The sequence below is a fragment of the Bacillus sp. SN32 genome (assembly GCF_002837495.1).
GTDB classification, from domain to species: domain Bacteria; phylum Bacillota; class Bacilli; order Bacillales; family Bacillaceae; genus Bacillus; species Bacillus subtilis.
Map to the genome: position 1 here is coordinate 572,518 of NZ_PJCT01000001.1, position 57,671 is coordinate 630,188.

The 57,671-nt window shown below is 42.8% G+C and carries 64 protein-coding genes (2 of these 64 only partly in view); 46 read left to right on the forward strand and 18 right to left on the reverse strand.

The window, feature by feature from the left end:
- Positions 1-498: the 5' portion of a peptide deformylase gene (gene def / locus CW370_RS03130; protein ID WP_003245474.1), read on the reverse strand. Its footprint begins 57 nt before the window's first position; the window shows 498 of its 555 coding nt (coding positions 1-498); the start codon lies at positions 496-498; its stop codon lies beyond the left edge, outside the window.
- Positions 499-607: 109 nt separating this feature from the next.
- Positions 608-766, reverse strand: coding sequence for a YjcZ family sporulation protein (locus CW370_RS03135; protein ID WP_003232317.1), 159 nt, complete (start codon positions 764-766; stop codon positions 608-610).
- A gap of 213 nt (positions 767-979) precedes the next feature.
- On the opposite strand from CW370_RS03135, the gene CW370_RS03140 reads away from it, so the two are divergent.
- From CW370_RS03140 to lpdA, 5 genes are all read left to right on the forward strand, one after another.
- Complete coding sequence (locus tag CW370_RS03140) at positions 980-1,651, forward strand: YkyA family protein (protein WP_101169479.1); 672 nt, start codon at positions 980-982, stop codon at positions 1,649-1,651.
- A 423-nt stretch (positions 1,652-2,074) separates the two neighbouring features.
- A complete protein-coding gene (gene pdhA / locus CW370_RS03145) occupies positions 2,075-3,190 on the forward strand; it encodes a pyruvate dehydrogenase (acetyl-transferring) E1 component subunit alpha (protein ID WP_003222294.1) in 1,116 nt (371 codons plus the stop codon).
- Between the two features lie 3 nt (positions 3,191-3,193).
- Positions 3,194-4,171 (forward strand): pyruvate dehydrogenase complex E1 component subunit beta, encoded by a 978-nt coding sequence (gene pdhB / locus CW370_RS03150; protein WP_014113660.1) that lies wholly within the window; start codon positions 3,194-3,196, stop codon positions 4,169-4,171.
- Between the two features lie 113 nt (positions 4,172-4,284).
- The gene (pdhC, locus tag CW370_RS03155) at positions 4,285-5,613 is read left to right on the forward strand and encodes a pyruvate dehydrogenase complex dihydrolipoyllysine-residue acetyltransferase (protein WP_003232311.1); all 1,329 of its coding nucleotides are present in this window, start codon (positions 4,285-4,287) and stop codon (positions 5,611-5,613) included.
- A 4-nt stretch (positions 5,614-5,617) separates the two neighbouring features.
- Positions 5,618-7,030, forward strand: coding sequence for a dihydrolipoyl dehydrogenase (gene lpdA, locus CW370_RS03160; protein ID WP_003232309.1), 1,413 nt, complete (start codon positions 5,618-5,620; stop codon positions 7,028-7,030).
- Between the two features lie 44 nt (positions 7,031-7,074).
- On the opposite strand, the gene slp is transcribed toward lpdA, so the two are convergent.
- On the reverse strand, positions 7,075-7,449 hold the full coding sequence (gene slp, locus CW370_RS03165) for a peptidoglycan-associated lipoprotein Slp (RefSeq protein WP_003245672.1): 375 nt from the start codon (positions 7,447-7,449) through the stop codon (positions 7,075-7,077).
- Positions 7,450-7,867: 418 nt separating this feature from the next.
- Here slp and CW370_RS03170 point away from each other — a divergent pair, with 418 nt between their 5' ends.
- On the forward strand, positions 7,868-7,987 hold the full coding sequence (locus CW370_RS03170; RefSeq protein WP_003232305.1) for a GapA-binding peptide SR1P: 120 nt from the start codon (positions 7,868-7,870) through the stop codon (positions 7,985-7,987).
- A 38-nt stretch (positions 7,988-8,025) separates the two neighbouring features.
- Here the strand turns inward: CW370_RS03170 and speA are convergent, their stop codons facing one another.
- Positions 8,026-9,498, reverse strand: coding sequence for an arginine decarboxylase (gene speA / locus CW370_RS03175; protein WP_003244780.1), 1,473 nt, complete (start codon positions 9,496-9,498; stop codon positions 8,026-8,028).
- Between the two features lie 184 nt (positions 9,499-9,682).
- On the opposite strand from speA, the gene CW370_RS03180 reads away from it, so the two are divergent.
- The gene (locus CW370_RS03180; protein WP_010334108.1) at positions 9,683-9,949 is read left to right on the forward strand and encodes a UPF0223 family protein; all 267 of its coding nucleotides are present in this window, start codon (positions 9,683-9,685) and stop codon (positions 9,947-9,949) included.
- A 31-nt stretch (positions 9,950-9,980) separates the two neighbouring features.
- On the opposite strand, the gene CW370_RS03185 is transcribed toward CW370_RS03180, so the two are convergent.
- A complete protein-coding gene (locus tag CW370_RS03185; RefSeq protein WP_101169480.1) occupies positions 9,981-10,619 on the reverse strand; it encodes a YktB family protein in 639 nt (212 codons plus the stop codon).
- Positions 10,620-10,858: 239 nt separating this feature from the next.
- On the opposite strand from CW370_RS03185, the gene CW370_RS03190 reads away from it, so the two are divergent.
- From CW370_RS03190 to CW370_RS03200, 3 genes are all read left to right on the forward strand, one after another.
- Positions 10,859-11,047 (forward strand): hypothetical protein, encoded by a 189-nt coding sequence (locus CW370_RS03190; RefSeq protein WP_009967148.1) that lies wholly within the window; start codon positions 10,859-10,861, stop codon positions 11,045-11,047.
- A gap of 139 nt (positions 11,048-11,186) precedes the next feature.
- Positions 11,187-11,984: an inositol-1-monophosphatase gene (gene suhB / locus CW370_RS03195; protein WP_086343803.1), complete on the forward strand. Its 798-nt coding sequence runs from the start codon at positions 11,187-11,189 to the stop codon at positions 11,982-11,984.
- Positions 11,985-12,009: 25 nt separating this feature from the next.
- Positions 12,010-12,438 (forward strand): GNAT family N-acetyltransferase, encoded by a 429-nt coding sequence (locus CW370_RS03200; protein WP_080031034.1) that lies wholly within the window; start codon positions 12,010-12,012, stop codon positions 12,436-12,438.
- 77 nt (positions 12,439-12,515) lie between these two features.
- Here the strand turns inward: CW370_RS03200 and CW370_RS03205 are convergent, their stop codons facing one another.
- Both CW370_RS03205 and nprE read right to left on the reverse strand, forming a co-directional pair.
- The gene (locus tag CW370_RS03205) at positions 12,516-13,430 is read right to left on the reverse strand and encodes a class I SAM-dependent methyltransferase (RefSeq protein WP_101169481.1); all 915 of its coding nucleotides are present in this window, start codon (positions 13,428-13,430) and stop codon (positions 12,516-12,518) included.
- Positions 13,431-13,782: 352 nt separating this feature from the next.
- Positions 13,783-15,348, reverse strand: a complete 1,566-nt coding sequence (gene nprE, locus CW370_RS03210; protein WP_101169482.1) for a neutral metalloprotease NprE — start codon at positions 15,346-15,348, stop codon at positions 13,783-13,785.
- Positions 15,349-15,632: 284 nt separating this feature from the next.
- On the opposite strand from nprE, the gene CW370_RS03215 reads away from it, so the two are divergent.
- Genes CW370_RS03215 through sigQ form a run of 4 tightly spaced genes read left to right on the forward strand, consistent with a single transcriptional unit; the run spans position 15,633 to position 18,643 of the window.
- Complete coding sequence (locus CW370_RS03215; RefSeq protein ID WP_101169483.1) at positions 15,633-17,573, forward strand: hypothetical protein; 1,941 nt, start codon at positions 15,633-15,635, stop codon at positions 17,571-17,573.
- A complete protein-coding gene (locus tag CW370_RS03220; protein WP_101169484.1) occupies positions 17,563-17,832 on the forward strand; it encodes a hypothetical protein in 270 nt (89 codons plus the stop codon). Before CW370_RS03215 ends, CW370_RS03220 begins: the two co-directional genes overlap by 11 nt.
- The gene (ylaC, locus tag CW370_RS03225) at positions 17,832-18,353 is read left to right on the forward strand and encodes an RNA polymerase sigma factor YlaC (RefSeq protein WP_015483186.1); all 522 of its coding nucleotides are present in this window, start codon (positions 17,832-17,834) and stop codon (positions 18,351-18,353) included. The genes CW370_RS03220 and ylaC overlap by 1 nt, the downstream gene beginning before the upstream one ends.
- Positions 18,350-18,643, forward strand: a complete 294-nt coding sequence (sigQ, locus tag CW370_RS03230; RefSeq protein ID WP_101169485.1) for an anti-SigP sigma factor SigQ — start codon at positions 18,350-18,352, stop codon at positions 18,641-18,643. The genes ylaC and sigQ overlap by 4 nt, the downstream gene beginning before the upstream one ends.
- Before the next feature lie 39 nt (positions 18,644-18,682).
- Here the strand turns inward: sigQ and CW370_RS03235 are convergent, their stop codons facing one another.
- On the reverse strand, positions 18,683-19,294 hold the full coding sequence (locus CW370_RS03235; protein ID WP_015383573.1) for a hypothetical protein: 612 nt from the start codon (positions 19,292-19,294) through the stop codon (positions 18,683-18,685).
- Between the two features lie 272 nt (positions 19,295-19,566).
- Positions 19,567-19,755 (reverse strand): YlaF family protein, encoded by a 189-nt coding sequence (locus tag CW370_RS03240; protein ID WP_003245500.1) that lies wholly within the window; start codon positions 19,753-19,755, stop codon positions 19,567-19,569.
- 112 nt (positions 19,756-19,867) lie between these two features.
- On the opposite strand from CW370_RS03240, the gene typA reads away from it, so the two are divergent.
- Positions 19,868-21,706, forward strand: coding sequence for a translational GTPase TypA (gene typA / locus CW370_RS03245; protein ID WP_003232278.1), 1,839 nt, complete (start codon positions 19,868-19,870; stop codon positions 21,704-21,706).
- Between the two features lie 56 nt (positions 21,707-21,762).
- The gene (locus CW370_RS03250; protein WP_003232274.1) at positions 21,763-22,080 is read left to right on the forward strand and encodes a YlaH-like family protein; all 318 of its coding nucleotides are present in this window, start codon (positions 21,763-21,765) and stop codon (positions 22,078-22,080) included.
- Between the two features lie 56 nt (positions 22,081-22,136).
- On the opposite strand, the gene CW370_RS03255 is transcribed toward CW370_RS03250, so the two are convergent.
- Positions 22,137-22,346, reverse strand: coding sequence for a YlaI family protein (locus CW370_RS03255; protein ID WP_003232271.1), 210 nt, complete (start codon positions 22,344-22,346; stop codon positions 22,137-22,139).
- Between the two features lie 82 nt (positions 22,347-22,428).
- A complete protein-coding gene (locus CW370_RS03260; RefSeq protein ID WP_021479356.1) occupies positions 22,429-23,058 on the reverse strand; it encodes a YhcN/YlaJ family sporulation lipoprotein in 630 nt (209 codons plus the stop codon).
- Positions 23,059-23,212: 154 nt separating this feature from the next.
- Between CW370_RS03260 and CW370_RS03265 the strand changes: the two genes are divergently transcribed.
- The gene (locus tag CW370_RS03265; RefSeq protein WP_101169486.1) at positions 23,213-24,541 is read left to right on the forward strand and encodes a PhoH family protein; all 1,329 of its coding nucleotides are present in this window, start codon (positions 23,213-23,215) and stop codon (positions 24,539-24,541) included.
- Positions 24,542-24,544: 3 nt separating this feature from the next.
- On the opposite strand, the gene CW370_RS03270 is transcribed toward CW370_RS03265, so the two are convergent.
- Positions 24,545-25,030: a hypothetical protein gene (locus CW370_RS03270; RefSeq protein ID WP_015383578.1), complete on the reverse strand. Its 486-nt coding sequence runs from the start codon at positions 25,028-25,030 to the stop codon at positions 24,545-24,547.
- Positions 25,031-25,132: 102 nt separating this feature from the next.
- Here CW370_RS03270 and glsA point away from each other — a divergent pair, with 102 nt between their 5' ends.
- The 4 genes from glsA to pyc all read left to right on the forward strand — a co-directional run bounded on the left by glsA (position 25,133) and on the right by pyc (position 31,379).
- The gene (gene glsA / locus CW370_RS03275) at positions 25,133-26,062 is read left to right on the forward strand and encodes a glutaminase A (RefSeq protein WP_003232263.1); all 930 of its coding nucleotides are present in this window, start codon (positions 25,133-25,135) and stop codon (positions 26,060-26,062) included.
- Between the two features lie 97 nt (positions 26,063-26,159).
- Entirely contained in the window at positions 26,160-26,441 is a 282-nt protein-coding gene (locus CW370_RS03280) for a YlaN family protein (RefSeq protein WP_003245286.1), read from the forward strand.
- A gap of 205 nt (positions 26,442-26,646) precedes the next feature.
- Positions 26,647-27,858, forward strand: a complete 1,212-nt coding sequence (ftsW, locus tag CW370_RS03285; protein WP_101169487.1) for a cell division protein FtsW — start codon at positions 26,647-26,649, stop codon at positions 27,856-27,858.
- A 74-nt stretch (positions 27,859-27,932) separates the two neighbouring features.
- Positions 27,933-31,379: a pyruvate carboxylase gene (gene pyc / locus CW370_RS03290; protein ID WP_077670705.1), complete on the forward strand. Its 3,447-nt coding sequence runs from the start codon at positions 27,933-27,935 to the stop codon at positions 31,377-31,379.
- 401 nt (positions 31,380-31,780) lie between these two features.
- Here the strand turns inward: pyc and ctaA are convergent, their stop codons facing one another.
- On the reverse strand, positions 31,781-32,701 hold the full coding sequence (gene ctaA, locus CW370_RS03295; RefSeq protein WP_015483190.1) for a heme A synthase CtaA: 921 nt from the start codon (positions 32,699-32,701) through the stop codon (positions 31,781-31,783).
- Between the two features lie 354 nt (positions 32,702-33,055).
- Between ctaA and cyoE the strand changes: the two genes are divergently transcribed.
- The 6 genes from cyoE (at position 33,056) to ctaG (ending at position 39,062) form a co-directional block, all read left to right on the forward strand.
- Positions 33,056-33,973 carry a heme o synthase gene (cyoE, locus tag CW370_RS03300; protein WP_003232250.1) on the forward strand — a complete coding sequence of 306 codons (918 nt, stop codon included), beginning with the start codon at positions 33,056-33,058 and terminating at the stop codon, positions 33,971-33,973.
- Between the two features lie 239 nt (positions 33,974-34,212).
- The gene (gene coxB / locus CW370_RS03305; RefSeq protein WP_014663859.1) at positions 34,213-35,283 is read left to right on the forward strand and encodes a cytochrome c oxidase subunit II; all 1,071 of its coding nucleotides are present in this window, start codon (positions 34,213-34,215) and stop codon (positions 35,281-35,283) included.
- 32 nt (positions 35,284-35,315) lie between these two features.
- Complete coding sequence (gene ctaD, locus CW370_RS03310) at positions 35,316-37,184, forward strand: cytochrome c oxidase subunit I (protein ID WP_003232245.1); 1,869 nt, start codon at positions 35,316-35,318, stop codon at positions 37,182-37,184.
- Positions 37,184-37,807, forward strand: a complete 624-nt coding sequence (gene ctaE, locus CW370_RS03315; RefSeq protein WP_003232244.1) for a cytochrome c oxidase subunit III — start codon at positions 37,184-37,186, stop codon at positions 37,805-37,807. Before ctaD ends, ctaE begins: the two co-directional genes overlap by 1 nt.
- A 2-nt stretch (positions 37,808-37,809) precedes the next feature.
- Positions 37,810-38,142 (forward strand): cytochrome c oxidase subunit IVB, encoded by a 333-nt coding sequence (gene ctaF / locus CW370_RS03320; protein WP_003232242.1) that lies wholly within the window; start codon positions 37,810-37,812, stop codon positions 38,140-38,142.
- A gap of 26 nt (positions 38,143-38,168) precedes the next feature.
- On the forward strand, positions 38,169-39,062 hold the full coding sequence (gene ctaG / locus CW370_RS03325; RefSeq protein ID WP_024573214.1) for a cytochrome c oxidase assembly factor CtaG: 894 nt from the start codon (positions 38,169-38,171) through the stop codon (positions 39,060-39,062).
- Between the two features lie 31 nt (positions 39,063-39,093).
- Here the strand turns inward: ctaG and CW370_RS03330 are convergent, their stop codons facing one another.
- Positions 39,094-39,456, reverse strand: a complete 363-nt coding sequence (locus CW370_RS03330; RefSeq protein WP_003232238.1) for a YugN family protein — start codon at positions 39,454-39,456, stop codon at positions 39,094-39,096.
- A gap of 139 nt (positions 39,457-39,595) precedes the next feature.
- Between CW370_RS03330 and CW370_RS03335 the strand changes: the two genes are divergently transcribed.
- The 8 genes from CW370_RS03335 to coaD all read left to right on the forward strand — a co-directional run bounded on the left by CW370_RS03335 (position 39,596) and on the right by coaD (position 44,310).
- Positions 39,596-40,042 (forward strand): CBS domain-containing protein, encoded by a 447-nt coding sequence (locus CW370_RS03335; RefSeq protein ID WP_003221362.1) that lies wholly within the window; start codon positions 39,596-39,598, stop codon positions 40,040-40,042.
- A gap of 83 nt (positions 40,043-40,125) precedes the next feature.
- Positions 40,126-41,166, forward strand: coding sequence for a CAP domain-containing protein (locus CW370_RS03340; RefSeq protein WP_024573213.1), 1,041 nt, complete (start codon positions 40,126-40,128; stop codon positions 41,164-41,166).
- A 231-nt stretch (positions 41,167-41,397) separates the two neighbouring features.
- Positions 41,398-41,796 (forward strand): YlbD family protein, encoded by a 399-nt coding sequence (locus CW370_RS03345; protein WP_024573212.1) that lies wholly within the window; start codon positions 41,398-41,400, stop codon positions 41,794-41,796.
- Between the two features lie 15 nt (positions 41,797-41,811).
- Positions 41,812-42,051: a YlbE-like family protein gene (locus CW370_RS03350; protein WP_003232231.1), complete on the forward strand. Its 240-nt coding sequence runs from the start codon at positions 41,812-41,814 to the stop codon at positions 42,049-42,051.
- Positions 42,052-42,166: 115 nt separating this feature from the next.
- Positions 42,167-42,616 (forward strand): regulatory iron-sulfur-containing complex subunit RicF, encoded by a 450-nt coding sequence (ricF, locus tag CW370_RS03355; protein WP_003221370.1) that lies wholly within the window; start codon positions 42,167-42,169, stop codon positions 42,614-42,616.
- Positions 42,617-42,670: 54 nt separating this feature from the next.
- Complete coding sequence (locus CW370_RS03360; protein WP_024573211.1) at positions 42,671-42,943, forward strand: YlbG family protein; 273 nt, start codon at positions 42,671-42,673, stop codon at positions 42,941-42,943.
- Between the two features lie 322 nt (positions 42,944-43,265).
- Positions 43,266-43,820: a 16S rRNA (guanine(966)-N(2))-methyltransferase RsmD gene (gene rsmD, locus CW370_RS03365; protein WP_024573210.1), complete on the forward strand. Its 555-nt coding sequence runs from the start codon at positions 43,266-43,268 to the stop codon at positions 43,818-43,820.
- A 4-nt stretch (positions 43,821-43,824) separates the two neighbouring features.
- Entirely contained in the window at positions 43,825-44,310 is a 486-nt protein-coding gene (coaD, locus tag CW370_RS03370; protein WP_003245283.1) for a pantetheine-phosphate adenylyltransferase, read from the forward strand.
- 10 nt (positions 44,311-44,320) lie between these two features.
- Here coaD and spoVV read toward each other — a convergent pair whose 3' ends face one another.
- Complete coding sequence (gene spoVV, locus CW370_RS03375) at positions 44,321-45,547, reverse strand: dipicolinic acid transporter SpoVV (protein WP_015252149.1); 1,227 nt, start codon at positions 45,545-45,547, stop codon at positions 44,321-44,323.
- 180 nt (positions 45,548-45,727) lie between these two features.
- On the opposite strand from spoVV, the gene CW370_RS03380 reads away from it, so the two are divergent.
- Positions 45,728-46,510, forward strand: coding sequence for a patatin family protein (locus tag CW370_RS03380; protein ID WP_003232221.1), 783 nt, complete (start codon positions 45,728-45,730; stop codon positions 46,508-46,510).
- Between the two features lies 1 nt (position 46,511).
- A complete protein-coding gene (gene ddcP / locus CW370_RS03385; protein ID WP_014476730.1) occupies positions 46,512-47,537 on the forward strand; it encodes a protease DdcP in 1,026 nt (341 codons plus the stop codon).
- Between the two features lie 16 nt (positions 47,538-47,553).
- Here the strand turns inward: ddcP and CW370_RS03390 are convergent, their stop codons facing one another.
- Together CW370_RS03390 and CW370_RS03395 are read right to left on the reverse strand one after the other, a co-directional pair.
- The gene (locus tag CW370_RS03390) at positions 47,554-48,801 is read right to left on the reverse strand and encodes a nucleotidyltransferase (RefSeq protein ID WP_024572257.1); all 1,248 of its coding nucleotides are present in this window, start codon (positions 48,799-48,801) and stop codon (positions 47,554-47,556) included.
- A complete protein-coding gene (locus tag CW370_RS03395; protein WP_003232215.1) occupies positions 48,798-48,983 on the reverse strand; it encodes a hypothetical protein in 186 nt (61 codons plus the stop codon). The genes CW370_RS03390 and CW370_RS03395 overlap by 4 nt, the downstream gene beginning before the upstream one ends.
- 27 nt (positions 48,984-49,010) lie before the next feature.
- Here CW370_RS03395 and CW370_RS03400 point away from each other — a divergent pair, with 27 nt between their 5' ends.
- The 3 genes from CW370_RS03400 (at position 49,011) to gerR (ending at position 50,457) form a co-directional block, all read left to right on the forward strand.
- The gene (locus CW370_RS03400) at positions 49,011-49,529 is read left to right on the forward strand and encodes a YceD family protein (RefSeq protein WP_014479718.1); all 519 of its coding nucleotides are present in this window, start codon (positions 49,011-49,013) and stop codon (positions 49,527-49,529) included.
- A 21-nt stretch (positions 49,530-49,550) separates the two neighbouring features.
- Entirely contained in the window at positions 49,551-49,730 is a 180-nt protein-coding gene (rpmF, locus tag CW370_RS03405; RefSeq protein WP_003154457.1) for a 50S ribosomal protein L32, read from the forward strand.
- A gap of 145 nt (positions 49,731-49,875) precedes the next feature.
- Positions 49,876-50,457 (forward strand): sporulation specific transcriptional regulator GerR, encoded by a 582-nt coding sequence (gene gerR / locus CW370_RS03410; protein WP_014479720.1) that lies wholly within the window; start codon positions 49,876-49,878, stop codon positions 50,455-50,457.
- A gap of 56 nt (positions 50,458-50,513) precedes the next feature.
- Here the strand turns inward: gerR and CW370_RS03415 are convergent, their stop codons facing one another.
- Entirely contained in the window at positions 50,514-50,996 is a 483-nt protein-coding gene (locus tag CW370_RS03415) for an N-acetyltransferase (protein ID WP_003244940.1), read from the reverse strand.
- Between the two features lie 159 nt (positions 50,997-51,155).
- On the opposite strand from CW370_RS03415, the gene CW370_RS03420 reads away from it, so the two are divergent.
- The 6 genes from CW370_RS03420 to pbpB all read left to right on the forward strand — a co-directional run.
- On the forward strand, positions 51,156-52,052 hold the full coding sequence (locus CW370_RS03420; RefSeq protein WP_024572256.1) for a 2-dehydropantoate 2-reductase: 897 nt from the start codon (positions 51,156-51,158) through the stop codon (positions 52,050-52,052).
- 70 nt (positions 52,053-52,122) lie between these two features.
- A complete protein-coding gene (bshC, locus tag CW370_RS03425) occupies positions 52,123-53,742 on the forward strand; it encodes a bacillithiol biosynthesis cysteine-adding enzyme BshC (protein WP_024572255.1) in 1,620 nt (539 codons plus the stop codon).
- A gap of 125 nt (positions 53,743-53,867) precedes the next feature.
- On the forward strand, positions 53,868-54,299 hold the full coding sequence (mraZ, locus tag CW370_RS03430; protein WP_003221402.1) for a division/cell wall cluster transcriptional repressor MraZ: 432 nt from the start codon (positions 53,868-53,870) through the stop codon (positions 54,297-54,299).
- A 69-nt stretch (positions 54,300-54,368) separates the two neighbouring features.
- Positions 54,369-55,304 carry a 16S rRNA (cytosine(1402)-N(4))-methyltransferase RsmH gene (gene rsmH / locus CW370_RS03435; protein WP_015715844.1) on the forward strand — a complete coding sequence of 312 codons (936 nt, stop codon included), beginning with the start codon at positions 54,369-54,371 and terminating at the stop codon, positions 55,302-55,304.
- Positions 55,305-55,343: 39 nt separating this feature from the next.
- Complete coding sequence (gene ftsL / locus CW370_RS03440) at positions 55,344-55,697, forward strand: cell division protein FtsL (protein WP_003232200.1); 354 nt, start codon at positions 55,344-55,346, stop codon at positions 55,695-55,697.
- A 5-nt stretch (positions 55,698-55,702) separates the two neighbouring features.
- On the forward strand, positions 55,703-57,671 hold the 5' portion of the coding sequence (gene pbpB / locus CW370_RS03445; protein ID WP_024572517.1) for a penicillin-binding protein 2B. It continues 176 nt past the right edge of the window; only the first 1,969 of its 2,145 coding nucleotides appear in the window; the start codon lies at positions 55,703-55,705; the stop codon falls past the right edge of the window.

Consider the following 57,671-nt stretch of genomic DNA (forward strand, 5'->3'; position numbering starts at 1 on the left):
ATGATCATAGAACATAACGCCGTTCAAATGATCGATCTCATGCTGAAACACAATAGCCGGAAATCCTTTTAAACGAATATCAATATTTTCGCCTTCTAGTGTTGTTCCTTTTACTCTGATGCGAGCATAGCGGGGAACATAACCGGGAATCGCTTCATCTACAGAGAGGCAGCCCTCGCCGCTTGTTAAGTAGCTTTTTTCAACTGAATGGCTGACGATCTTAGGATTAAACAGAGCATAGCTGTATAGTTTACCGGAAGCATCTTCCGCATGAACGGCGATCATTCGTTTTTTGATATTAATTTGAGGAGCTGCGAGTCCTACGCCAGGGCGCAGCTTGTATTTTTCGGCTAATTCCGGATTTTGGCTGTTTTTAACAAATTCGATCATGTCGGCCAGCTGCTGTTTTTCTGCATCAGTTGGAGGCAGCTCAACAGGTTCGGCAGTCTCTCTGAGGGCTGGATGGCCGTCACGTACGATGTTTTCCATAGTAATCAAGAAACTTCACTCCTAAAGCTTAATATGTAAATTATATCGGATTTCTTCACAAAGGTGCAACGAAACGAATGACCAGCCGTATATGGCTGGTCAATTTCATGCTGTGTGGTTAGCAACAGCCTCCGCCTAAATAAGCAGCTCCGACAATGATTAACAGAATGAATAAAACAACGATTAGCGCAAAGGTGCGGCCGTAGCCATATCCGCAGCCACCATATCCGTAACCACCATAACTGCAGCAGCCTCCGCCGTAACCATATCCATACATATTACATAACCTCCTCTTTTAATTACGCCAGAGCCTTTATAAGTAGGCATAGCGTCTAATATAACCTATGTAAAAACAAAAAAGTTGTATGGTCATCTGTCCTGATTTTTCACTTTTTTGATTTAATTTCAGTATTGCATTTATACAGCACGGCTATTGCCAAATGTCCCCATGGATTCTATAGTAGAAATTGTCAAGATTGGGGGATTTAACGTGAAAGACGCTATAAAACGGCGGCCTGGAATCAAGATCGGAGCTTTTTGTGCCATGGCACTGATATTAACAGGATGCATGGGACAGGACCCGGTTGATTCACTTCATCATTCATTAGAAAAAGCCGCGGAATCGGAAAAGCCGTTTCAAGAAGAACAAAACACACTCAAAGAATTAGAGGCCAAAGAAAATCAGCTTTACGATAGTGTTATGAAGCTCAATATGGATGATTATAAAAAAATTGTTGCTTTATCTAATAAGGCGCTTGAAAATGTCAGCAAGCGCGAAGAACACCTAAAGCTTGAAAATGACAGCATGAAAAAATCGGAAACAGAATTTGAGGAAGCAAAAACGTCAGCGGAACATATTAAGGAAAAAGACATAAAAGAAAAGGCCGATGCCGCAGCAAACCATATGGAGAAAAGATATACATCATATGGCAACATGTATAAAGAGTATAAAAAAGCGCTTGAGCTTAATAAAAAACTGTATATGCAGCTGAAAGACAAAGACTTGACAAGAGATGATCTGGATCAGCAGATCGATAAAGTCAATGCTTCTTATGAAAAGATCCTTAAATATAGCGGAGAATTTAATGAACAAACCGAAAAATATAATAAAGCCCGGGAAGATTTATATGATGCTGCAGGCTATCGTGTGAAAAAGAGCTGACTCGATCAGCTCTTTTTTTGAATGAAATGCGATACAGATTTCGTTCAAAATTTTCATTTCTATTGTAGTACAGTATAGTAAGGTATACTAGTACAGTTTTGGGTGCGGTTGGCATCTGTTTTTTTGCTGAAAATGTAAAGCGAATACATTTATTGAAAATCAGCGATGAAAACGATTGACGGTTCTTCTTTATTTGGTGTAAACTAATCCATGTTAAGCGGTGTTGTATTAGTTTTTTACAACTTCGAAATAATACAGTTCAAAGCAGAGTGTAACTATCCTACATAAAAGGTTTTGGCAAACTGGGGATCGGCTAAAATATAATACGACTTACTGCTGATACTTTAGGGTACCCTAAGTTTGTATGTATAAAAGGAATGCACGTCTAATGACTGTTTAAAAGAAAGGAAGAGGTGACTTAGTATGGCTGCAAAAACGAAAAAAGCTATCGTTGACAGTAAGAAGCAATTTGATGCCATTAAAAAGCAGTTCGAAACGTTCCAAATTTTAAATGAAAAGGGAGAAGTCGTGAATGAAGCGGCGATGCCTGATTTAACTGATGATCAATTAAAAGAGCTAATGCGCCGCATGGTATTTACGCGTGTGCTTGACCAACGCTCTATCTCATTAAACCGTCAAGGACGTCTCGGATTTTACGCTCCTACTGCGGGTCAAGAAGCTTCTCAGATTGCAACGCATTTCGCGCTTGAAAAAGAAGACTTTGTTCTTCCTGGATACCGTGATGTGCCTCAGTTAATTTGGCACGGCCTTCCATTATATCAAGCGTTTCTTTTCTCTCGCGGACATTTCAGAGGAAACCAAATGCCTGATGATGTGAATGCCCTTTCTCCACAAATCATTATCGGTGCTCAATACATTCAAACTGCCGGTGTTGCGCTAGGTCTTAAAAAACGCGGTAAGAAAGCTGTCGCAATCACTTACACTGGTGATGGCGGAGCTTCTCAAGGGGACTTCTACGAAGGAATTAACTTTGCTGGAGCTTATAAAGCACCTGCAATCTTCGTGGTGCAAAACAACCGTTACGCGATTTCAACTCCTGTTGAAAAACAATCTGCAGCTGAAACAATTGCACAAAAAGCTGTAGCTGCCGGTATTGTCGGCGTACAAGTAGACGGAATGGATCCGCTTGCTGTATACGCAGCAACTGCTGAAGCACGCGAGCGCGCAATCAACGGCGAAGGTCCAACACTAATTGAAACACTTACATTCCGTTATGGCCCGCACACAATGGCTGGTGACGATCCTACTAAATATCGTACAAAAGAAATCGAAAATGAGTGGGAACAAAAAGATCCGCTTGTACGTTTCCGTGCGTTCCTTGAAAACAAAGGCTTATGGTCTGAAGAAGAAGAAGCAAAAGTAATTGAGGATGCGAAAGAAGAAATTAAGCAAGCGATCAAAAAAGCTGATGCTGAACCGAAGCAAAAAGTAACTGATTTAATGAAAATCATGTACGAAAAAATGCCTCACAACCTTGAGGAGCAATTTGAAATTTATACACAGAAGGAGTCGAAGTAAGCCATGGCGCAAATGACAATGATTCAAGCAATCACGGATGCGTTACGCACAGAACTGAAAAATGACGAAAATGTCTTAGTTTTCGGAGAAGACGTTGGTGTAAACGGCGGCGTATTCCGTGCGACAGAAGGATTGCAAAAAGAATTCGGTGAAGACCGTGTGTTTGACACGCCACTTGCTGAATCTGGTATCGGCGGTCTTGCCCTTGGTTTAGGCTTAAACGGCTTCCGTCCGGTAATGGAAATCCAATTCTTCGGATTTGTTTATGAAGTAATGGATTCAGTTTCTGGCCAAATGGCTCGTATGCGCTACCGTTCTGGCGGACGCTGGACTTCACCTGTAACAATTCGTTCTCCATTCGGCGGCGGTGTTCATACTCCTGAACTTCACGCTGACAGCTTGGAAGGTCTTGTTGCACAACAGCCTGGTATCAAAGTTGTTATTCCATCAACTCCTTACGATGCCAAAGGACTTTTAATTTCTGCGATCAGAGACAATGATCCTGTTGTCTTCTTAGAGCATATGAAGCTTTACCGTTCTTTCCGTCAGGAAGTTCCTGAAGAAGAATACACAATTGAGCTTGGAAAAGCTGACGTGAAACGTGAAGGTACTGATCTTTCAATCATCACTTACGGCGCAATGGTTCATGAATCATTAAAAGCTGCTGAGGAGCTTGAAAAAGACGGCATTTCTGCTGAAGTTGTCGACCTTCGTACAGTAAGCCCACTTGATATCGATACAATTATCGCTTCTGTAGAAAAAACAGGACGCGCGATTGTCGTTCAAGAGGCACAAAAACAAGCCGGTATTGCTGCAAACGTAGTTGCAGAAATTAATGACCGTGCGATCCTGAGCTTGGAAGCACCTGTACTTCGCGTTGCAGCGCCAGATACAGTATTTCCTTTCTCTCAAGCGGAGAGCGTATGGCTTCCAAACCATAAAGACGTTCTTGAAACAGCAAGAAAAGTGCTTGAATTTTAATCAAACTGCATAATCGAGAGGGAAGATGAACTTTTCCCTCTATTATATATCTGTTTTCAATGCTTACGATGTAAACTTTAAAATTGCTTAATCAAACTAGGAGGTCGAGAACTGTGGCATTTGAATTTAAACTTCCAGATATCGGGGAAGGTATCCACGAAGGCGAAATCGTAAAATGGTTTGTCAAGCCTAACGACGAGGTAGACGAAGATGATGTACTGGCTGAAGTCCAAAATGATAAAGCAGTAGTAGAAATTCCTTCACCTGTTAAAGGAAAAGTATTAGAATTAAAAGTTGAAGAGGGAACGGTTGCAACTGTTGGACAAACGATTATTACGTTTGATGCACCTGGTTACGAAGATCTTCAATTTAAAGGCAGCGACGAGTCTGACGATGCGAAAACTGAAGCACAAGTTCAGTCAACTGCAGAAGCTGGACAAGACGTTGCGAAAGAAGAGCAAGCTCAAGAGCCTGCAAAAGCTACTGGCGCAGGACAGCAGGATCAAGCTGAAGTTGACCCGAACAAACGCGTGATCGCTATGCCTTCCGTACGTAAATATGCTCGTGAAAAAGGCGTAGACATCCGTAAGGTTACTGGTTCAGGCAACAACGGACGTGTTGTAAAAGAAGATATCGACAGCTTTGTAAACGGAGGAGCGCAAGAAGCTGCACCGCAAGAAACAGCTGCACCACAAGAAACAGCTGCTAAACCGGCTGCTGCACCAGCTCCAGAGGGCGAATTCCCAGAAACACGCGAAAAAATGAGCGGTATCCGTAAAGCAATTGCAAAAGCGATGGTTAACTCTAAACACACTGCTCCTCACGTAACGTTAATGGACGAAGTGGACGTAACAAACCTTGTTGCACATCGTAAACAGTTCAAACAGGTTGCTGCTGATCAAGGAATCAAGCTGACTTACTTGCCTTACGTTGTAAAAGCTCTTACATCTGCACTGAAAAAATTCCCTGTTTTAAACACGTCAATTGACGATAAAACAGATGAAGTCATCCAAAAACATTACTTCAACATCGGTATCGCTGCTGACACTGAAAAAGGCTTGCTTGTACCGGTTGTGAAAAATGCAGATCGTAAATCTGTCTTTGAAATTTCTGATGAAATCAATGGCCTTGCAACAAAAGCTCGTGAAGGCAAGCTTGCTCCAGCTGAAATGAAAGGCGCATCTTGCACAATTACAAACATCGGTTCTGCCGGCGGACAATGGTTCACTCCGGTTATCAACCATCCAGAAGTTGCGATTCTTGGTATCGGACGCATTGCAGAAAAAGCGATTGTTCGTGATGGCGAAATCGTAGCAGCTCCAGTCTTAGCTCTTTCTCTCAGCTTCGACCACCGTATGATCGACGGAGCAACTGCGCAAAATGCATTAAATCACATCAAGCGTTTACTGAACGATCCACAATTAATTTTAATGGAGGCGTAATGTTATGGTAGTAGGAGATTTCCCTATTGAAACAGATACTCTTGTAATTGGTGCGGGACCTGGCGGCTATGTAGCTGCCATCCGCGCTGCACAGCTTGGACAAAAAGTAACAGTCGTTGAAAAAGCAACTCTTGGAGGCGTTTGTCTGAACGTTGGATGTATCCCTTCAAAAGCGCTGATCAATGCAGGTCACCGTTATGAGAATGCAAAACATTCTGATGACATGGGAATCACTGCTGAGAATGTAACAGTTGATTTCACAAAAGTTCAAGAATGGAAAGCTTCTGTTGTCAACAAGCTTACTGGCGGTGTAGCAGGTCTTCTTAAAGGCAACAAAGTAGATGTTGTAAAAGGTGAAGCTTACTTTGTAGACAGCAATTCAGTTCGTGTTATGGATGAGAACTCTGCTCAAACATACACGTTCAAAAACGCAATCATCGCTACTGGATCTCGTCCTATCGAATTGCCAAACTTCAAATATAGTGAGCGTGTCCTGAATTCAACTGGCGCTTTGGCTCTTAAAGAAATTCCTAAAAAGCTCGTTGTTATCGGCGGCGGATACATCGGAACTGAACTTGGAACTGCGTATGCTAACTTCGGTACTGAACTTGTTATTCTTGAAGGCGGAGATGAAATTCTTCCTGGCTTCGAAAAACAAATGAGTTCTCTTGTTACACGCAGACTGAAGAAAAAAGGCAACGTTGAAATCCATACAAACGCGATGGCTAAAGGCGTTGAAGAAAGACCAGACGGCGTAACAGTTACTTTCGAAGTAAAAGGCGAAGAAAAAACTGTTGATGCTGATTACGTATTGATTACAGTAGGACGCCGTCCAAACACTGATGAGCTTGGTCTTGAGCAAGTCGGTATCGAAATGACGGACCGCGGTATCGTGAAAACTGACAAACAGTGCCGCACAAACGTACCTAACATTTATGCAATCGGTGATATCATCGAAGGACCGCCGCTTGCTCATAAAGCATCTTACGAAGGTAAAATCGCAGCAGAAGCTATCGCTGGAGAGCCTGCAGAAATCGATTACCTTGGTATTCCTGCGGTTGTTTTCTCTGAGCCTGAACTTGCATCAGTTGGTTACACTGAAGCACAGGCGAAAGAAGAAGGTCTTGACATTGTTGCTGCTAAATTCCCATTTGCAGCAAACGGCCGCGCGCTTTCTCTTAACGAAACAGACGGCTTCATGAAGCTGATCACTCGTAAAGAGGACGGTCTTGTGATCGGTGCACAAATCGCCGGAGCAAGTGCTTCTGATATGATTTCTGAATTAAGCTTAGCGATTGAAGGCGGCATGACTGCTGAAGATATCGCGATGACAATTCACGCTCACCCAACATTGGGCGAAATCACAATGGAAGCTGCTGAAGTGGCAATCGGAAGTCCGATTCACATCGTAAAATAATTTTCATATCAAAAACAGCCCTCGCTCAAAGCGGGGCTGTTTTTTTATTTTGACAGCACATGCTGTAATGGTTTAATGATGTCTTCTTTCTTTTTCACACATCCCTCGATTTTCACCACGACATGGCGTTGATCAACAACCATAAGGGTAGGGACAGTTTCAATCTCATCTTCCCAGCCTTCTTTTTTATCATAGACCTTCATTTTATCTATTTGCTCGGGATAATCTTTTTCTAAATCAAGCAGTGCATCGTAATAAGGCGCTTCCTGGTCTATTTGGTTCTCATCAGAAAAAAACAGGATTTGTGTATGATGAATGTTGTCAATCCGGCTTTTTTTCATCGGATTGATGGTGGAAAGCGTACAGCCCGATAAAGCAAATACTATTATCAGCATGGGGAATACCGCGCGATATCGCATCTATCTTCTCCTCTGTATAAACAGTAGTTAACTAGCTTTAGTTTATCACGAGAGGCGGCTTAATCTGCTTCTTGTTACCTAATTGTTATATAATTGAAACCGTTTTTAAAGTGAGATTACATATTATATCAATCGTTTAAAATAGCAACCTGGGGTATATTGAATTTTTTGCTGCATTCTTGGATGAAAGTTCAAGAAAACGTGAAATTACATTATGTGCTGTGGCATATATATCGAGTAAAGCTTCTGTATGAAGAAGATATTGTATGATGGAAAATGGAAAAACAAGGTGTATATGATGAGATAAAATCAAATGTGTTATACAGTTTGTTGTTGACATTTTAAATGTGACATATTAATATAATAACAACAAAAGAAATTAAGCGTTTTCAAATTTCAAAGAAATGGGGAATAAGAGATGGGTACGATTGTTTGCCAAGATTGCAACGAAGCCATTCATTACTTTGAAGATGAGAAAGTGACAACATTATACGGAACATGCTGCGGACAATGTCAATGTCCTGTTGATGAAGAGTAAAAAAAGCATGCGGCTTTAAGCCGCATGCTTTTTATTTTTTATTGAATTGCTTTTTGTTCTTTGATGACTCGGATCATATGTAAAGTCGAGTCCTCAGGTCCTTGAACAGGGAGGCCTGCGTCAAGGTTTTTAAAAATGTAGCTGATGTTTTCTTCTGTAATAATTTCTCCTGGAATGAAGATTGGAATACCAGGCGGATATACCATGACAAATTCAGCGATAATCCGTCCGGATGCTTCTTTTAATGGGATGACTTCCGTATTTGCATAAAAAGCATCACGCGGAGTCATTGCCAATAAAGGTATTTCTGGAAGCAGAACCTCAGTTTGCTGATGTGTTACATCTTGTTCTGACATTTGCTGTGCGATCTCAGTTAAAGCCTCTACAAGCCGGTCTGCATCATTTTGGCTGTCACCAGGAGTGAAAATACACAAAATATTGTACAGATCAGAAAGCTCAACCTCAATATTAAAGGATTCACGAAGCCATTTTTCCACGTCATGTCCTGTCAGGCCAAGACTTTTCACAGAGATAATCAATTTTGTCGGATCATAGCTGTAAGCTGCTTTCGACCCAAGAATCTCAGAACCGACACAATAAATGCCTTCAATCTGATTGAGGCGATCTCTCGTCTGATTGGCAAGCTTGAGTGTTTCCTCAGCAAGCTGGCGGCCTTCTGTTGCAAGGCGTTTTCTGGCAACATCCAAAGAAGCGAGAAGCAAGTAAGAAGTTGACGTAGTTGTCAGCATGCTCAGGATGGATTGCACTCTGTCTTTAGATACAAGGCCTTCTCTCATGTTTAAAATAGAGCTTTGTGTCAGTGATCCGCCCAGTTTGTGGACACTTGTCGCTGCTATGTCCGCTCCTGCCTGCATAGCCGATAGCGGCAATTCGTCGTGAAAATGAATGTGAACGCCGTGTGCTTCATCCACAAGCACTGGCACATCAAACGAATGAGCGAGTTCTACGATGCTTTTTAAGTCGGCTGCAACACCGAAATATGTCGGGTTGATGACGAGAAGCCCTTTTGCATCCGGATGTTCGGTAAGCGCCCGTTTAGCAGATTCAAGTGTAATGCCGTGGGAGATGCCCAACTCATTGTCAATTTCAGGATGAATAAAAATTGGAACCGCTCCGGAAAATACAATAGCTGTCATAATTGATTTATGAACATTTCTTGGAATAATAATTTTATCGCCAGGTCCGCAAACAGCCATTACCATTGTCATAATGGCGCCGCTTGTTCCTTGAACAGAAAAAAATGTGTGATCCGCGCCAAATGCTTCAGCAGCCAGATCTTGTGCTTGTTTAATAATGCCTTTTGGCGCGTGCAGATCGTCTAATGGTTCAATATTAATCAAATCTATGCTTAACGCGTTTTCACCGATAAATTGTCTGAATTCTGGGTCCATTCCTGCCCCTTTTTTATGGCCGGGAATGTGGAATTGAACAGGCTGTCTGCTTGCATGCTTTTTCAGTCCTGTGTATAAGGGTGTTTCATGTTGCGACAATTGTTTTCCCACCTTTGTAATCATACCTATGCATAATAGTGTGTATTAAAATCAGTTTCTCAACCGTTTTTTAGACGTAAAACAAATGAATTATATTATGAACTTGAAAGAATGTAAAGAACAATTTATGATCAAATGAAGATGCTTTCTCTTAAGGGAAGTAAATCTACAAGGAGTGAAGAAAATGGAGTATCAATATCCGATGAATGAAGATTGGACAACCGAAGAAGCAGTGGATGTGATTGCATTTTTCCAGCAGGTTGAGCTTGCATATGAAAAAGGGGCGGATCGTGAAGAACTGCTTAAAGCTTACCGCCGTTTCAAGGAAATTGTACCGGGGAAGGCCGAGGAAAAAAAGCTATGTGGCGAGTTTGAGGAACAAAGTACATATTCTCCTTATCGCACGGTCAAACAGGCGAAAGAATCTGATCAGGCGAAGATTAAGATGTAGGAAAAAGAGCCGGGGATGTCCCGGCTCTTTTTTATGCTTGTGATACTTTTTGGGTGAGACGGTACAGAAAAGCAAGCTGCTTAAAGGCATCGTCGATACGCTGAAGGAATTCCTGGTTATTCATATTCAGCACTTCTTCTTTTTGGAGCTGGATGCCGCATAACAGCTCGGCTTTCTTTACAGTCTGCAAACGCTCAAACAGTGTCTTCAGCTGTTCCTTGTCCATTTCAGACTGTTTATGTACTCCCGGTTTTGTGTGATCTGCAGACCAAACGAAGCTGTCAGGGATATTTTTCGTAATGGTTTCTTGGTTCACTTCAAGCAATTTGCCGTATTCTTCTTTGATAGGGGATTCATAAATAATCGCGAACCATACAAAGACGTGGCTTTCCCATAAACCAATTTGGAAATGCGGCAGTTTTTTATAGCCTCTTTTGCTGTTTGCGAACGCCACCCAGCTGTCAGCCGGGGGATTGACGGATCTTCTTGCGTGCTTCGCCACATGCGGAAACATTTCATCTCCGGTTAAAGCTGATAAAGTTGGGGCAAAATGTTCGCCTAGAGCTGTAAGCTTCGGACGGATCGTCTCTTTTAATACTTCCATGCGCGCGTCTAAGCCTTCTATTGTAAATGTGTTAAAGTCTTCTTCAGTGAAACGCATTTGTGTCATGATTTTCCTCCTTCATGCTAAGTATACATATTTTATCACAGTTCATACGAGCTTCAAAAAGATTGAGCGCGTTTGAAGTAAGGGGAAATGTGGTAATAAACGAGTAGGTAAACACACAATTTTCAGAATCATGTTGCGCGTAAATAGAACAATCATACGATATAAGAAGTAATCATTGTTGAATGGCAAAATGGGATGCTTTTTTACAAACAAATGATCTCTGGAAGGGGCGAAAGACAATGAGGCAAGTTGTAAAAGAGGGATTTAAGGAAGAGAAAAACAATCGTGTTGCTGTCTGGAGACTAGAGGTTGATTATGAATTGGCAACCCTATATGAAGCAATGCAGAAAGAAAATGAAGAGCAGATTGAACAAAGCAAAAACAAACTTGAGCGACTTAGAAAAGAATGGATTCGTCTTAACGGGTAAAAAAGCGATAGTGAAAACGAACCGCATGAATGGTTCGTTTTTACGTGAGAAGGGATATTTTTCATTTTCCTTGCTTTTTCATTGCCGTTATCAGTATCCTATAAAATAAAAGGTCTACATAGAAGAGAGGTACGAACGAATGACAAATTGGACGGAAATTGATGAGATTGCAAAGAAATGGATAAGAGAAGCAGGCGCGAGAATTAAACAATCCATGCATGAAAGCCTAACAATTGAAACGAAATCAAATCCGAATGATTTAGTCACCAATATTGACAAAGAAACCGAAAAGTTTTTCATTGATCGAATTCAAGAAACATTTCCGGGACATCGGATACTCGGTGAAGAGGGGCAAGGAGACAAAATCCACTCACTTGAGGGAGTCGTATGGATTATTGATCCGATTGATGGGACGATGAATTTTGTGCACCAGCAAAGAAATTTTGCGATTTCCATTGGGATTTTTGAAAACGGTGAAGGGAAAATCGGTTTAATTTATGATGTGGTGCACGATGAGTTGTATCACGCATTTAGCGGCAGAGGAGCTTATATGAATGAAACGAAGCTGGCTCCATTAAAAGAAACCGTCATTGAAGAAGCGATACTTGCCATTAATGCAACATGGGTAACGGAAAACAGAAGAATTGATCAAAGTGTGTTAGCGCCACTTGTGAAAAGAGTCAGAGGCACACGCTCCTACGGTTCTGCCGCTTTAGAGCTGGCAAATGTCGCGGCAGGAAGAATAGATGCTTACATCACGATGCGGCTTGCGCCATGGGACTACGCAGCCGGCTGTGTGCTGTTAAATGAAGTAGGAGGCACCTATACGACCATTGAAGGAGAGCCGTTTACCTTTTTAGAAAACCACAGTGTGCTAGCCGGAAACCCATCTATACATAAAACGATATTTGAAGAGTATCTTCATGCTCGGAAGTAGGCCATTTGAGCAGGATGATCTCAGCTTGTTAGAAAAGCTCGCGGAGGCTCATCCTGTATGGAAAGAGGAGGAGTTTGGAGATAAAGATGCAGAAGACTATATCATTTCCTACTCCATGTACAACGGTTCATGGCTTGTATGGGAAAAAGACGGTATGCCTGTTGCCGTCAGCTACCATCTCGAGTGGTCTCCTTCAAACGGTAAGCCGTGGCTCGGAACGGTCCTGATTGACCCGGCTGAAGAAAAAAAGGGGCATGCGAAGATGATCATTGAACAGATCAGCAAATTGCTTAGAGCGAAACATAAAGCGATGTTTGCGGGAGTTCCCATTGAGCGCAGGGAATGGATACTGTTTTTAAGCCAATGCGGCTTTGAACAGCTGAAAACGGAAAAAGATGAGAAAGGCAAATCATTTATGATCCTGGTGAAGCCTTTAGCAGAAGCTGCCATATGATAATGGCAGCTTATTTGCTGCATGCGGGTTCAATAAAAAGCCTCTCAAACATTGAGAGGCTTCTGATAATTTGAAAATTATTTTTTTACCGCATGAATATAATGAATCGTTTCAAACGCTGACAAATTGTCTTTTCGATTACTAAAGAAAAGGTCATTAATGTCGTCTGGTGATAGATGTTCATAGATCAGTAAACCAGATGACTCTAACAGATGTTCAATCTCTTGATAAGTGAAACATGATTTCATCGGTTCCCCGCTTGCGGCAGCCATCTTCACCATATGTTCAACTCGATTTGACGTCCCTTTTGCTGTAAAAAGTGTTTCGTCCGCATAATCAAAAACAATAGAGCTTCCAGGCGGGACATGAGAAAATAAATTACTGATCAAGCTTGCATTTTCTTCCCGTGTTACATAATAAGACACTCCGAGAAGGCTGAAGAATGTTTTTGTGTTTTTAAATCCTTCTTCTAAGAGAGGATCATACGAAAACGTTTTGGTGAAATCCATAGGAACAAAATGAAGATGACCCGGAATTGTCAGATTTGCATCCTTCAGCTTATTTTTTTTGAATTGCTGTGTAGCCGGATGATCAACCTCGAAAACCTGTAAGCTGTTTTCTAATTCTGGATGCCGAAAGCAGAAAGTATCCAGCCCCGCTCCAAGAATGACATACTGTTTTGCCCCCAGGATTAATTCGTTGTGCAAGACTTTTTCACAATAAGAAGCACGTGCTAGGGGCGTGGGAGACAGCTGGATTTGTGCAACCCATTTTAATATTTTTTCAGGATCATTTTGAAGACGTTCGGCGATCTCTTTGTTGAAAAACGATATTCCTTGAATCATATTTTTACTGATGTCGATAAACTCTTTTTCGTTAATGAGCTCTTTTGCGATAAAATCATCAAAAATAAGAGGTGTGTCATATTTGCTGTGATAAGCACGGGCAAAAGCTGAAATCAAAGACGTTAAGCTGGACTCATTTTTCCTCATGAAATGATCCTCCACAAAAAATAAGATTCCCCTGGCCAGGAGAATCTTATTATACATACAAATATATTAATAGTAAATTTTAGCATAAATAAATTTTTTTGTCAATGTTTTTGCTCTTAACTGGACGCGCGATCCTTCACATAGCCACGTGACCTGTAGCAGAATTCGTCTATCAATTATGTGGACTGAATCATTAGCTGCTTTTATAAAATGCGCACTTGCGGCTGCATCCCTCTTTTGCAAATCAGGAGCGGTTTCTGTCTCATGGCAGCATCTTTTCGTCGTTTCTGCTGAGAGAGAAATCAAGATATGTAACAAAAAAAGCCTGAGGGATCTCAGGCTTTTTCTAATATTACAATCCAACAGCATTCCAGGCTGCTTCAACTTTAGCGGCATCAGTTGAGCCGTAGAGGTCACGGGCAGACTGAATGAGAGCTGCCTTGGCATCTTTGAACGTGGAAGAAGGCGTGAGGTACGTTGTTAACGCACGGTAATAGATTTGCTGTGATTTAGATACACCAAGTTTTGTGATGGTGTTGTAAGCGGCTTTGTTTGGAATTCCGCTGTTTGTGTGTACACCGCCATAATCGCCTTCATCTGTGTTTGGAAGGTTTCTGTAATTGGCGTAATTGTCAGGCTGGTTGTATTTTGTAGGGTTGGACAGGCTGCGAAGAGCAGGCTGGCTGACCGTAATGTCTTCACCGATGTCCCAGTCTTCTGTATCGTTAAAATACCCGAATACGTCAGAGAAAGACTCGTTTAATGCACCTGGCTGATTTTCATAAATCAAGTTGGCTGTTTCTTGGGTGACGCCATGTGTCATTTCATGCGCTGTCACATCTAATGAGCCGGAAAGCGGAGAGAAGAATGAACCGTCGCCATCACCGTAAATCATCTGGTCTCCTGTCCATGCAGCGTTATTGTATTGAGTGCCATAGTGAACGGAAGAAACGATTTTACTGCCTTTGTTATCATAGCTGTTTCGTTTAAAGTTTGAATAAAAATAATCGTACACTTTACCGAGGTTATAGTGTGCGTCAACGGCTGCCCGCTGTGATGAAGATGTAAATGTTTTCGTTGTGCTTGAGACAAGCGTTCCCGGAAGGCGGCTTTGTCTGTTTTGCAAGTCATATGTGATGATTTGGGTGCCAGTTGGTTTTGAAAGATCTCTTAGAACATATTTTCCGCCTTCATAAGAGATGTTCAATGGAACAGTTGCGCCCTTTAGAGTTGTTCCGCTTCCAGTGGCGGCGGCATGTTCTACTTTATTTTGCTTTTTTAAAATGCTGCCTGTTTCGGCGTCAACTAAGACTTCCCAGTTTGCAGGTTCAGGCTCGACATAGCGAATCGTCACGTCGTAAGCAAGACGATAGCTGCCGTCTTTTGTTTCTATCGCTTTCAATTCGGCTTTATTGCTGTTTTTGGCCGCTCCGTTAGAAACAGCGTCTGGTGATTTGCCGATAGCTTTGAAAGCGAGTGCCAGCGCTTTTTCAGAAGAGACTTTTTGGCTGTTATCTGTTTTTGCAGCAGATTGATTGTGTAATTCACCATTGACCGCATAGACATTATCGGATTTATCGACGTGAACGATCACTTGCGAATCTTTAATTGGCACTCCGTTAACGACAGGCGCATATCGAAAGTGCTTGTACCCAAGGGCATCAGTCGTACTTTCAACAAGCTTCAGCCTTTTGGAAGGATCACCTTTAAAAATGTTGCTGTTCTGTTTCAAAAACTGCTTGACAGCCTTGTCATTTGGTGCAGAGAGTTCTGATTGCGCAATCGCATTTTTGGAGAGGAAATTTGTTTGATTCTCTTTAAGCTGATGACCTTCAGCAGCCTGAACACCTGGCAGGCTGATTGATAAACTCATAAACGAAGCAGCGACAGCAACAGACAATTTCTTACCTAAACCCACAATAAATCCCCCTTTTTGAAAATACTGAAAACTTTATATTGTTATATTAAACTAGCATTCTGGAATACTCAACAAAAACTAACATAACTAGACAAAATTGATAGTATTGTCCTGTGTTTGTTTTTGTTGAATAATATCAAGATGAGTCAAGTGTCATGTGGTGGTTCATTCAAGAGTTATGTTTTTTGCATATCAAGGGGAAGATGAGATATTTTTGTTTCATCTTGAAACTTTTTGAAAAGTCCGCTGTCTAACCGAATGAGGCCTTAATAAGAAGTAAAGGATTGTTGTTCGTGTTGGAGTTATTCAGTCATTATGTATTGCATTTCGAACGTTATTTTATATTAAGCAGACAAAGCACCCTGCTGATTCAATGGTCAATTGTTGTTCTGGCGGGCTTATATCTTTTGGTGCATCATCCCAAAATGAACCGGCAGCGCACAATGTTCTTGGCGGGTGTTATATTGCGGATTGTGCTGCTGGCGGGAGTGTCTGTTGAACTTATTCACCAGGTGCAATCAACAAACTTCACCAGCGCTTACTTAAGAGAGGACGGAAATGAACTGCTGCCGCTGCTGCATTTTTTGTTATACGGATATGTGCTGCTGACGGCTTTTCACTATATGCTGATGCCGCGTGATCATGGCGGAAAGGGTAAGTTTTATACGTTCGACCTCGCCGTTGTCAGTTTGCCGATCGTACAAATGATTTTTAGTTTCTTTTCGTATTGGAAGGAATACCCGGATGGGATGGAGCCGATTGCATTCGTGTTTCTGTTTTTCATCATCACTCTTCCCATTGCGTTGAATGTAGTGTTTTTCAAGCTGTATTGGAGAACGGATAAGATCTTACTAGGCTTATTTTATACGCTGATTATCGGACTGCTTGTCTTGCTGCTTGCGCCATATCCCAATCAAATCTCAAAAAATTATGGTGCAGTAATGCCATATACGATTTATTTGGCAATGGCGGGATTTTTGATGAGCTATCATCTGTTCCAAAAGTCAGGAAAGGTTTATGTGCATGTGAATAAGTGGCTGCCGATGGCTGTCATGGTGTTTTTTGTCCTGCTGTTAAATCCGATATATAACATAGGAACGGCTGCTTTCGCTGTATCAAAGCCAGCAAATGTCCATGATTCATTCAATTTTGTCGGGGAGCACATTTCATCAGAAAAAGCGGAACAGATTTTAAAGTCATTTTTTCCTACGGATGAGACATTGTATTTGCGCGATACAAACATGGATGTGCATTATTTCTACTCATTTGAAAGCAAAGGTTATAAAGCTGAGGTAGATGAAGTATCGCAGCTGATTCGTAATTATGAATACTTACAAAAAGCACATGGGAAAAAGCTAACGAATCAGGAGTACAAGCGAAAGTCCATCGCTTTCCTTGAGCGACACGGACGTGTGTTACATAAGGATCATATCGAAACAAAGGTATCTCAAGAAGACGACCAGACAGTCGTACGTATTTACCTGAAAAATCAACTTCATAAAAAAGATCCTGCTGATGATGGCGCGGTATTTTATTGGGAAAAGGAAACCTTAATGGGTTTTAGTGAAGATCCTTCGATTTATCGGCTTGACTCTCTTCTGCATGTTCATATAACAGAACAAAACATTCACGACAAAGTGGAACAAATGTTTACAGCACTGAACATCTCAAAACAGCCTTATCAGATCACTGATATTGAAAGCAATAGCCTGCTCGGAAGCATGGTGAGAGTGGAAACAAAAGGTGGAATTGTTTTGGGATTTGAGGGCGAATCCGGTTGTTTACATAGTCTTTCGCTTCCGATGAAAAAGAATATCTCAATGGCTAACAGCCGGCTGCAGCATCAGATATTATCGATCTTCGATGCTCGTGGATCAGAAAAGAAGAAAAAAAGCAGTCAGGGTGACATGGTGATGTATACTGATTCTTCTAAAACATATGAGTTTTTTGAAGATCAAGGTCAGCTAAACGTTTATGTATACAGCGATACACCTGATCAGTCATTCCCCTATACATATCGTAATGGAACATTGGCTTACGAAAAAGTAGCTTCTCTCTATCAGGATGTCATTTACAAAAAGCGTATGCGCCCGATTATCGTTCAAAGAGGGGATGAACGGCATTATGCATGGCTGATCATTATTCAGCCGTTTGGTTCAAATCGCCATGATGCCTATGTAGTGGATGGAGAAACACAAGAGGTGAAAAGTCTTTATGAATCATAAAGAAAAAGAGTCTGTTTTTGTAGACCTATACGACCTGTATAAAGAAGGAGAGCTAGAGGATGAATCAATGGAATGGATGAAACAGCATGAATCCCAATTCCAAAAGAATGCGGAAGACTTAAAGAGTAAAACTTGTTTAAAGAGAAGTCCCGGTGCTGAAGAAGAAAGCCAAATCAGATATATGAAAGTATACCTGTCTTCCATGTATATCTGTTTCATTTTATTGGCCATTTGGATGGCGGTGTGGTTTTACTTTTAATGAAGCATAGGGATTCCATTGAGGACTTGTATCGACAGTATTATCAAGAAATTTTAAATTATTTATTCAGAAGGACTCATCATCTTGAAACAGCCAAGGACTTAGCGCAGGACACGTTTGTGAAAGCTCTTAACGGTCTGGCTTCGTTTAGGGGGCATTCTTCCATCAGAACATGGCTCTACACCATTGCGCATCATACCTTTATCAATTGGTACCGCAGGGATGTCAAATACCAATTTACTGATATCAGCAAAAATGAAGGGTTAACGCAAACAACTTATGAGCAGCCTGAACAGTATCTGTCACGGACGGTGAAAAGCGAAACACTGCGGCAGGAGCTCCTGAAGTTAAAAGATCAGCATCAATCCGTTTTGATTTTAAGAGAATTCCAAGAGCTTTCTTATGAAGAAATCGCTGAGATATTAGGTTGGAGTCTTTCTAAGGTGAAAACCACATTGCACCGGGCTAGATTAGAGCTAAAGAAAAACATGACGAAAAGTAGAGAGGAGGAGCGGATATGACCTGCTTTCTAGTAAGAGACCTGCTTCCTCTGTATCTTGAAGGTGATTGTAAAAGAGAAACGGAACACGTTATAGAAGAGCATTTAAAAATGTGCAGCAGCTGCAGAGACATGTATGACACGATGGCTGAGCCATTTGAATTGGAAAGCGAACAGGCCGTTGAGGAGGCTTTTCTGCTGGAGGAAGAACTGCGTTTTAAACAGAGGTACTATGGATTACTGATTATGAAAGCCGCCTGCTGGTTTGGAGCGGCGGTTGCCGTGATGCTGATCATCAAACTGCTGATATAAAAAAAGCGCTTGTCCGATTCCGGCAAGCGCTTTTTCACATTAAGCCTGGGGATGAATCATATCATAAATAGCGGCAAGCTGTTCTTGTGACAGGGCACTGAAGAGTTTTTCATAAACGTCAGCTTGCAGTGGCGTTGCACCTGCTTGTAGCGCTGCGTCTTTATCATAGCTGTACACATCATCTTGTAGCACAATGGCTGCTTGAAGAATGTGAATCTTGAGAGAAACAGCGGAGAAAAATTGTTCAAGTGCAAGTGCTTCTTTTTCTGTGAAGCCAAGTTCAACTGCTTTTTCTGTATCAAATTTGTAATTTCCATCCTCGAGATACACACATTGTGAAACAATGCTGAAAAATTCTGATGTCGATTCCCAGAGTGTAGCAATTACCTGAGCCTCTTCTTTTGTCATTCCTAACTCGACAGCTTTTTCGCTGTCAAAATAATATACACCGTCTTGTTCGTATATACATTGATTTAATATATCAATGAATGTATTGAGATCTTCATTAGTGCTCGCCTGATGCTGGAGTTGAACAGCAGTGTTATCAACCAGTGTTTTTGCGCTGGCTGCATCAGGACCGAACGTTAATAGAGCAGCTGAGGTCATTGCGGCAGTCGTTAACATAGCTTTTTTTACAAATGTTTTCTTCATGTTTCTTCTCTCCCTTTTGTGAATTGTGCTACAAATTCCATTATAGGGAGTAGTTTCCGGTGGAGGAATAGGCGCTATGGTATTTTATGCGTATCGTTGCCGAACTACTTTTTGAAGGCTGCACGTGTGACCGTTAGAACGATTGTCTATGTATGTAGGCTGTTTTGCATCTTCCTGACTAAGAAACAGGGGAGATAAGGCTTAAAGAAATGAAAAACACCGCTTTCTTTGCGGTGTTTTTTGATTACAATGTCGCCGGCGGGGCAATGCTTTTAATCAAGCAAGCCTTGTTCGCGCATTTTCTTTTTTAATGTAAATCCGCCGCCCATGACAGCGCAAACAAGTACAATGCTGGCGATAATGCCTGCAGGGCTTTTTTCAGCGATAAAGACGCCGATCAGCATAATGCTGAAAACCGCTGCAAATGCAAATAATAGTAAAAGCCAATTCATTTTTTTCATAATTTCCATCCCCTTTTACGTCTTATATTAAGTTTACAGAAAAACGTGACGCTTTTAAAGAGGATGTGTGATATAATATGAAAGTTATCTAATTTTTTTAGGAGATGAAAAAGTGAAACTTCGAAATGATCTTCGCAACATCGCGATTATTGCCCACGTTGACCATGGGAAAACGACTCTAGTCGATCAGCTTTTACATCAGGCTGGTACGTTCCGTGCCAACGAACAGGTTGCTGAACGCGCAATGGACTCTAATGATCTTGAACGCGAACGCGGCATTACAATATTGGCGAAAAATACTGCGATTAACTATAAAGATACACGTATCAATATTTTGGACACCCCTGGACACGCAGACTTTGGGGGAGAAGTAGAACGGATTATGAAAATGGTTGACGGCGTAGTGCTTGTCGTTGACGCATATGAAGGCTGTATGCCTCAAACTCGTTTTGTTCTGAAAAAAGCTCTTGAGCAAAACCTGAACCCTGTTGTTGTTGTAAACAAAATTGACCGTGACTTTGCTCGTCCAGAGGAAGTTATCGATGAAGTTCTGGATCTGTTCATTGAGCTTGATGCTAATGAAGAGCAGCTCGAGTTCCCAGTGGTATATGCTTCCGCGATTAATGGAACAGCGAGTCTTGATCCGAAACAACAGGATGAAAACATGGAAGCTTTATATGAAACCATTATTAAGCATGTTCCGGCACCTGTTGATAATGCAGAGGAGCCGCTTCAATTCCAAGTTGCCCTTCTTGACTACAACGACTATGTAGGCCGTATCGGAATCGGACGCGTATTCCGCGGCACAATGAAAGTCGGACAGCAGGTTTCTCTTATGAAGCTTGACGGAACGGCAAAGTCATTCCGTGTTACAAAGATTTTTGGTTTCCAAGGCTTAAAGCGTGTGGAAATTGAAGAAGCAAAAGCGGGAGACCTCGTTGCGGTTTCCGGAATGGAAGATATCAACGTTGGTGAAACGGTATGTCCTGTAGACCATCAAGATCCGCTTCCGGTGCTTCGCATTGATGAGCCGACACTTCAAATGACATTTGTCGTGAATAACAGTCCGTTTGCAGGCCGTGAAGGCAAATATGTAACGGCCCGCAAAATCGAAGAGCGTCTTCAATCACAGCTTCAGACGGATGTGAGCTTGCGTGTTGAGCCGACAGCTTCTCCTGATGCTTGGGTTGTTTCAGGACGCGGTGAACTGCACTTGTCAATTTTAATTGAAAATATGCGTCGTGAGGGCTATGAGCTTCAAGTGTCAAAACCTGAAGTTATTATCAAAGAAATCGACGGCGTACGCTGTGAGCCTGTTGAACGTGTGCAAATTGATGTTCCTGAAGAGCATACTGGCTCTGTCATGGAATCAATGGGTGCCCGCAAAGGCGAAATGGTTGATATGATCAACAACGGAAACGGCCAAGTCCGTCTCATCTTTACAGTTCCTTCCCGCGGATTGATCGGTTACTCTACAGAATTCCTATCATTAACACGCGGATTCGGTATTTTGAACCATACGTTTGACAGCTACCAGCCGATGCAGGCGGGCCAAGTCGGCGGACGCCGTCAAGGTGTACTTGTGTCAATGGAAAACGGAAAAGCAACATCATACGGTATTCAAGGAATTGAAGACCGCGGTGTCATCTTCGTTGAGCCGGGTACTGAAGTATACGAAGGAATGATCGTTGGAGAGCATAACCGTGACAATGACCTTGTTGTTAACGTCAGCAAAATGAAACAGCAAACAAACGTCCGTTCCGCGACAAAGGATCAGACAACTACAATTAAAAAAGCGCGCATCATGTCTCTTGAGGAGTCTCTAGAGTACTTAAACGAAGATGAATATTGTGAAGTAACACCTGAATCCATCCGTTTAAGAAAGAAGATCCTCAATAAGAACGAACGTGAAAAAGCAGCTAAAAAGAAAAAAACAGCAGGATTGTCTTAATCTCGTGCAGAATTTGAAAAGATAGAACCCGTACGTTTACAGGGGAGGGAATCTTTTTGAATGACGTAAGCGAACGTCTGTCGTTCTTCGCCGCTCTATATCAAGTAGACCGGCAGCCTGCGGCAGGCATGTGGCTGCTGTACGGCACGATTTTTGTGTTGGCCGTTATTGTATTTAAGCTTGGATTTGCTAAACGGCTTCCTGTATTAAAATCTGCAGTGGTGTATGTATTTTTGGCGTTGGGCTGCACTGTTTTGACTTTTTTAGGGGTGTTTTTGCCCGTGGCAGAAGGATTGGTCGTCGCTGCGCTGATTTTAATCATTTACAAAATCCGGCTGTATCAGTCGAAAAAAGGACAGTCTGCAAAATCATAAAAGACTCAGCTGAAAGCTGAGTCTTTTTTTGTGTTCTGTATGGTTAAGCGGACGCTTTATTTTTTGACTTTTTCCTTTTTCTGCTGTCCCGGGTGAAAAGTAAATTTTCCCGTTTTCAGCCGTTCCTCTGTTTTTTTGGCAATCCGATCGTGGCATTCCTGGCACATATATGTATGGATCGGGCGGTTTCGAAGCCGTTTCGCGATCAGGGTATCATCATCAATTGTTTCAATTTTATCGCAAATAGAACATTTGACCCTCATCATATCACCTCTTTCACTAACATGTATTATAGCACGGATCAGAAGCTGTCCAAAATAAGAAAAAGCTAAAGCGCAAGGCTATAGCTTAGTCATTGTTGTTCTTTTTCATATGATGATCAGATTGATCGTTTTGCTCCTTCTCCATTTCCTGCTGCTGTTTTCTATTTAATTGGTCATTTTGCTGCTTTGTTTGCGGTTCGTCTTCATTGTCAATCACATCGTTAGGCACTTCGGGAAGCACTCGGCCGACAATTGCAGCTAATTCATCCAGTATGCCTGTTACCGGACGGCCCTCGCTGATTTCTCTGCTCATTTCGCGAAGGCGGCTGACCGTATCGGGATCAGCAATGACTACTGCGTTGGCGCCATATCGATCATTCTTTAGCGCCTGAGCTACAGAATATTTAATGGTTTCCACTTTGCTTCTGTCCAAAGTATCATCGACATCAATCCCAACAACAGCATAGCCTCCCAGCACAACGGCTGTTGCATCCTTGACGTCGGGGTTTTTTTCAGCAACGCTGACAAGATGCTTGGCAATATCCGTTCTTGTTCCATTGTCTTTTGTTTCTTGAGTTGTGTCCTTTACGTGAATCGGTTTAGTCTCCTGCTGTCTTGTTGATTCTTTTTCAACATTCTGGCCCTGTTTTCCTTGTTGATAGGCACAAGCGGACAGGATAAGTGTCAGCTGTATGATAATGAAAAGAATTCGCACTTGCGGGTTCCCTCCTTAAAATGCTTTCATTAATTTTATTGTTGAATTAACCTTCTATCTTTATGCACAAAAACATATATTTTAGCAGGCATTCACCTTTTTCATCAAAAGAGAAGCAGGAAGAACTTTGACCCTTATATCAGGAGGCTGAGACTTGAGTAAAATTTATGTGTTAGATACGAATGTGTTATTACAGGATCCTAACGCGATATTTTCTTTTGAAGAAAATGAGGTTGTCATCCCTGCTGTCGTTTTAGAAGAGGTTGATTCAAAAAAACGGTATATGGACGAAGTTGGGAGGAATGCAAGGCACGTATCTAAGCTAATCGATGCGCTAAGACAAAAGGGCAGGCTGCATGAGCATGTACCGCTTGACACCGGCGGCACACTGAGAATTGAACTGAATCATCGTTCGTTTCACCAGCTGCAAGAGATCTTTATTGAAAAGACGAACGATAATCGCATATTAGCCGTTGCGAAAAACTTAAGCCTCGAGGAAGAAACCAAGGAAAATGGCAGGCCGGTTATCCTTGTCAGTAAGGATGTACTGGTCAGGGTTAAAGCCGACGCAATCGGACTGCTTGCTGAAGATTTCTTGAATGACCGTGTTGTGGACAATGATGAAATGTACAGCGGCTATAAAGATTTATATATCAGCCAGCAGCTGTTCAGCTCTTTTTACGGGAAAAATCAAATTTCAGTAAACGATGTAAAACAGCATGCGTTTTATCCGAATCAGTTTGCTTTAATGAAGGATGAGCTAGGAGGGTCTTCCTCGGCAGTCGGAATTGCAGACAAAACCGGAACGGTATTAAAAAGACTCGTATTTGATGATGAACATATATGGGGAATCAGGCCGAAAAATGTACAGCAGACAATGGCATTAGAGCTTTTGCTGCGGGAAGATATTCCGCTTGTCACCCTGATCGGAAAAGCGGGAACCGGCAAGACGCTCTTAGCTTTGGCGGCGGGGCTATTACAGACAGAAGACTTGGGAATATATAAAAAGCTGGTCGTCGCAAGGCCGATTGTTCCTGTTGGCAAGGACATCGGGTATTTGCCAGGCGAAAAAGAGGAAAAGCTAAAGCCTTGGATGCAGCCGATTTTTGACAACTTAGAGTTTCTGTTTAATACGAAAAAACCAGGGGAGCTTGATGCTATTTTGGCGGGAATTGGCTCAATTCAGGTAGAGGCGCTGACTTATATCAGAGGGAGAAGCATTCCAGATCAATTTATTATCATTGATGAAGCGCAAAATTTGACCAGGCATGAGGTGAAAACTTTGCTGACGAGAGTCGGTGAAGGCAGTAAAATTGTCTTAATGGGTGACCCTGAACAAATTGATCACCCATATTTAGACAGTCTGAACAATGGTTTGGCCTATGTGGTTGAGCGGTTTAAAGGACAACCCATCTCAGGCAGCGTGAAACTGTTAAAAGGTGAGAGATCAGGTCTCGCCCAGCTCGCAGCTGATTTGCTGTAACGTTTAAATGATTTCGATCTCTTTTACATCGGTAATCGGCTGTTTGTGATGAATTGGATCTTCAAAGTAAATATGCACGGGGCCGCCTTCTTGAATCGGCTTGCCTGCCTCACTGAAATGGACAATACTGTTCAGAGCGGTTTCCAGAGAAACGGCGGCTTTTCCCGAACTTGTGACAAATACACATTGCGTCGCAGAGCTGTTCGGCTCAGCATTCTTCAGGACAGTCCCAAGTCTCATTGCGAAACTGCCGTTCATCAGTTTTTGCTTCTCATATTGTTTTTCCGTCTTTAATGTAGGCGGCGCAATTCGCCCCTCTCTGATGACGCGTTCCGGATCAAGGTCGGATTCATCCCCGGCTGATTGTAAATATGTGTCTTGACTGTCCCCTTTGCGGTCAAACGAAAATTTGCGATCATCAAAAATCCATACGCTTGGATCAATGGTAATTGGATATGTAACATTGCCTTTTACTTGGATAACGCTCATGATATGACCCCCTTCTCTCAAAATTATAAAAGTTTTCGCATGAATTGTCACTTTGTGTACAAATTATGTGTATTGAAATGCTGAGGGAACGAGGGTGTTTGCATGGTATGCCGGCATAATGATGAGCTTGAAGCCTTAGTGAAAAAGGCGAAAAAAGTAACGGACAAGGGGGAGGTAGCCAGCTATATTCCCGCCTTGGCAAAAGCTGATAAACACGACCTGTCAGTGGCGATTTATTATTCCAATAATGTTTGTCTGTCAGCAGGTGACGTAGAAAAAACATTTACGCTTCAAAGTATATCGAAAGTCCTTTCCCTTGCTTTGGTGTTAATGGAATACGGCAAAGATAAGGTCTTCAGTTATGTTGGACAGGAGCCGACCGGTGATCCGTTTAATTCAATTATCAAGCTCGAAACAGTGAATCCGAGCAAGCCGTTAAACCCTATGATTAATGCCGGGGCATTGGTAGTGACAAGTCTGATAAGGGGAAGAACAGTAAAAGAGAGACTTGATTATTTGCTTTCTTTTATCAGAAGGCTGACAAACAACCAAGAGATTACATACTGCCGGGAAGTGGCTGAATCTGAATACAGCACTTCAATGATTAATCGGGCGATGTGTTATTATATGAAGCAGTACGGCATTTTTGAAGATGATGTAGAAGCAGTAATGGATTTATATACGAAGCAATGCGCGATTGAGATGAACAGCTTGGATTTAGCGAAAATCGGATCTGTATTTGCATTGAACGGCAGACATCCAGAGACTGGGGAGCAAGTCATCTCAAAAGATGTCGCTAGAATTTGCAAAACGTTTATGGTGACGTGCGGAATGTACAATGCAAGCGGGGAATTCGCAATTAAGGTCGGAATTCCTGCGAAAAGCGGCGTATCCGGCGGGATAATGGGCATTTCGCCTTACGATTTCGGGATCGGCATATTCGGCCCCGCATTAGACGAAAAAGGGAACAGCATTGCAGGTGTAAAGCTTTTGGAAATAATGTCTGAGATGTACAGGCTGAGTATTTTTTAATTTATGTCATATGCTTAAATCCTCTTGCATTTTCTGTTGATACCCTTTATGATAAATAGAAGAATTAGGTACTCGCCTGGGGAACGGAGGGATACTTTTGGCTTCAGAGATGATAGTTGACCATCGGCAAAAAGCTTTTGAACTCTTAAAAGTGGACGCTGAGAAGATTTTGAAGCTGATCCGAGTACAAATGGATAACTTAACGATGCCTCAATGTCCTCTATATGAAGAGGTTTTAGATACTCAAATGTTCGGGCTTTCGAGGGAAATCGATTTTGCTGTCCGCCTGGGATTGGTTGATGAAAAAGACGGTAAAGACCTTTTATACACATTGGAACGCGAATTGTCTGCTTTACATGACGCGTTTACAGCTAAATAAATGATAAAACTCAAACTTATTAACAGTTTGGGTTTTTTTATAACCGCTATTTTTCTCTCATCTCATAAAAGACGGTCTTTTTTTACACATTCCTTCCGAATCGTATAGAGATTCTTCGTCTCGTTTGATAAATTGTAGTAAAATAAAAAAGATAAATACATAAAAACCATAGATAATGGAAGTTAGAAGCAGGGAAGAGGATGTTATGTTAAAAAAAATGCTAAAATCTTATGATTACTCACTGATATTCGCAATCGTTTTATTATGCGGATTCGGTTTAGTGATGGTATACAGCTCAAGCATGATTACGGCTGTCTCCCGGTATGGAGTAAGCAGTAATTTTTTCTTCATGCGGCAGCTGTTTGCTTTAATTGCGGGTGGCGCTCTATTTATTCTCATGGCGTTGTTTCCTTATAAAGCACTGGCCCATCAAAGATTTCAGAAGGGGATACTGCTTGTATCTGTTCTTGCGCTTATCTCACTGTTTGTATTCGGGCATGTTGCCGGAAACGCGCAAAGCTGGTTTAAAATCGGCGGAATGAGTATTCAGCCGGGGGAGTTTGTGAAACTGGTCGTGATTTTATACCTCGCAGCCGTATATGCCAAAAAACAAAGCTATATTGACCATCTATTAACGGGTGTAGCCCCTCCGGTAGTCATGACGCTTATAATTTGCGGGTTAATTGCCATGCAGCCAGATTTCGGTACAGCCATGATTATAGGGTTAATTGCGACGTGCATGATCTTGTGCTCCGGCTTCAGCGGAAAGACGCTGGTGAGGCTTGTGATACTGGGCGGAATTGTTTTCATTTTAGTCAGCCCGATTATCTATTTGAATCAGGACAAAATTTTAACTGAAGGCCGTTTAGCGCGTTTTGAGAGTCTTGAAGACCCATTTAAGTATGCAAATTCATCAGGTTTGCAAGTGATCAATTCTTATTATGCGATCAGCTCAGGCGGCATTTTCGGTCTGGGGCTCGGTGAAAGTATCCAAAAATACGGATATCTGCCTGAATCACACACTGACTTTATTATGGCTGTCATTGCTGAAGAGCTCGGCATTTTTGGGGTTTTGTTTGTGATTTTCCTATTGGGTTTTGTCGTCATTAAAGGTTTTTATATAGCCAGAAAATGCGAGGACCCCTTTGGAAGTCTTCTGGCGATCGGCATTTCAAGCATGATTGCCATCCAGTCGTTTATTAACCTTGGCGGTGTCAGCGGATTAATTCCGATTACAGGGGTTACGCTGCCATTTATCAGTTACGGGGGCTCTTCTTTGGTGCTGCTGTTGGGGAGTATGGGGATATTAGCGAATATCAGCATGTTTGTGAAATATTCAGAGAATAAGAAAAAGAAAGAGCCCTTGGCGCCGAAGGGAATGAAAAAGAAACAGCTCAAAAAAACTGTTTATCAGTAAAAAACAAGTGTGTACAGGGGAAGGATATTCCGCTATGATAGATTATATTCCATTCGGGTAAGGGGGAGAAAAGTTTGTCTCAGCAATCGATACAAAAAGTATTAGTAGCAAACAGGGGAGAAATTGCAATCCGAATATTCCGGGCGTGTACCGAGTTGAATATTCGTACAGTTGCGGTCTATTCAAAAGAAGATTCCGGTTCCTACCATCGGTACAAAGCGGATGAAGCATACTTGGTCGGTGAAGGGAAAAAACCGATTGATGCTTACCTGGATATTGAAGGTATCATTGATATTGCGAAAAGAAACAAAGTCGATGCAATTCATCCGGGATACGGTTTCTTATCTGAAAATATTCATTTTGCGAGACGATGTGAAGAAGAAGGCATCGTATTCATAGGGCCAAAATCCGAGCATCTCGATATGTTTGGTGACAAGGTAAAAGCGCGTGAGCAGGCAGAAAAAGCGGGAATCCCCGTGATTCCGGGAAGCGATGGTCCTGCCGAAACGCTTGAAGCCGTCGAACAATTTGGACAAGCTAACGGTTATCCGATCATCATTAAAGCCTCGCTTGGCGGCGGCGGCCGCGGTATGCGGATTGTCAGATCTGAAAGTGAAGTCAAAGAAGCATATGAGCGTGCTAAATCAGAGGCGAAAGCAGCCTTTGGCAATGATGAAGTTTATGTAGAAAAATTAATTGAGAATCCAAAACATATTGAGGTTCAGGTCATTGGAGACAAGCAGGGAAATGTCGTCCATCTTTTTGAGAGGGATTGTTCCGTTCAAAGACGCCATCAAAAGGTCATTGAAGTGGCGCCGAGTGTCTCGCTGTCACCTGAATTAAGGGACCAAATTTGTGAGGCGGCAGTTGCGCTTGCCAAAAATGTAAACTATATAAATGCGGGGACGGTCGAATTCCTTGTTGCAAACAACGAGTTCTACTTTATTGAAGTAAACCCGCGCGTACAAGTTGAACACACGATAACAGAAATGATTACTGGTGTCGATATTGTTCAAACTCAGATCCTTGTTGCCCAAGGGCACAGCCTTCACAGCAAAAAAGTAAATATTCCTGAGCAAAAGGACATTTTTACAATCGGCTATGCCATTCAGTCACGGGTTACGACTGAGGATCCGCAAAATGATTTCATGCCTGATACAGGAAAAATCATGGCTTACCGCTCAGGCGGCGGTTTTGGTGTCCGTCTTGATACCGGAAACAGCTTTCAGGGTGCCGTGATCACACCATACTATGATTCACTTCTCGTTAAGCTTTCAACTTGGGCTTTAACGTTTGAACAGGCAGCTGCCAAAATGGTGCGAAACCTTCAGGAGTTCAGAATCAGAGGCATAAAAACGAACATTCCGTTCCTTGAGAACGTTGCAAAACATGAGATGTTCCTGACAGGGCAATATGATACGTCTTTCATTGATACAACGCCTGAATTATTTAATTTCCCTAAACAAAAAGACCGCGGAACGAAAATGCTCACTTACATCGGCAATGTGACAGTAAACGGCTTCCCCGGAATCGGGAAAAAAGAAAAACCGGCGTTTGACAAACCGTTAAGCGTAAAGGTAGACGTTGATCAGCAGCCTGCCAAAGGAACAAAGCAAATTCTCGATGAAAAAGGTGCAGAAGGGCTTGCAAATTGGGTTAAGGAGCAGAAATCTGTCCTTTTAACTGATACGACATTCAGGGATGCCCACCAATCGTTATTGGCAACTAGAATCAGATCGCATGATTTGAAAAAAATCGCAAATCCGACGGCTGCGTTATGGCCTGAACTATTCAGTATGGAAATGTGGGGAGGCGCGACCTTCGATGTAGCCTACCGATTCCTGAAAGAAGATCCGTGGAAGCGTTTGGAAGATCTTCGCAAAGAAGTGCCGAATACCTTATTCCAGATGCTGCTTCGCTCATCAAATGCGGTCGGCTATACGAATTATCCGGACAATGTGATTAAAGAATTTGTGAAGCAATCAGCTCAATCCGGTATTGATGTGTTTCGTATTTTCGACAGCTTAAACTGGGTAAAAGGGATGACGTTAGCCATTGATGCCGTTCGGGATACCGGAAAAGTGGCAGAAGCTGCGATTTGTTATACGGGAGATATCCTTGACAAGAACCGGACGAAGTACGATCTTGCTTATTATACATCGATGGCGAAGGAGCTTGAGGCGGCCGGAGCCCATATTCTCGGGATTAAAGATATGGCAGGGCTGTTAAAACCGCAGGCTGCATATGAACTCGTTTCTGCGTTGAAAGAAACGATCGACATTCCGGTTCACCTTCATACACATGATACGAGCGGAAACGGTATTTATATGTATGCGAAAGCTGTTGAAGCCGGCGTTGATATCATAGACGTGGCGGTCAGCTCAATGGCGGGATTAACGTCACAGCCTAGCGCGAGCGGATTTTATCATGCGATGGAAGGCAACGACCGCCGTCCGGAAATGAATGTCCAAGGCGTTGAATTGCTGTCCCAATATTGGGAGTCGGTGCGTAAATATTATAGTGAATTTGAAAGCGGAATGAAGTCTCCGCATACTGAAATTTATGAGCACGAAATGCCAGGGGGCCAATACAGCAACCTGCAGCAGCAAGCCAAGGGAGTAGGCCTTGGCGACCGCTGGAACGAAGTCAAGGAAATGTACAGACGCGTGAACGATATGTTCGGTGACATCGTCAAGGTAACGCCTTCCTCAAAAGTAGTCGGAGATATGGCACTCTACATGGTGCAAAACAATCTGACTGAAAAAGACGTTTACGAAAAAGGCGAATCTTTAGATTTCCCTGATTCTGTCGTGGAGCTTTTCAAAGGAAATATCGGCCAGCCTCATGGCGGATTCCCGGAAAAACTGCAAAAGCTGATCTTAAAAGGGCAGGAGCCGATTACAGTCAGACCGGGCGAACTGCTTGAGCCGGTGTCATTTGAAGCGATCAAACAGGAATTTAAAGAGCAGCATAACTTGGAAATTTCAGATCAGGATGCTGTGGCGTATGCCCTTTATCCTAAAGTCTTCACTGATTATGTGAAAACGACAGAAAGCTACGGAGACATTTCGGTATTAGATACACCGACATTCTTCTACGGTATGACATTGGGTGAAGAGATAGAAGTTGAAATTGAGCGCGGCAAAACGCTGATCGTTAAGCTGATTTCAATCGGTGAGCCTCAGCCTGACGCCACTCGCGTCGTTTATTTCGAACTGAACGGGCAGCCGCGTGAAGTAGTCATTAAAGATGAAAGCATTAAGTCTTCCGTTCAGGAAAGGCTGAAAGCAGACCGGACAAATCCAAGCCACATCGCAGCTTCCATGCCTGGAACCGTTATTAAGGTATTGGCTGAAGCAGGCACAAAAGTCAATAAAGGTGATCATTTGATGATTAATGAAGCGATGAAAATGGAAACAACGGTTCAGGCTCCTTTCTCAGGAACAATCAAGCAGGTTCATGTGAAAAATGGCGAGCCGATCCAAACGGGAGATCTGCTTCTCGAAATTGAAAAAGCATAAAAAACAAGAGTGTATGTCATTTGATATACACTCTTGTTTTTTTATATAGAAAATATGGAGTGAAGCAGATGGTTAGAAGAGATATAAGGGGACTTCAGAGATTATACAGTACTGTCACAAGCCCAAAATAAAAAGAGGCTTATACAGCCAATATTATAGATGCTTTGTAGTATGCCATGCATATTTCTTTAAGCACTATCTGATTTAAAAGGCTTTAATACTAATGTTCGCGGACTATAGATGCATATGAAATTTCTATAATCACGATGAGGAAGGGGACAGACCGAAGTGAGCCGCTCACTGATCATCAAGTTCAGCGAAGGCTGGCCATTGAAACAATAAAGCGCCAAAACAAGACATGAAAAAAGACCAAAGCCGCCTAAGGCTTTGGTCTTGAGTCCTTATGATTGCCTGGATTCGTAACGGAAACGAGCAATCAATAATAAGAAGTAGCATAAAACGCCAAACAGACAGGCAATAAAGAACGAGTGGGCAAGTGCAAAGCCCAGAGCCAGTTCAGAGTATACGATCATAATCCCGGACAGTGCCTGTAATGTAATGAAAATAAGACATGAGATCCATCCCCAAAAGATCTGTTTTTGATCTTTATAGGAAGTAATAGCATGAACAGCGGCAACAATAATCCATACAAATAACAGTAAGGCTGCTGCTCTGTGGCCCATTTGCACCCATTCATGGAATTGGGTCGGAAGTCCATTGTTCAGCGGGCTGCACAGCGGCACATCAGGACATGCCAGACTTGATTCAGTGTGTCTTACATATGCGCCTGTATACACAACGATATAGGAATATATCAAAATTCCTATCATGTGAAATTGCATCTTTTTGCCGATTTGAAGCGGCTTAACCAGTGTTCTGACTGATTTATCAGCTTCAAATATGAGCAATGTCAAAATAAGCACTGAAGCAAAAGAAATTAATGAGATGCCGAAGTGAAGCGCCATAATCAGCGCGTTCGAACCGAATACGACAGCCAATGCGCCAAGCAATGCCTGAAGAAATAAAAAGATAATTGACATGATCGCGAGAAACGTTGTTTCACGGAAAATCGGCGTGATTTTTCTCCATGACCAAAACGCAAGGCTTAGCACAAGGATAATAGAGATTCCGCTTGCGAATCGGTGGCTCCATTCAATAATTGAAGCCGGATTCAGTTCAGGGAAAAAACGGCCGTGACACAGCGGCCACTGTCTGCCGCATCCTTGGCCGGAACCTGTTTTTGTAACGAGGGCACCCCCGATTAAAACAATTAGCATGACAAATGTCGTCAGAACACCGAGAGCTTTTAATGCTTTATTCATACAATATTCACCTTCTTAACATACTGCTGCAATTTTATATACGTTCCAAGTGTAAGCGAATATGTGTTTTGTGGCAATTCCCAGAGCCTTTTGTTCACAAAAATATAATAGAATGACGGCTTCTGGAAAATGTACACTTGATTATTCATGCCGGGTCTGATAGAAATAAGGTAAACGCAATGCCGATTTGGAGATTGCCTTCATCTTTGGTAAAATTCATAAAAAGTTCACAAATAAATTCCTGTTTGTCGTTTAATATTTAATAGGATGTTTTTTTACAAGATGTTATCTTGTATGATAGAGTTGCAGGTTATTTTATTCTCCTGCGTTAGGTTTGTAAGGGAGGTTTACGTTATGGCTAACTCCAGAATCTTAAATGATACAGCTATAGACGGACAAATTGAAGAAACAACGGCATGGAAAGATTTTCTGTCCCTTATTAAAATAGGGATCGTCAATTCTAACCTCATCACGACTTTCACTGGAATGTGGCTTGCACTGCATATATCCGGTTTAAGTTTTTTAGGCAATATAAACACCGTTCTTCTTACGTTAATCGGGTCTTCACTGATTATTGCGGGCTCCTGCGCGATCAATAACTGGTATGACCGGGACATTGACCATCTTATGGAGCGTACGAAAGTAAGACCGACGGTTACGGGTAAAATTCAGCCGAGTCAGGCGTTATGGTCTGGAATTTTGCTGGTTGCTTTAGGATTGATCATGCTGCTGATGACAACTGTCATGGCTGCTGTTATCGGTTTTATCGGAGTCTTTACGTATGTTGTATTGTACACAATGTGGACGAAACGCCGCTATACGATTAACACAGTAGTAGGAAGCGTTTCCGGTGCAGTGCCGCCGCTTATTGGATGGACGGCAGTGGAAGGGAATATCGGTGTCGTAGCATGGGTGTTATTCATGATTTTATTTATTTGGCAGATTCCTCACTTCTTAGCATTGGCTATTAAGAAAACTGAGGATTACAGAGCTGCAAATATTCCGATGCTTCCTGTCGTATACGGATTTGAAGTGACAAAAAGACAAATTATTGTGTGGGTTGCATGCCTGATGCCGCTTCCGTTTTTCCTTGGTAGCCTGGGTCTTCCGATTGTCATTCTCGGCTTGCTGTTAAATATCGGCTGGCTGATTCTTGGCTTAATGGGATTCCGCTCCAAGAATATCATGAAGTGGGCAACGCAGATGTTCGTTTACTCGCTTAACTACATGACAATCTATTTCGTTGCCATGGTTGTCTTGACGCTTTTCTAAAAAATAGATATGATGCTTGTTTTATCGCTTCAAAATAAACGATGACAACTAGTAAATGCCGCCTTGACCTCTTGTTTAATCAGGCGGCTTTACTTTTATACATAGATGGCATTTTGAGTAAAAAAACTCATAATTTAAGAGAAGAGGAAATGTAAGTGCTTTATTGGTGATAGGTTGGATGGCGATAGATTTCGATCCGCTTTCCGCCTTTGTATTGACCAGAAAAGGGGTTGGGTGAAATGGTAAAGCATTGGCGTCTTATTTTATTATTAGCCTTAGTGCCGCTTCTATTAAGCGGATGTGGAAAACCTTTTTTATCCACGCTCAAGCCTGCTGGCGAGGTGGCTGATAAACAGTATGACCTGACAGTGCTCAGCACATTGATTATGGTGGTTGTTGTTGCAGTAGTATCTGTTATCTTCTTTTATGTGATTGTGAGATTCAGAAGATCACGGGTCGGTGAGAACACGATACCGAAACAGGTAGAGGGGAATAAATTTTTAGAAATCACATGGACCGTGATCCCGATTTTGCTGCTCATTATTCTTGTGATTCCTGTTGTATTATATACGCTGGAGCTAGCGGACACATCACCAATGGATAAAAAAGGCCGCAAAGCTGAGGATGCTCTTGTAGTCAATGTTAGGGCAAATTTATACTGGTGGGAGTTTGAGTACCCTGATTACGGCATTATCACAAGCCAGGAGCTGATTGTACCGACAGATCAGCGTGTATATTTTAATTTAAAAGCCTCTGATGTAAAACATTCCTTCTGGATTCCTTCAGTTGGAGGAAAACTTGATACGAATACGGATAATGAAAATAAGTTCTTCCTGACATTTGATTCAAAACGAAGCAAAGAGGCAGGAGATATGTTTTTTGGGAAGTGTGCAGAGCTTTGCGGCCCTTCACATGCGCTGATGGATTTTAAGGTGAAGACGATGTCTGCAAAAGAATTTCAGGGCTGGACAAAAGAAATGAAGAACTATAAGTCTACAGCAGAGAGCGATTTGGCTAAGCAGGGTGAAGAACTGTTTAAAGAGAAAAACTGCCTGAGCTGCCATGCGGTAGAGCCGAATGATAAGCGTGCAGAAGCCGCTAGAACGGCACCTAACTTGGCGACCTTCGGTGAAAGGACAAAAGTGGCAGGGGTGAAAGAGGCCAACAAAGAAAATGTGAAGGCTTGGCTGAAGGACCCTGACAGCATAAAGCCGGGGAACAAAATGACAGGCACATATCCAAAGCTCTCAGACAGCGAAACAGATGCGCTTTATGAATACTTAAAAGGCTTAAAAGCGGAAAGCAAGTAGGGAAGAAAGGGAGATATTGGGGGAGGTCACATATGTTGAATGCGCTTACAGAAAAGCGGACGCGCGGATCTATGCTTTGGGATTATTTGACGACGGTGGACCATAAAAAAATCGCGATTCTTTATTTAGTGGCAGGGGGATTCTTCTTTCTTGTCGGGGGAATTGAAGCGATGTTTATCAGAATTCAGCTTGCAAAGCCGGAAAATGCGTTTCTCAGTGCTCAAGCGTACAATGAAGTAATGACTATGCACGGAACGACGATGATCTTTCTTGCTGCGATGCCGCTCTTATTTGCCTTGATGAATGCGGTTGTGCCTTTGCAGATCGGGGCTCGGGACGTTTCGTTTCCATTTTTAAACGCGCTTGGTTTTTGGCTCTTCTTTTTCGGGGGTATTTTCTTAAATCTAAGCTGGTTTTTGGGCGGAGCGCCAGATGCGGGCTGGACGTCATATGCCTCACTTTCGCTTCATTCTAAAGGGCACGGCATAGACTTTTTCGTCCTCGGACTCCAAATATCGGGGCTCGGGACGCTGATAGCCGGGATTAACTTTTTGGCCACGATTATCAACATGAGGGCTCCGGGCATGACGTATATGAGGCTGCCTTTATTTACATGGACGACATTTGTGGCCTCGGCATTGATTTTGTTCGCGTTTCCGCCGCTTACGGTCGGATTGGCTCTCATGATGCTGGATCGGCTGTTCGGGACCAATTTCTTTAATCCGGAGCTTGGCGGAAATACGGTCATTTGGGAACATTTATTTTGGATCTTCGGCCATCCGGAGGTTTATATCCTAATTTTGCCTGCATTCGGTATTTTTTCTGAGGTCATCCCTGTGTTCGCCAGAAAGCGTTTGTTTGGCTATTCTTCAATGGTTTTTGCAATCGTGCTCATCGGCTTTCTGGGCTTTATGGTTTGGGTGCACCACATGTTCACGACTGGTCTGGGCCCGATTGCAAATGCGATTTTTGCGGTTGCAACAATGGCTATCGCGATTCCGACCGGGATTAAGATTTTTAACTGGCTGTTGACGATTTGGGGAGGAAATGTGAAGTATACAACCGCTATGCTGTATGCTGTCTCATTTATTCCATCCTTTGTGCTCGGCGGTGTGACGGGAGTCATGCTGGCAGCTGCTGCGGCTGATTATCAGTTTCATGATACGTATTTTGTGGTTGCGCACTTCCACTACGTCATTATTGGCGGCGTTGTATTCGGCCTTTTAGCCGGTGTTCATTTCTGGTGGCCGAAAATGTTCGGTAAAATTCTGCATGAAACGATGGGGAAAATTTCATTTGTATTGTTTTTTATCGGCTTTCACCTCACGTTTTTCATTCAGCATTTTGTCGGCTTAATGGGGATGCCGCGCCGGGTTTATACGTTTTTGCCAGGACAGGGTCTGGAAACCGGCAACTTGATCAGTACAATCGGGGCGTTTTTTATGGCGGCAGCTGTTATTCTTCTGCTGGTCAATGTCATATGGACATCGGTAAAAGGTGAATATGTAGGTGCTGATCCATGGCATGACGGACGTACGCTGGAATGGACCGTTTCTTCACCGCCGCCGGAGTATAACTTTAAACAGCTTCCTTTTGTCAGAGGACTTGATCCGCTTTGGATCGAGAAGCAGGCAGGGCACAAATCAATGACGCCGGCGGAACCGGTTGATGATATTCATATGCCAAACGGCTCAATCCTGCCGCTCATCATTTCCTTCGGCCTTTTTGTCGCAGCGTTCGGGCTGCTGTACAGAAGTGATTACGCTTGGGGTCTGCCGGTGATCTTTATCGGGCTCGGCATCACATTTATTACGATGCTGCTTCGTTCAGTAATTGATGATCACGGCTATCATATTCATAAAGAGGAACTGCCGAACGATGATAAAGGGGTGAAGGCATAATGCAAGTTCAAGAAAAATTCACCGCAGAAACCTTTCCAGCTTCTCCTGAAAAAGTAACCCTGGAAGGGAAAAATAAATTTTTAGGCTTTTGGCTTTTTCTTGGCGGAGAGACTGTTCTGTTTGCGTCTCTCTTCGCCACGTTTCTTGCGCTCCGGAATTCAAATGCCGGCGATCCGCCTACGACGGAAATGTTCGATGTGACACTTGTATTCATTGCCACAATGCTTCTATTAACGAGCAGTTTAACGAGTGTGTACGCGATGTACCACATGAAGAACTTTTCCTTCGGCAAGATGCAGCTTTGGCTGGGAATTACGATTTTATTGGGGGCGGGCTTTTTAGGACTGGAAATCTATGAGTTCAAGCATTACACCCATGAATTTGGCTTTACCATCACAAGCTCTGCCCTTGGTTCTGCGTTTTACACGCTTGTCGGTACACACGGCGCCCACGTGGCATTTGGGCTTATGTGGATCAGCACGCTTATGATCCGCAATGCCAAGAGAGGGCTGAATCTGTATACGGCGCCTAAGTTTTACGTTGCCAGCCTTTACTGGCACTTTATTGATGTCGTGTGGGTCTTCATCTTTACCGTTGTATATTTAATGGGGATGGTGGGATAAACATGGTCGATAAAAAAAGCAGAGGGCATATCAATAGCGACCTTGAATTTAAGAAAAAAAAGCATGCCCGGGAGATGAAATATCAAGTCCTGTCTTTTGGTTTAATGATCGGTCTTACGATTGTTGCATTTCTGACTGTGGCCACGGACGGTGTCGGCAGCTGGTTTACGATTCCTTTCATTATTTTGCTAGCTGCAATTCAAGTCATCTTTCAGCTGTATTATTTCATGCATATGAATCAGAAAGGGCATGAGGCGCCGGCACTGTTTTTGTATTCAGGGGTGTTTGTCGCGTTTATCACTGTGCTTGCGTTTGTGACAATTATATGGTGGTAATTTGAACAGCCGCCGGAGGTGAAGAAATGAATCAGTTGGAGATATTCGGGTTTCGCGCCATGTGGAGCCCTTATCTTTTTTGTATCCTGTTAGGCATTACGGCGCTTTATCTCTATTTTTACAGGCGAATGTCTTCAAAGCCGAATCGAATAACTGGTAAAGAGATGGTGTGCTTTCTGTCGGCGATGCTGTTTTTATATGCAGCCGAGGGAAGCCCGGTTGATCTGCTCGGACATATTATGTTCAGCGCGCATATGGTGCAGATGGCCGTCTTGTATTTGGTTGTCCCGCCGCTTTTGATCGCGGGAATTCCTGCATGGCTCTGGGAAAAAATCATTTTCAGGCCTTCAATCAAACCGGTTTTTTCCTTTTTTTCGACGCCTTTAATTGCTTTGCTTTTGTTTAACGGCATTTTTTCTTTATATCATGTACCGCTTATATTTGATACTGTCAAAACGGATCCGTTTTACCATACATTAATCACTTGGCTTATCTTTGTGCTTTCGTTCTTCATGTGGTGGCCGCTTGTTCATAAGGTTGAGCGTCTACGGCAGCTCAGCGGCTTGATGAAGCTGGGTTATATTATGGCGGACGGTATGCTGCTCACACCTGCTTGCGCCTTGATCATGTTCAGCGGTGCACCGTTATACGCTACCTATACAGATCCGGCTGTATGGGCTGAGGCAATGAGGCTTTGCGTGCCAGCGGATATGATGGGGCAGGTCCCATTAACAGGGCCAGAGATGTTGAATACACTGCCTTTGTTAGAGGATCAGCAGCTCGGAGCCGTCATGATGAAAATCATTCAGGAAATTGTGTACGGTACTTTTTTGGCCATTATTTTTTTCCAATGGGTGAAGAAAGAAAGGGAAAAGGACGGGCAGGAGGAGCCGCCGTATATTCAGCAGACGATATCATAAAAGGTACAGCAGAATATGCTGTACCTTTTCGTTACATTTGAACTGTTTTTAACATGTTGGCTATGTCCTGAATCAGTGCCTTGCTTTTTGTTACAACCTGTACGGGAAACTCTTCCGTTTCTCCATATTCTACTCCGTGCGGGTAGTAATGCTTTCCTAGGAGAGGGGACATTAATTGAATCACGGCGCGCCCGCTTCCGACATCGCCTTCTGCCGCAATACCTTGTATCCGCAGGTAAAACGTACCCTCAATCGTCGAAAACTTCTTGTCATAGGTGACTCTCTCGTAATCCCATTGACCCGCTCTGATGAGACCTTTGCTTTCCATTAAGTCGTCTAGCCAACTGAGCTCAGCCTTAACCCCTTCAAGTCCGCTTTCAGTAAACTTCAACACTGACCCCTCCTTATAAAAATTACCTTTCCTGACAATCATAGTATGAAAGCGTTAAACTTTCAATGAATCTTCTTCTTTTGAAAGTATGCAAAAATTAAATTTTGACGACAATAGCACTAGACTAAAGGAGGTTAAACGGATGACAAAAATAAAAGATCTGATGACAGCCGACTTGCAATATTGCACGGTATTAGATAATGTATATGAAGCTGCAGTAAAGATGAAGGACGCAAATGTAGGAGCGATTCCGGTAGTTGATGAGGACGGGGAAACATTGGTCGGCATCGTAACCGACCGCGATCTCGTATTAAGAGGAATCGCCATCAAAAAACCGAACTCGCAAAAAATCACTGACGCGATGACCGAAAAACCTGTCAGTGTGGAGGAAGATGCTTCAGTCGATGAGGTTCTTCATTTGATGGCATCGCATCAGCTCAGAAGGATACCAGTTACAAAAAATAAAAAACTGACTGGAATTGTCACGCTTGGTGATCTTTCTTTATCTGAGCAAACGAATGAACGTGCCGGCAGCGCCTTATCGGATATTTCCGAAGGTGATAATAGAGAAGAAGGCTTTTTTCATTAACACATAAATCTTTGACATGTTAAATAGGCTGTATTGTAATGGGATGTAAACAAGAGATTGTGAATCGCCACGGGGGTGATAGATTGAAAAATATATTGAGAGCAATGGTTATCCTTTTGATCATCTGCGGAACCTACGTTCTGTTTATTCAATATGGATCTGTTCCTGAAAAGAAATCAAATGACAGCGAGCCTCAGGTGTCGAATGAGGAAGCGCAAAGCGGCAAACGAATACATATGCCGACTTCAGGGTTATTGTCCTTCATGGGCAAGTCCGCCGATGAAGTAACGAAAAAGCTTGGGGAACCTGAACGTATTGACCCTTCGGCTTATGATTACGATTGGTGGGTATACAATCAAGGTAAGGACCAATATATCCAAATCGGGGTATTAAACAATAAAGTGGTCACATTATTCGCGGCTGGTAATGATATTAACGCCAAGCCTTTCAAAATTGGAGAATCGACCGGAGAAGTATTCAAAACGACCCAGGTGGCACCATTTGTGAATGTAGAGTATAAAGGAAATTCCTATCGGTTTGAATTTTCTGAAGAGGATATCAATACAAGACCGACTGTAAAGGTTGGAAAGATGTATGTCCAGCTGTATATGGACAAATTTGAGGGAAAGCTATCCAGCATTAGGGCGTTTGATGCGCAAACCTTTGTAAAGCAAAGACCTTATGAGGTAGTGTACCGCGGGGAATTAATTAAACCGAAAGCCGTTTCAGATGAGAAATGGAAAAAGATCCAAGCAACGAGTGAAAAGCAAATTCTTGATTTGACGAATGTCATACGCGTTAAACATGGACTTGCGAAGCTTGAATGGGATCAGCCAACGGCGGAGGTGGCGTTTGGACATAGTGAGGATATGAAGGAAAATAATTATTTCTCCCATGTCTCTAAAAAATACGGCTCGCTGAAAGACCGCTTAGAAGAAGGGCATGTTGACTTTCAGCAAGCGGGAGAAAATATCGCATACAATTATGTGGACGGTCCGGCCGCTGTAGAAGGCTGGCTGAATAGCGAAGGCCATCGAAAAGCGCTTCTGAATTCAGATTATACGCATCTTGGTGTCGGAGTAGACCGGAAATATTACACCCAAAATTTTATTAAGCGATGGTAATGAAAGCCGCGGACGAATGGTTCCCGGCTTTTTCTATTTCCAAACAAGCTGGTCTGAATGAATGTGCTGATAGCTTACAGATAAGGCCGTTTCCCATCCCTTCAGTCAGGCTTTTTCACCAGTGTATAGGGATATCGCTAAAAATTCATTTGGGAATGAATATAGGCGAACACAATGCCCGACAAAACGATACATTGTAGTAGGTAACGATTTTCGGAGGGGGTGAGGATTGTGGCGAATCAACATGCCAATCATTCAATCAATGACTTTAAACAATTCGTCAAAAAGCATCCCAAGCTGATAAAAGAAGTGCGCAAAGAACAAAGAAGCTGGCAGGACGTATATGAAAATTGGGTCCTCTTTGGGGAGAGCGACCCGATTTGGGATCCGTATCGGGAACCGGAAGAAGCTGCTGAAGCTTTGCCTGAAACACCGCAAAAAAATGATTTTGTCTCGAAAATGGTGACAGCGGTGAAAAAGATGGATGTCAATCAAATGAACGAACAAATCAATAAAATGAGCCAGTCGATCTCATCGTTGCAAAGCCTTCTTAATACATTTTCCGGAAGCGGACAGAAGCATTCTCAGCCAGGCTCTGGACAGCATCCTTTTTCTTTTCGAAAGGATTAAAAAAGGGGAGCTCATATGCGCAAAGAGGTTCAGGAATATATTTTAGCAAATGAAGAACGGAAACGATTCATCAGAGAACAGCCGATATGGTACCGCAGGCTTTCAAGAAAACCGGATGATCTGTCCTCCTTTCAGCTTGAAATGATGAATTTTTATGAAAAAACCATTCCGCATCGGGTGAATCAGTTTACGAACGGGATTCAAATGGCGCAAATGATGATGCAAATGTTTCAAGCGATGCGGACAAAAGATTAAAAGGCCCCGAAGAAGGGTCTTTTTTCATGCGGTCATAAGGTTTTGTTGGCGGCTGCGGTTAAGCATTTTCCAATTGGCTGGTTTCATGGTAAACTAACAACTGGAGGTGCATGTTATGTATGCGACGATGGAATCCGTGCGGCTTCAAAGTGAAGCTCAGCAGCTTGCCGAGATGATTCTGCAGTCGGAGACGGCTGAGAACTACCGCAATTGTTACAAGCGTCTCCAGGAAGATGAAGAGGCAGGTCGGATTATTCGTTCTTTTATCAAAATAAAAGAGCAGTATGAGGATGTACAGCGTTTTGGCAAATATCATCCTGACTATAGAGAAATATCCCGGAAAATGAGGGAGATCAAACGTGAGCTGGACCTGAACGATAAGGTGGCTGACTTCAAGAGAGCTGAAAATGAGCTCCAGTCCATTCTTGATGAGGTCAGCGTCGAGATTGGGACAGCTGTTTCGGAGCATGTGAAAGTTCCGACTGGGAACCCTTATTTTGACGGTTTGTCTTCATGCGGAGGCGGCTGCGGTTCAGGCGGAAGCTGCGGATGTAAAGTGTCCTGACGAGACTGGCCGTCTCGTCTTTTACATATAAGAGAAAACAGGCAGGTGATTGTATTGGAGAATAGGCGCCAGGGCATGGTTGTGTATCTGCACTCCCTAAAGCAAAGCAAAATGCTGAGGAAGTTCGGGAATGTGCACTATGTATCAAAACGATTAAAATATGTCGTACTGTACTGTGATATGGACCAAATTCAAAAAACAATGGACAAGATTGCGTCTTACTCATTTGTGAAAAAAGTGGAGCCTTCTTATAAACCGTTTTTAAAATTGGAATTCGAGTCAAAGCTTGATAAGGCAAAAGAATACGATTATAAAATCGGCATATAGCTATAAAAAAATCCCCGCAGGCATCTGCGGGGTCCTTCTATTCCTTAATATGTTAAGGAGAAGGCAAAGGGAGAGGAGAAACCGGAGGAAGAACTTATGGGGAAACGTAAGTCTTCTCCGCGGTTGGCAACAACATCCTCTAGATGCTGTTGCTTATAGTATGGACAAGGATCATGCTGCCTATACACCTGTTTATCAAGATTAGCGTTCATTGTTTGGAAGAATGCTTTATGTTAAGATAGGATTGATTTTTTTCTATGTACATAGCGGCGTCCGGCCGAATAAAGAAACAAAATAGCTTTTAGAAAAAGTGGTGTGGAACATGAGAGTAATTTCTGGATCAAAAAAAGGCCGTTCACTAAAGGCTGTACCCGGAACATCAACAAGACCGACAACCGACAAAGTGAAGGAATCCATTTTCAATATGATCGGCCCTTATTTTGACGGGGGCAGGGGACTTGACTTATTCGCAGGGAGCGGAGGTCTTGGAATCGAAGCGCTTTCACGCGGGTTTGAGCATTGTATATTCGTTGACCGTGATTTTAAAGCGATTCAAACGGTAAAATCTAATTTGAAAACGCTGGAGCTTACAAAACAAGCACAGGTATACCGCAATGATGCGGAACGTGCTTTGCACGCTGCTGCTAAAAGAGAAACCGGCTTTCGCGGCATTTTTCTCGATCCGCCGTATAAGGAACAAAAGCTGAAAGCACTTTTAACGATGATTGACGAATATCAAATGCTGGAAGAAGACGGCTTTATCGTCGCTGAGCATGACAGAGAGGTCGAGCTTCCCGAAACCGTAGGAGATCTTGTGATGACTAGAAAAGAAACCTATGGGTTAACAGGTGTGGCGATTTATAAAAAGAGGGGGTAGTGAGGTGGCGAGTATAGCTGTCTGCCCCGGCAGTTTTGATCCGGTGACCTACGGGCATCTGGACATCATCAAACGCGGGGCGCATATTTTTGAACAAGTGTATGTATGTGTGCTGAATAATTCTTCAAAAAAGCCTTTGTTCAGTGTGGAAGAACGGTGTGAGCTTCTGAGAGAAGTGACAAAAGACATTCCGAACATAACAGTTGAAACATCGCAAGGCCTGTTAATTGATTATGCAAAAAGAAAAAATGCGAAAGCGATTTTAAGAGGCTTGAGAGCTGTATCCGATTTTGAATACGAGATGCAGGGGACATCAGTAAACCGGGTGCTTGATGAATCTATTGAGACGTTTTTTATGATGACAAACAATCAATATTCGTTTCTAAGTTCAAGCATCGTAAAAGAAGTGGCGAGATACAACGGCTCGGTATCAGAGTTTGTACCGCCGGAAGTAGAGCTGGCGCTTCAGCAAAAATTCAGACAAGGATGAGGGTTTTGACTCATCCTTTTTTTGTTCCGTTTGTCAGTCTGTAAGAAAAAATGATAATGTACGTAAACAGCGCGCATAGTGTGACAGCAGGTCCGATCTGCACAAGCAGATTCCAGCCGTTTATAAAGGCAGTTGGCATGTCACTGCTGTTAAGAGATTTAAATACATACTGATACGGATCATGCCATGCCGTGTAAAGAGGTTTCCATAAAAGCATGACGAAGACAGCGGCATAAACGCCCTGCAGCAAACGTGCGATAAAGAATGGTTTAAATCTAATGTCGGTTTCCGATAAAATACCTGCCACCTGAGCTTGTACGGAAAAGCCGCTAAACCCGAGAATAAAGCTGACGATAATGGCTTTTTGCAGAAGAGAAACATCTGTCTCGCTGACAAGCTTGCTGCCTAATGTAATTTCAAACATCCCTGATAAAAGCGGAATGTCCAATTGAGTCGGAAGCTGAAACAAAGTCAGTGCTCCTTTTGTGAAAACAGACAAAACATCAGTCAGCTGGACCACTGACAACAGCCGATTGAAGACAGAAAATAAAATAATAAAGCCGCCTACCATAAGAAGCGTTTGAACAGAAGACGTCACGGCGTCGCCTAAAATTTTGCCCAAGGGCCGTTTTTCTGCAAGTCTGGCGGTATGAAGAGCGTGTAAAGCATCTTTGACTGAAGGGAAAGGTATCGTTTTCTTTCTTCTGAGATGCTGCTCTTCCTTGCGGCCATAGGAACGCATTGTTAAACCGACAGCCAGATTCCCCAAATAGTGTGCAGAAGCTAATAAAATGCCTAGTGACGCGTTTTGAAAGAAACCGACGGCAACAGCGCCGAAAATAAAGAGCGGGTTTGAAGAATTGGTAAACGACGCGAGCCGTTCTGCCTCTACTCTTGAAATCTGATTTTCCTGCCGCAGACGGGCAGTGAGTTTTGCTCCTGCTGGGTTTCCTGATGCCATTCCCATAGCAAGAACGAAGCCGCCGACACCCGGCACGCGAAAGATCGGCCGCATAAAAGGCTCAAGCAAAACACCGACAAATCGCACAATGCCAAAGCCGATTAAGAGTTCGGACAGAATAAAAAATGGCAGCAATGACGGAAACACAACCTCCCACCACATAGACAGCCCGGTTTTAGAGGCTTCGAATGAGGCCTGTGGATGTGAGATGACAGTCGCTGTTAAAAAAAGAAAAAACGAGGCAATCAAAAGTGTATTAATCTTCGACAAGTTCATTCTTACCTCCCCGATGCTAAAAATGCCCAATGACATGTATATCATGATAAAATAATGTATGATGTAAAACGGCCAAGCAGTACCTGTCCTCTTGATTCTTTGTACTAATATACGAGCATAGGGGTTCAGTTTAGACCATAGAATTCGGTATACAGGGAATTCAGGCAGGAGGTTAACGCTTTGGCCAAACCTAAAATCGGGTTAGCGTTAGGATCGGGAGGGGCCAGAGGGCTTGCTCATCTCGGTGTGCTTTCCAGTTTACATAAGCACCAAATTGAAGTGGATATGATTGCAGGAAGCAGCATGGGCGCTTTGGTGGGCAGTTTTTATGCCGCCGGACATGACGTGGCAACGATGAAAAAAGTAGCCAAAGCCTTTAAACGAAGGCTTTATGCTGATTATACGGTGCCGAAGCTCGGTTTTTTAAAAGGTGACCGCGTCAGACAGCTTGTGCATGCTTATACATTCGGAAAACCGATTGAAGAGCTCCAAATCCCGCTGGGCATTGTTGCGTGTGATCTACAGACGGGAGAAAAGATTGTGTTCCGAAAAGGATCAGTGTCAGATGCAGTGAGGGCCAGCATCAGCATCCCGGGTATCTTTATTCCGCAGCGGCTGGACGGACGCCTTCTTGTAGACGGCGCGGTCGTCGATCGAATTCCGGTTTCTGTTGTGAAAGACATGGGAGCTGATATTATCATCGCTTCGGATGTTTCCAGGGTTCGAAAAACTGAAACAGCAGTGCATATTTTTGATGTGATTATGCAAAGTATGGATATACTGCAAAATGAATTAGTGCGGCATCAAACAATTGCCGCAGATATCATGATTCGCCCTTCCCTTGAAACATACAGCTCAAGCTCGTTTGCCAATATTGAAGAAATGATATCGGCAGGCGAAGAGGCGACAAACCGAATGATCAGCAAGATAAGAAAAGAAATAGAGAATTGGGAGGGCTCATAATTTGCTACGTAAAAAACATTTTAGCTGGATGCTCGTCATCCTCATACTGATCGCCGTTTTATCATTTATAAAACTTCCATACTATATTACAAAACCGGGAGAAGCGACAGAGCTTGCTTCATTGATAAAAGTGGAGGGAGGCTACCCGGAAAAAGGAAGCCTGTCCTTAATGACTGTTAAAGTGGGACCGGCTAATCCGTTTACATATGTGTGGGCAAAGATGCACCCTTATTATGAAATTGTTCCTGATGAGAGCATTAAGGAGGAAGGCGAGTCAGATAAGGAGTATATGAAAAGACAGCTCCAAATGATGAAAAGCTCGCAAGAAAATGCGGTTATAGCCGCCTATCAAAAGGCAGGAAAAAAAGTCAGCTATTCCTTTAACGGCATATACGCAAGCTCAGTTGTAGAAAACATGCCGGCAAAAGGGAAAATAGAAGTCGGTGATAAAATCATCAGCGCAGACGGCAAAAACTATCAGTCTGCTGAAAAGCTGATTGATTATATCAGCAGCAAAAAAGCGGGAGATAAAGTCACGTTAAAGATCGAAAGAGAAGAAAAAGAAAAGCGTGTCACCCTTACGTTAAAACAATTTCCTGATGAGCCGGATCGGGCAGGAATCGGAGTTTCGCTTTATACAGACAGAAACGTGAAGGTAGAGCCTGATATTGATTTTGAAATCGAAAATATTGGCGGCCCGTCAGCAGGGTTAATGATGTCCCTTGAAATTTATAATCAGCTGACAAAACCAGACGAAACAAAAGGCTACGATATTGCGGGAACAGGTACCATTGATGTTGATGGAAAAGTAGGCCCGATCGGCGGCATTGATCAAAAAGTCGTCGCCGCAGACAAAGCCGGAAAAGACATTTTCTTCGCGCCAAATCAAAACGGCGCCAGCAATTCCGATTATAAGAACGCAGTAAAAACAGCAAAAGATATTGATTCAGATATGAAGATTGTGCCTGTAGATACCATGCAGGATGCGATTGATTATTTGAATAAGCTGAAAGCGAAAAGCACCTGATTCTCAGGTGCTTTTTCTATACATTTAAAAAGTGTTGTTCATCTTCGTCATATCGAATCGGTGCATGTCCGTATTCCTTCAGGTCAAACTCAGTTCTCAGCGGCTCTTCTATCGGCAGGCTGTAAATCCTGCTTGCTTTTACGTCCAGATCGAGAGCTGGATGGGAGAAAGAGGACAGTTTGCTGACAAGCGGAACAGACAGTGCTTTTTTCTTTTCGGATAAATAAGCCTGTCCTTTTTTCGTCATGCCGAGAAGCCTGATATACGGCACCTTATCGTTGTCAAGCAGCTTTTGCATATCCAGTTTTTTTGTTCTGGTTAAAATGTGTGTATTCATCCGCTGGAGCCTTGTCCACGTATAGCGTTTTGTTTTCAGCAGCTCCATAAATTCCTGATAGGAGCTGGATTTTCTGATCGAACGAAGAATTCTGTGCTCTAAACCTTCCTCCACCTCGTATACTTGTTGTAATTCCTGTGCTGTTACAGTTGAAAGGCTGTATTTTAAGTAAGAAAAGTAGCTCTCAGGTGTATGCCACAATCCGAAAGATTTGCGGTAAGCTGCTAATTCACGTGCAGATGCAGCAGGGAGAAAACGAAAGCAGGCTTCGAGATTCTGGCCAGTCATTGCTTTTCTGATGCTTGTGGCGCTTGCGATATGGTTTTCGCCTTCAGGGAGATCGGCATCATGATAGTCCGAAGAGATGCGTGCCGTAGTATAAGGTTTCATAGGATATCCCCCGGTTAGAATCGAGGTCACATACTGGTATCCCAAAATGTTATTTGGTTTTGACAAGTCAAGTGCACTTTCAGTATGCAAAATGGAGCTGAAGGCGCTAGCCGCCGCTGCTGGGTAACTGGCCCCCTTTTTAAGTTCTTCTTTAATTCGGTCATTCAATATATGTTTATGCTCATCAATAAGCTGTGCTGTTTCTAAAAAAGGCTTGATATCCCCATTTTCACTCCCGAAAAACAGCGCCTCACATTCAAGTTCGTTCAGGATTGAAACACTGCCGCGTGCAAAAATGTCTGCTTTTTGCACGGCATAAAGATAAGGCAGCTCAATGACAAGATCAACTCCGCTTTGCAGCGCCATTTTTGTTCGGGCCCATTTTGATACAACAGCGGGTTCCCCGCGCTGTAAAAAATGCCCGCTCATGACCGCCACAGCCGTGTCACATCCGGTTTGCCGCTTTGCTGTTTGGGCATGATAAAGGTGACCGTTATGAAAGGGATTATATTCAACCACCAATCCGACAGCTTTCATATTTTTTCCGCCTTTCTTGCTATGTTTAAAAACGTATGGTACATTTGCAAATGAAAACTCTTACGCCTTATTTTTGTTTTAAGTGTATGCATAGCATATTCCGCTGTCAACGATACTTCAATGGCAGCATTATGCTGTAAAGAAAAAATATTGACAAAAACAATCTTAAAAGCTATAATCATGTTTGTTGCTTTCCTGAGGTGATACAAATGAAATGGACGATTTATCAGCTGCATCAAATGCCAAAACAAAGTTTTGAGTTTGATGAAACAGTTGAGTTAAATGAGCTGACAAAGCTGAATTCTGACATTCGCCGCATTTCTCCCGTCCGGGTGAAGGGCAGAGCGGATATCAAATCCAAACAGGTTTCGTTTGATTTTACAATTTCAGGCGAAATGATTTTGCCATGCTCAAGAACACTCGTTGATGTCCCGTATCCATTTGAAATTTCAACAAAAGAACTGTTTATATTTCATCACACGGATGATATAGAAGATGATGACGTTCACATTGTTGAGGACGATACTATCGACTTAACTCCGATCGTGAAAGAAGAAATTCTTTTAGAAATCCCTATGCAAATCTTTTGTGAATCTGAACAAGAAAAAGGAGCTGCTCCTCAAGAAGGAAAGGATTGGCAAGTTATTTCGGAAGAAGACAAGAAGAATCAAGTTGATCCGAGACTTGCAGCCCTTGAAAAGCTCTTAAAACAAGATGATGAATCTTAACTCTTTAAGGAGGTGGGAATAATGGCTGTACCTTTTAGAAGAACTTCTAAAATGAAGAAAAGATTGCGCCGTACACATTTCAAACTTAATGTACCTGGTATGACAGAATGTCCGTCATGCGGAGAGATGAAGTTGTCTCACCGTGTATGCAAAGCATGCGGATCATACAACGGCAAAGACATAAATGTAAAAAGTAACTAATGAGAAAAGCGCAGGGTGAAAGCCCTGCGCTTTTTCTTTTTCTCTTCCTGTCAGCTTGCGGAAAATTTGTGAGTGCAAATAGTCTATCTAATCTATTACCGGCATATGTATGAGATAAATAAGCTGACATGGAGGGAGATTGAATTTGACCATTACAAGACAAGATGCTTGGACTCAGGATGAGGATTTGCTGCTGGCAGAAGTGGTGCTTCGTCATATTCGAGAGGGAGGAACACAGCTTTCAGCCTTTGAGGAGGTTGGAAGGGCGCTGACCAGAACCGCGGCAGCCTGTGGGTTCAGGTGGAACTCGTATGTGAGAAAACAATACCAGTCAGGTATAGAGCTTGCAAAAAAGCAAAGGAAAGAACTGAGAAAGCAAATCGGCGTTCATTCGGTCAATATGCCGAATTCCATGAAGCAGACTGCCTCGGCATCGTCAGAAGGAAAACGAGATTTGTCCATTCAGGATGTCATTCAATTTCTCGAACAATTCAAAGAAGCACCGTCTGCACAAGAATTTCAGCTTGAAAGGGAAAAATTGAAGGAGCAAATCCAATCGCTGCAAAAAGAGCTTGAGGATTTGCGGAGTGAAAATCAGACATTGCGGAATCAGCTAGAGATGACAGAAGAGGATTACAAGGCACTGATCGATATCATGGATCGGGCCAGAAAAATGGTTGTTTCGAAGGAAGACGGAAGAATGAAAAAAACGGCTCAAGAAACATAAAGAAACGCCTGAAATGAACCGGCCCTATAGTAAGAATAGGCCGGTTGTTTTTATTTCTATGCAGACTCTCCCGGTGTCATTTCGCGATCCATATCAGGATGCCAGATGAGCGGGTTTTCCCCTTTGTCCCGCGCCATATCATACTTAACAGTTTTAAAGTTCATTTTGTTCCAAAATTCCGCTGATTTCATTCTCGGATTTGTCCGGATCGGCATTTTGAATGATTTTGCAAATTCAACCAAGGCTCTCCCGTATCCCCTGTTCTGGTAGCCCGGAAGAACCTCAAGCTTCCACAGCTCCAAATAATCCTGGCGGTTGTCAAAATAGGGATTCGATTTGCCGTTAACTTGATACAGACTCATTCGTGCTACAAGTTTATCGCCAAAATAAATCCCGTAAAAAGGCGAGGTGCTGTCATTTTCAATAATATTATCCTGAAGTTCTTCAAGCATTGAAAGCTCCTGAATGCCGTATTCTTTGAATTTCTTGAATTCTTCCAGCGTTTTATAGTTGATAAGCAGACGTTCTACCTTTGTCAAACAAATCTCCCCCTTTGGTGTTTCTACATATATTGTAAACGCTTTATTTAAAAAATCCAAATATTTAAACTTTAATTTTAAGCACATGGGATCTTTGAGAAGTAATTTCTTCTTACTTCTGCTATGATAATACGTAAATGCTAAATTGGGTGTGACATCATGAAAATTGGAATTATCGGCGGAGGCTCCGTCGGTCTTTTATGCGCCTATTATTTGTCACTTTATCACGACGTGACTGTTGTGACGAGGCGGCAAGAACAGGCTGCGGCCATTCAGTCTGAAGGAATCCGGCTTTATAAAGGCGGGGAGGAATTTAGGGCTGATTGCAGTGCGGACACGAGTATCAATTCGGACTTTGACCTGCTTGTCGTGACAGTGAAGCAGCATCAGCTTCAATCTGTTTTTTCGTCGCTTGAACGGATCGATAAGACGAATATATTATTTTTGCAAAACGGCATGGGGCATATCCACGACCTAAAAGAATGGCACGTTGGCCATTCCATTTATGTTGGAATCGTTGAGCACGGAGCTGTAAGAAAATCGGATACAGCTGTTGATCATACAGGCCTAGGTGCGATAAAATGGAGCGCGTTCGACGATGCTGAGCCAGACCGGCTGAACATCTTGTTTCAGCATAACCATTCGGATTTTCCGATTTATTATGAGACGGATTGGTACCGTCTGTTGACGGGCAAGCTGATTGTAAATGCGTGTATTAATCCTTTAACTGCGTTATTGCAGGTGAAAAATGGAGAACTGCTGACAACGCCAGCTTATCTGGCTTTTATGAAGCTGGTATTTCAGGAGGCATGCCGCATTTTAAAACTTGAAAATGAAGAAAAGGCTTGGGAGCGGGTTCAGGCGGTTTGTGGGCAAACGAAAGAGAATCGTTCATCAATGCTGGTTGACGTCATTGGAGGCCGGCAGACGGAAGCTGACGCCATTATCGGATACTTATTGAAGGAAGCAAGTCTTCAAGGTCTTGATGCCGTCCACCTAGAGTTTTTATATGGCAGCATCAAAGCATTGGAGCGAAATACAAACAAAGTCTTTTGAGCTTTTTCGGTAACATGCTATACTCATTTCGGATCACTAACTATTTATTGGAGAAAGGAAGTTCTAGAAGATGCAGCTAACTGAACTTTCCATCAAAAATCAGAATGTGTTTGTACAGCACTATATAGATGGCAAAGAAGAAATGTCTTCTTTTTTTGATTACAGTATTCATCATAAGGACATGTGGCGCGAAAGACTGGAAGACTTATCTTCCCGGTTTTTCGCAAGAGAGGAATTGGCGGCGTACTTAACCTCTTACCATAATAAATTCGGTTCAAGTGCGATGCAGTCTGCTATTGAGAAGCTGAAGGACCCGTCAAGTGCCGCTGTAGTCGGCGGACAGCAGGCAGGACTTTTAACAGGACCGCTTTACACCATACATAAAATCATTTCAATCATTGTTTTAGCAAAGCAACAAGAAAAGGAACTGCAGGTGCCTGTCATACCAATCTTCTGGGTGGCTGGAGAAGACCACGATTTGGATGAGATTAATTTTGTTCACACATCTGAAGAGAATGGGCCTGTGAAAAAAAAGCTGTCTCAGTCTTATTGGAAGAAATCATCAGCAGCGAGTACATCGCTTGATCAGGAAAAGTGTGCCGCGTGGATAGATGATGTTTTTGCTGCTTTTGAAGAAACAGACCATACGAATACACTTCTCGACAATGTGAAACGATGTTTAAGGGAATCTGTTACGTTTACTGACTTCTTTGAACTGCTGATCGCGGATTTGTTCCAAGAAGAGGGCTTAGTTTTATTAAATTCTGGAGATCCGGGGATTAAAAAGCTGGAAACGGCCATGTTCCAAAAGATTCTTCGAGAAAATGATGAACTCGCCCGCGCTGTATCAGATCAGCAGGCCTTCATGCGTCAAGCAGGCTACAAACCGATTATCGAGTCCGGAAAAGAGCAGGCGAATCTGTTTTATGAATACGAAGATGAGCGTTTTTTAATTGAAAAAGATAACGGCCGATTTGTCATCAAAGAGCTTGATCTAGGATGGACGATGGATGAACTTCATACACATATGGAAGAACATCCAGAGCGTTTCAGCAACAATGTTGTAACGAGACCGTTAATGCAGGAATTTCTCATTCCGACTTTAGCATTTATTGCAGGGCCTGGAGAAATCAATTATTGGGGCGAGCTCAAACAGGCTTTTGCGGTGATGGGCTTCAAAATGCCTCCTGTCATGCCAAGGCTGAACATTACGATACTTGAGCGGCATATTGAGAAAAAACTGGCTGAACGGAATATCTCGTTACAAGACGCGATTGAGCGCGGAACGGAGAATCAAAGAGAGACATACTTCGAGCGCCAGATTCCGGAAGAGTTTACGGCGGTGATGGATCAGGCGAAAAGCCAAATTGAAGCGATTCACAAAACGGTCCGGCAGGAGGCGTTAAAGGTTGATCAAAGCATGGAACCTTTACTCCTGAAAAATGCCGCTTTTATTCAGGATCAGCTTCAATTCTTAGAGCGCACGGTGACGAAGCGAATTGAAGAAAAAGAAGGCTACGTTTTGAAGGATTATGAAAGAATTCAAAATAGCATTAAGCCGCTTCTTGCGCCGCAGGAACGGATTTGGAATATTATGTATTATTTGAACAGGTACGGTCCAAAATTCTTCACGACATTCAAGAATCTGCCATTTTCTTTTCAAAATCAACATCAAGTTGTCAAACTTTGAAATAAAGTTTTAAAGAACCCTGAATAGTTCAGGGTTTTTTTTTATGGGTAAACAGTGTAAAATGAAGTTGTGGAGCGAAGTGGTGAATAGTGGTGAGTTAAGGAGAGAAAGTGGGGCAAGAGATCATGTTTATGGGTGAATATCAGCATACCATCGATGCGAAAGGCCGCATGATCGTACCCGCTAAATTCAGAGAAGGCCTGGGTGAGCAATTTGTGCTGACTAGAGGACTTGACCAATGTCTCTTCGGCTACCCTATGCACGAATGGAAACAAATTGAAGAAAAACTAAAAGCTCTTCCTCTCACAAAGAAAGATGCCCGCGCGTTTACCCGTTTCTTCTTTTCAGGGGCGACTGAATGCGAACTGGACAAGCAAGGCAGGGTAAATATCGCATCATCTCTATTGAATTACGCCAAACTGGAAAAAGAATGTGTTGTTATCGGGGTTTCTAATCGAATTGAATTGTGGAGTAAAGTAATTTGGGAACAATACACAGAAGAGCAAGAAGATTCATTTGCTGAAATTGCTGAAAACATGATTGGGTTTGATATATAATGATTCTTCGTGTATAACACTCTAAAAACAATTTCAATTCATCCTGATAAAAGGTGGGACCAACACAATATGTTTCAACACAAGACAGTACTTCTTCGTGAAACCGTAGACGGACTCAATATTAAGCCGGACGGTACATATGTAGACTGCACACTCGGCGGAGCTGGGCACAGTACATACTTATTGCAGCAGTTATCCGAGAAGGGGCGTTTAATCGCTTTTGACCAAGATGATACGGCATTACAGCATGCTAAAGAAGTGTTGTCCGACTATAAAGGACAGCTCATTCTGATTAAAAGCAATTTCAGGTATTTAAAAGAATGTTTGAATGAACAAGGCATTACAGAAGTAGACGGTATTTTATTTGATTTAGGGGTGTCCTCTCCGCAGCTGGATACACCGGAGCGCGGATTCAGTTACCATCATGACGCACCGTTGGACATGAGGATGGACCAGTCGGCTACGCTTACGGCGAAAGAAGTCGTTAATGAGTGGCGCTATGAGGATCTCGTCCGTATTTTCTTTAAATACGGAGAAGAGAAGTTCAGTAAACAGATCGCCAGAAAAATTGAGGAGGCAAGAATGAAGTCTCCTATTCAAACTACGGGCCAACTGGTCGATCTAATAAAAGACGCGATTCCCGCTCCAGCGAGAAGGAGCGGCGGACATCCCGCTAAACGCGTGTTTCAGGCAATCAGAATTGCCGTAAACGATGAACTTAGGGTGTTTGAAGAAGCTTTGGAGCAGGCAATTGAGGTTCTGAAGCCAGGGGGCAGGGTATCAGTCATTACCTTCCACTCGCTAGAAGACAGAATTTGCAAAACCACTTTTAAAGAAAAGTCGTCGCTTCCGGAACTTCCTCCGGGACTTCCTGTTATACCGGAAGAGTTTGAACCGGAGCTGAAGCTCATCACACGAAAACCGATTACGGCATCTCAAGAAGAGCTTGAAGAGAACAACCGGGCTCGTTCTGCCAAGCTTCGGATTGCTGAAAAAAGAAAATAACGAAACGCGAACGCAAAATTAAAAGGAGGTCATCAGCCTATGAGCAATTTAGCTTACCAACCAGAGAAACAGCAGCGGCATGCGATCAGTCCTGAGAAAAAAGTGATTGTCAAGAAAAGGGCTTCCATTACTCTCGGAGAAAAAGTGCTTCTTGTCCTCTTTGCTGCGGCGGTGCTCAGCGTATCGCTTTTGATCGTATCGAAGGCGTATGCGGCATATCAAACCAATATTGAGGTGCAAAAGCTTGAGGAGCAAATTTCATCCGAAAATAAGCAAATTGGTGACCTCGAAAAAAGCGTTGCTGATTTAAGCAAACCGCAGCGCATTATGGACATTGCGAAAAAGAACGGCTTGAATTTAAAAGATAAAAAAGTGAAAAACATACAGGAATGATTCAAATGCCAAAAAAGAATAAATTTATGAATAGAGGAGCAGCGATTCTAAGTATTTGTTTCGCTCTCTTTTTCTTTGTCATCCTGGGGAGAATGGCATATATTCAAATAACCGGAAAAGCGAACGGCGAAGTGCTTGCGACAAAAGCGACAGAGCAGCATGAAAAGAAACGGACCATCGAAGCGAGCCGCGGCTCGATTTTAGACCGAAAAGGAAAAGTCATTGCAGAGGACACAGCGACGTATAAACTGATTGCGATTCTCGATAAAAAAATGACCACTGATGTCAAGCATCCTCAGCATGTTGTAAACAAAGAAAAAACGGCAGAAGCATTGTCTAAAGTGATAAACTTGGACAAGGCCGACATCCTTGATATCTTAAATAAGGAGGATGCAAAACAAGTCGAGTTTGGCTCAGCTGGCCGGGATATTACGTATTCGCAAAAGCAAAAAATCGAAAAGCTGAAACTCCCGGGCATTTCATTTTTACGGGATACAAAACGCTATTATCCAAACGGTGTTTTTGCATCCAATTTAATCGGCTATGCCGAGGTTGATCAAGACACAAATGAAATTTCCGGCGCGATGGGGTTAGAAAAAGTGCTGGATAAGTATTTGAAGGAGCGGGACGGATATGTGACATATGAAAGCGACAAATCCGGCTGGGAGCTCCCGAACAGCAAAAATAAAATTACAGCGCCAAAAAATGGTGACAATGTATATTTAACCATTGACCAGAAAATTCAAACCTTTTTGGAAGACAGCATGACAAAAGTGGCGCAAAAGTATAATCCGAAAAAAATCATGGCCGCAGTTGTCGATCCGAAAACGGGCAAAGTCCTTGCCATGGGACAGCGCCCAAGCTTTGATCCGAACAAGCGCGATGTGACAAACTACTATAATGATTTGATTTCATATGCGTATGAACCCGGGTCCACGATGAAGATCTTTACACTCGCTGCTGCGATGCAGGAAAACGTGTTTAATGCGAATGAACAATATAAATCAGGGACCTATAAAGTTGGCGGCGGAAAAGTATATGACCATAACGGGGGTGTGGGCTGGGGTCCCATATCTTTCAAAGACGGGGTGCTTAGATCCTCTAACGTTGCTTTTGCCAAATTAGCAAATGAAAAATTAGGTTTTGATCGTTATAATGAGTATTTGCATAAATTTGGTTTTTATCAAAAGACAGGAATCGATCTGCCGGGAGAAGCATCAAGTAAAATGAACTTTAAGTATGATTACGATAAAGCTTCAACTGCATACGGCCAAGCATCTGCAGTCACCCCGATTCAGCAACTAGAAGCAGCGACTGCCGTCGCAAATGATGGCAAAATGATGAAGCCTTATGTCATTGATCATATTGTTGATCCTGATACGAAGAAAACCGTTTATCAAAATAAACCGGAATCTGCAGGAACACCGATCTCTGCCAGTACAGCTAAAAATGTGCGTGATATCCTGGGAGACGTCGTTTCATCAGACATTGGAACCGGACGCCCTTATAAAATTGAGGGCTTTGACGTGGCTGGGAAAACAGGTACAGCACAAATTGCAGGAACGAATGGTTATTTAAAGGGACGGGATAACTATATTTTCTCATTTATGGGAATGGCTCCTAAAGATAATCCTGAGTTGTTGATTTATGTTGCGGTACAGCAACCGCAATTAGAGGATGATGAAACTGGCTCTGATCCAGTATCTGAAATCTTCAACCCAACAATGAAAAATAGCCTGCACTACCTAAACATCGAACCAACTGAAAAATCTGACACAGATAAGGAAGAAACAAAAGCGCAGACAATGCCTGATTTAACAGATCAAACGGTAGCTGCTGCTCAAAAGAAAGCAAAAGAGGAGAATCTCACACCAATTGTCATCGGCAGTGATGTCGCTGTAAAAGAACAGTATCCGAAAGCGGATGAGGAAGTTCTCACCAATCAAAAGGTCTTCCTGAAAACGGGCGGCAAAA

Bases quoted from the DNA above. Each gene is read 5' to 3' on its own strand.
- CW370_RS03205 (WP_101169481.1), bottom strand. From the start codon at position 13,430: ATGAGGAAAAATGAGTCCAGCTTAACGTCTTTGATTTCAGCTTTTGCC.
- ctaA (WP_015483190.1), bottom strand. From the start codon at position 32,701: ATGAATAAAGCATTAAAAGCTCTCGGTGTTCTGACGACATTTGTCATG.
- CW370_RS03185 (WP_101169480.1), bottom strand. From the start codon at position 10,619: ATGACACAAATGCGTTTCACTGAAGAAGACTTTAACACATTTACAATA.
- lpdA (WP_003232309.1), top strand. From the start codon at position 5,618: ATGGTAGTAGGAGATTTCCCTATTGAAACAGATACTCTTGTAATTGGT.
- ftsW (WP_101169487.1), top strand. From the start codon at position 26,647: ATGTTAAAAAAAATGCTAAAATCTTATGATTACTCACTGATATTCGCA.
- rsmH (WP_015715844.1), top strand. From the start codon at position 54,369: ATGTTTCAACACAAGACAGTACTTCTTCGTGAAACCGTAGACGGACTC.
- CW370_RS03335 (WP_003221362.1), top strand. From the start codon at position 39,596: ATGACAAAAATAAAAGATCTGATGACAGCCGACTTGCAATATTGCACG.
- coxB (WP_014663859.1), top strand. From the start codon at position 34,213: ATGGTAAAGCATTGGCGTCTTATTTTATTATTAGCCTTAGTGCCGCTT.
- ylaC (WP_015483186.1), top strand. From the start codon at position 17,832: ATGAAGCATAGGGATTCCATTGAGGACTTGTATCGACAGTATTATCAA.
- slp (WP_003245672.1), bottom strand. From the start codon at position 7,449: ATGCGATATCGCGCGGTATTCCCCATGCTGATAATAGTATTTGCTTTA.
- ctaF (WP_003232242.1), top strand. From the start codon at position 37,810: ATGGTCGATAAAAAAAGCAGAGGGCATATCAATAGCGACCTTGAATTT.
- spoVV (WP_015252149.1), bottom strand. From the start codon at position 45,547: ATGAACTTGTCGAAGATTAATACACTTTTGATTGCCTCGTTTTTTCTT.
- suhB (WP_086343803.1), top strand. From the start codon at position 11,187: ATGACAAATTGGACGGAAATTGATGAGATTGCAAAGAAATGGATAAGA.
- CW370_RS03395 (WP_003232215.1), bottom strand. From the start codon at position 48,983: ATGATTATAGCTTTTAAGATTGTTTTTGTCAATATTTTTTCTTTACAG.
- CW370_RS03270 (WP_015383578.1), bottom strand. From the start codon at position 25,030: ATGAGCGTTATCCAAGTAAAAGGCAATGTTACATATCCAATTACCATT.
- ctaD (WP_003232245.1), top strand. From the start codon at position 35,316: ATGTTGAATGCGCTTACAGAAAAGCGGACGCGCGGATCTATGCTTTGG.
- CW370_RS03170 (WP_003232305.1), top strand. From the start codon at position 7,868: ATGGGTACGATTGTTTGCCAAGATTGCAACGAAGCCATTCATTACTTT.
- rsmD (WP_024573210.1), top strand. From the start codon at position 43,266: ATGAGAGTAATTTCTGGATCAAAAAAAGGCCGTTCACTAAAGGCTGTA.
- pdhB (WP_014113660.1), top strand. From the start codon at position 3,194: ATGGCGCAAATGACAATGATTCAAGCAATCACGGATGCGTTACGCACA.
- CW370_RS03390 (WP_024572257.1), bottom strand. From the start codon at position 48,801: ATGAAAGCTGTCGGATTGGTGGTTGAATATAATCCCTTTCATAACGGT.
- CW370_RS03420 (WP_024572256.1), top strand. From the start codon at position 51,156: ATGAAAATTGGAATTATCGGCGGAGGCTCCGTCGGTCTTTTATGCGCC.
- CW370_RS03135 (WP_003232317.1), bottom strand. From the start codon at position 766: ATGTATGGATATGGTTACGGCGGAGGCTGCTGCAGTTATGGTGGTTAC.
- glsA (WP_003232263.1), top strand. From the start codon at position 25,133: ATGGTATGCCGGCATAATGATGAGCTTGAAGCCTTAGTGAAAAAGGCG.
- CW370_RS03190 (WP_009967148.1), top strand. From the start codon at position 10,859: ATGAGGCAAGTTGTAAAAGAGGGATTTAAGGAAGAGAAAAACAATCGT.
- CW370_RS03255 (WP_003232271.1), bottom strand. From the start codon at position 22,346: ATGATGAGGGTCAAATGTTCTATTTGCGATAAAATTGAAACAATTGAT.
- CW370_RS03240 (WP_003245500.1), bottom strand. From the start codon at position 19,755: ATGAAAAAAATGAATTGGCTTTTACTATTATTTGCATTTGCAGCGGTT.
- ricF (WP_003221370.1), top strand. From the start codon at position 42,167: ATGTATGCGACGATGGAATCCGTGCGGCTTCAAAGTGAAGCTCAGCAG.
- sigQ (WP_101169485.1), top strand. From the start codon at position 18,350: ATGACCTGCTTTCTAGTAAGAGACCTGCTTCCTCTGTATCTTGAAGGT.
- ctaE (WP_003232244.1), top strand. From the start codon at position 37,184: ATGCAAGTTCAAGAAAAATTCACCGCAGAAACCTTTCCAGCTTCTCCT.
- rpmF (WP_003154457.1), top strand. From the start codon at position 49,551: ATGGCTGTACCTTTTAGAAGAACTTCTAAAATGAAGAAAAGATTGCGC.
- bshC (WP_024572255.1), top strand. From the start codon at position 52,123: ATGCAGCTAACTGAACTTTCCATCAAAAATCAGAATGTGTTTGTACAG.
- cyoE (WP_003232250.1), top strand. From the start codon at position 33,056: ATGGCTAACTCCAGAATCTTAAATGATACAGCTATAGACGGACAAATT.
- CW370_RS03235 (WP_015383573.1), bottom strand. From the start codon at position 19,294: ATGAAGAAAACATTTGTAAAAAAAGCTATGTTAACGACTGCCGCAATG.
- CW370_RS03400 (WP_014479718.1), top strand. From the start codon at position 49,011: ATGAAATGGACGATTTATCAGCTGCATCAAATGCCAAAACAAAGTTTT.
- CW370_RS03220 (WP_101169484.1), top strand. From the start codon at position 17,563: ATGAATCATAAAGAAAAAGAGTCTGTTTTTGTAGACCTATACGACCTG.
- pdhA (WP_003222294.1), top strand. From the start codon at position 2,075: ATGGCTGCAAAAACGAAAAAAGCTATCGTTGACAGTAAGAAGCAATTT.
- mraZ (WP_003221402.1), top strand. From the start codon at position 53,868: ATGTTTATGGGTGAATATCAGCATACCATCGATGCGAAAGGCCGCATG.
- ftsL (WP_003232200.1), top strand. From the start codon at position 55,344: ATGAGCAATTTAGCTTACCAACCAGAGAAACAGCAGCGGCATGCGATC.
- ctaG (WP_024573214.1), top strand. From the start codon at position 38,169: ATGAATCAGTTGGAGATATTCGGGTTTCGCGCCATGTGGAGCCCTTAT.
- CW370_RS03350 (WP_003232231.1), top strand. From the start codon at position 41,812: ATGCGCAAAGAGGTTCAGGAATATATTTTAGCAAATGAAGAACGGAAA.
- CW370_RS03180 (WP_010334108.1), top strand. From the start codon at position 9,683: ATGGAGTATCAATATCCGATGAATGAAGATTGGACAACCGAAGAAGCA.